Origin of the sequence: Lactobacillus kimbladii (assembly GCF_014323605.1) — a bacterium.
Lineage (GTDB): Bacteria > Bacillota > Bacilli > Lactobacillales > Lactobacillaceae > Lactobacillus > Lactobacillus kimbladii_B.
In genome coordinates this window covers 115343-173013 of sequence record NZ_SCMB01000003.1, presented here as the reverse complement: position 1 = coordinate 173013, position 57671 = coordinate 115343, and the positions used below count along the sequence as shown (strand labels likewise).

Here is a 57671-nt window from a genome sequence, read left to right as displayed (position 1 = left end):
TTCTAACTTCTTGATTGTTTTTTACTTCAATATAGCGGGTATTGTTGCTTAAACCATATGCCTCAAGCAGTTGGTTCGCTTCACGAGACTGAACATTTGACAACATACTGCCTATACCTAAAAAAGATAAAAATATAATAATAATTAAAATGATTTTTTTAAATTTCATGTGCTATCTCAAAAATATGTTCATTAATAAAATCAAAACTAGGAAAAGTTTGATTAATTTGTTTTAATTCTTTTGAATTATGTACTAATCCTTTTTGCCAAAAAGCCTCAGAATTGGTCGCTCCGTTTTTTTCGCCTATAAAGAGCAGATGGCTTGTTGTATTCAGCTTTTGCCAGGTTGAAACAACTTTTGTATCGCTACTGCCAAAATTGGGAGCCCAAGAGCATATTATTAGATCAACATTGTAAAATATCTCAACGGCCTGAGCAGCATCAAAATTTGCGACTGGCATAAATGACTTGGAACCAGTGTTTGAAGTTTTTGACCAATCTAAGTTATCTGTGACTATCATTTTTACGCCTACATCAGATAAAGCCTTGCTCCAATAAGCATTACCTGCCATAATTTCCAGTCCGGATTTAATGTTTAAACAGTCTTTAATTGCTCTAGCTGTCTGTAAATTAGGTAGCGACCAAACGCCAAAATTTATAGCCAGAAATTGTCTCAAATTGTCGATTAACTGGTTAATAGTTCTAAAGTGTTTAATATCAGTTTGCGAAAGACCAGCACATATTTCTTCAGATTTATCTGGCAAAAAGCCCAGTTTCTCTGGAGCTTTCCTTAAAATTTGCTTTTGGCTCACAACAGAAACAATATCGTTAATTTCCTTTACTTGATGATGTATGGGGTCAATATTAAGCTCTTGATCTAACTGGTTAATTTTACTTAAAAAATTTGTCATTATCAAATACCTATAATGATTTTAACATTCAAACTGAAGGATTTCAGTTATAATAAAAGGTAACTTAATAAAGGAGAAAAATTTTATGGCGAAAAAAGTAACAAAAAAGCAAGACGAAGAGGAAGAAAGCTTAGGTAAATTTATTCTTGATGTTGTCATAATGATGGCAGTTATTTTAGGTGTGTTCTATGTTTTATTCCATTTTGTACTTTCTAATGATAGAGTTTCTGGACCGTCTATGCAACCGACTTTTGAAGATAATGATCGTTTGATTGCTGTGCGTAATTTTACTCCTAAACGTAATGATGTTGTTGTTTTGCTGGCTCCTAAGGCAGCAAATGATGTCCCAGGAGCATACTACATCAAGCGAATAATTGGTCTTCCTGGTGACAAGCTTGTTTCAAAAAATGATAAAATGTATGTTAACGGGAAGCTTTTACCTGAGCCATATCTTGAAAATCATTTCAAAAAGGATAATAATGCTCAAGGGCAGACGTATACAACAAATTTCACATATAAGGTTCCAAAAGGCTATTATTGGGTAATGGGCGATCACCGTGATATTTCTAAGGATTCACATATTTTTGGTCCTGTAAAACGACAAAATTTAATTGGTAAAGTCAAATTCAGATATTGGCCATTTAATAAAATTCAGGGTTTTTAATTTCCTTTGAATTTTAATATTTTTCCGCTAAAATAAATTGTAAAGGAGAATTTATTATGAATCAGCAGTTAGAAGAATTATCCGATGCAATTATCGATTTTCAAGTAAAACATCATGTTACTGATACTGATTTGGCCTTTGCAAGTCACTTATCAGTTGAAAAAATTCACTCAATGAAAACTGGCGATGGTGAATTCACTCCTGAAGAAATTAATCAGTTGTACGATTACCTTGCTGCAAATCATTAAAATATTAGCTAAATATCAAAACCCGCAAGAGATTATTTTTGTGGGCTTTTATTTTCAGTGATTTTAGAAAATGTTAGTTTAGGAATAATTATAGGAATTATCTTGCCTTCGATCAGTTTAATAGCTCTTATCATTTCCAAAAAAAGCAAAAATCTTAAAGCTGAGAAAATTGATTTTTTGACTTTCATTGCCTTTTGTCTTTTATTTGCGTTGGCATTTTTGCTGTTTGTATCATGAGTCTTTTAATATGTATATTTTAATTTATTTTCCTTCTCTTGCTTCAAAAAATTTACTGAAAAGAATTGTATCCAAAAACCAAAAAAGTAAATTGATTACAAGCATTAAAATTAGAGCTAAAGCCAAATCATCATTTGTTCCTGTGGTTTTTCCCATCATAAATCTAAATGGAAATGAAATTATTTGTAAGCCAATGTTACTGGCTTTGATTGCAAGCCAAGCAACTAAAACAATCACAAAAACTGCAATTATCCGAAAATAAGTTTTGCTGAGAGTTTGAGGAAGGAAATCCAAAAGAGCACGGCTGGAATAATTTAAAAAGCTAATAATGAAGTAACCAAAAAATGCGCTAAGAATAGTCATCATAATTGCACCAAAGAAGTTAAACATAATTTCCAGGTCAACTTGTTGCAAATGCCTTCCAATATCAGTAAACATTTCGATTATGACAGTATGAAAATGAATATCAAAAGTAAAAGTAACAACGCCTAAAATTAATGTGCAAATTACTTCGAGTATCACAAAGAAAAGCAATGCACCAAACGAACTTAAAATATTATCGAAATACAGCTTTTTATCGTCAATTGGTACTAAGCGCCAAGTTTGATTGCCACTGACATGTTCATTTTGAAAACAGGTGGTTAAATAAAATATGCCAGTAAAAAGCCATGCTGATACCACAAAAATTGTCAGCCATAAGGTAAAGAAATTAGAAAAAATAGTTCTATTAATGTCTACATGACCGTTACTAAAATTAAAAAATGCCATCGCAAAAGAGGCAACTGTTTGAATAATTAACAATAGTGAGATCCATTTGGTTTTCAATCTGAAAAGCACCGTAAAATAGCGATTAAAAATTGCCATTATTCATCCTCTTCTCTTTGATAAAAACTCTCATAAAATTCCTCCACACTTTGATTATCAGCCCTAATTGCTTCAGTCGACTTTTGCATACAAACAGTCTTATTTTTAATAATAATAACTTCATCCAAAACCGCAGCGATTTCATTTACGAAATGATCTGAAACCAAAATAGTGGATTTTTCTTGCTTCCATAAAATTATCGATTTAATGATTTTTTTACGTGCCATAGCATCAATGCCGGAAAAGGGTTCATCTAAAAGATATAAATCTGTTTTTCTGGAAAAAGTTAAAGCAATAACTAACTTCTCCTTCATACCTTTTGACATCTCTGACAAACGAAGATTAGAACTTAACTTCATAAATTCTCTTAATTCCTCAAATTGCTTCAGATTAAAATCATGGTATAAGATCTGATAAAACTTAACAATATCACTAATTCTTGTTGAATTAGCAAAGCCAGTTAAACTATCTGTAAAAGATAGATGTTCTTTTCTTTCAGCTTCTTTAGTAAAGCCGGAAACTTTTACTATTCCACGATAGTTTTTAGCTACGCCACTAATTATTCGCATTAAAGTAGTTTTGCCCGCACCATTTTCGCCAAGAAGAGCAACGATTTTCCCTGGTTTGAGCGTTAAGTTTAAATTGTTAATAATTCGTTTTTGATTTTTTTTATAAACCAAATCAGTTATTTCTAAGGGATTGCCCATTATTTACGCTCCTCTTTAAGATATTCAGTTAAAGATTTGAGAATTTGTTCATCAGAAACCCCTAAAGAGTTCATGCTCTGAACAAATTTGTCTAGTTCAGCGTCAATTAATTCCCTTTTCGTTTTTTCAAGTAAAGTAGTATCTTCAGTGACAAAATTCCCTTCTCCCCTCTTGGTATACAAAATTCCTTCAAAGTTCATTTGTTGTAAGGCACGTTGTACCGTATTGACGTTTACAGTGAGTTGCACTGCTAGTTCACGTACAGAAGGGATTTTTTTACCTGGCTTCAATTTGCCGGTAATTATTTGTCGATATAGGTATTGCTTAATTTGTAAGTAAATGGGAATGTTATCTTTAAATTCCACAAGTCCACCATCCTTTGGCCGTAATACACCTATAATACACTATCATAAACCAGATTTATTTTTTCCGCAAACCTTTTATTTGTTGTAATAACTTGCTTTTTTGTGAGAAATTATAAAATTGTAAAAGTAATTTTTTCTTATTTGCCTACCTATTTACGTTCACTGGCTTCATAAAAATGATTAAATAAGAAAACGTTGCTGACCAACAAAATAAGATCGCAAATTGTGGTTGACAAAATTGCAAAAGGTAAATCACTAGAAAAAGCAAGTCCGTAATTAGCTGGGTTAAATACTGATAAAAGAATTTTGTAGACAAATATATGTTGAATTTTAAAAAAGAACCAGATTAGTACAAAAATTATGAATAAATGGAGTATCTTTACAAGTGCTCCATTAACGTTCGCGGGTACAAAATCTATTATGGACTGGCTAGCAAAGTTAAAGAAACTGATAACAAAATATAAAAAGAAACAACTTAAAATGGCTAAGACAATCGTACCAATTACAGTCCAGAAAACATTGTAATCAAAATTAGGATGCAGATCCATTAGGAAATCATGAAGTCCTCGTTGAAATTCTTTATCAACCAAAAAAGATAAGAAACCTAGCATAACTGTAGCAACTACTTCAAGCGCAAGCATGTAAATAAAAGATACAAATGTACTTAAAACATTATCAAGATAAAACTGGCTGTCACTTATTCCAGCTAACCGCCAGGTTTGACTTCGATTAAATTTTTCACTTTGCAAAGGAGTTAAAATAAATACAAATAATATGACAAAGAAGGCTAAGATGACAAAATATAATGCCCATTCTGGTATCAGACCGACATTATTTTTTAGATTTTTTTGAATATGCCAATTTGTAACTTCATAATAAGTAAAAAAGGCACATGCTAGAGCTGCAATTAGTTGAAAAGACAGTAATATTTTTAATTTTTTGGCTTTAATTTTAAAAAATCTGTTAAATAACCTGCTAAATTCCGCCATTTTGGACTCCTTATTTTTATTTCTAATTGATAACAAATATTGTTTCACTAGTTACTTTTTTTCTTCTGCTTCAAAGAAAAATTTAAACAATAAAATATTAATAATGAACAATATCAAATTATCAACTACAACAACTACATTAACATAAGGTAAAGCGTTGTTATAAGTTGGATTGAAGTTTAAAAAATTCAAAAGACTGCCTAAAAGTTGATTGACAAAAAATTTTTCTGCTTTAGTATAAAGCCAAGCTATTACGATAACAATAAAAATATGTAATAGTTTGACAACTAAGCCGTTTGAAGCTACAGGAAGATAATCCATGATGGCTTTACTGGAAAAATTTAAAAAGCTGATCACTAACGAAATGAAAAAGCAACATAAAAGTAAAAGTAGCATGAAATCAAAAATAAAGCGAATTGTATTCGGTTCAAAATTTGGTCTAAATTGTTTAAACATTCTTTCGCATGAATTACGAAAAGCCTTGTCTGTAAAAAATGAAACAGTTAGCAAGATGCCTGCAACACTAATGTTAAGAAAAATGAAATAGATAAAAGTTATAAACGAACTTAAACTATTAGCAATATAAAATTTTTCGTCAGTAATTGCAGTTAAACGCCAAGTTTGACTTCGATTAATCCGCTCATTTTTGACAGCGATATAAATAAAAAAGAATATGATAAAAAAAACACTTAATAAACAAAAGCCCATTAGCCAATCAGGTAAAAGCTCAGTGTAAAAATTTAAAAATTCACCGAACTTACCTGTACCAATCAGTAGTCCAAAAATAGAGAATGCTAAAGCACCAACTATTTGAATAATTAAAAATGAATAAACTTTCTTGGCTTTTTCTACAAAGAATCTGCCAAACAAACTTTTAAATGAGGTCATACTCTGTCCTCCATACTACGAAAATATTGTAAAAAATATTAGGATTTACTTCTCTACTGCTTCAAAGAAATGATTGATTAAAAAGACGTTTATGCCAAGCATTATTAAATTAGCAACAAACATCATACCTACAACATATTCTAATCCCGCAAGATCAGTAGCTTTTAGTAAAAAAAGATTTACAAAAGAGTTTATCAATACTCTATAGAGCTTAACAAGCAGTCCCATTAATATGATAATGATGAATATACGAATAAAAGAAATTAAAATATGACTTGATGCTTGTGGTAAAAAACTTAAAATTGCCTGACTGGAAAAGTTAAGGAAACTAACCAAAAAATAAATAAAAAGAGCAGTTAGAATTACCAACAGTATAATACAAATAAAAGTAAGAAATGTGTCAGTATCTAAATTGAGTTCAAACCGCAAATTTTTGCCAAATTTGGGATAGGCAAAAATAGATACAAAGAATAATCCAAGCGCAATTATAAAATCTAAAAAGACAAAATAAATTAGAGAAACAAATGAACTTAAGATATTATCAATATAAAACGTGCCATCGCTGATTGGTGCTAGGCGCCATGTCTTACTTCTATTTAAGCGTTCATTCTGAACAACAGTTAAAATATATAAAATAGGTCCAAACAAGAAAGTAAAGGAAGCAAATAAGGCCATCCATCCTGGAAAAAATTTAAGGTTATTGTTCAAATTTAAGTGAAACCTGCCAGAATAAAAACTAAAATAAGTAAAAAACGCTGATGCCAGAGAACTGATAAATTGCAGGACAACTAGCAGATGAACATATTTGGCTTTTTTTTCAAAAAGTTTGCCAAATAAGTGGTTGAAAGTAGCCATTATTCATCCTCCGCCTCGTATAAACTTTCATAGTAGTCTTCAACACTCTTATGGTGTTCGCGTATCTCTTCAGTTGATTTATGAGCATAAATGGTTTGGTCTTTGATTATGACTATTTCGTCTAACATACTGGCAATTTCGTTGACAAAATGATCTGAAACGAGAATTGTTGATTTTTCTGGTTTCCATAAAATGATTGAGTTAATAATTTTTTTACGAGCCATAGCATCAATACCGGAAAAAGGTTCATCCAATAGGTAAAGATCAACTTTACGCGAAAATGCAAGTGCAATAATTAATTTTTCTCGCATCCCTTTTGACATCTCAGATAACCGCATTTCAGAATCTAATTTCATAAACTGACGAAGTTGCTCAAATTGTTTACCATCAAAATCTTGATAAATAATTTCATAAAATTTAACAATATCTTTGATTTTAGTTGAGTTGTTAAAACCCGTTAGACTATCAGTGAATGATAGTCGGGCTTTTCGTTGAGCCTCTTTACTTTCACCAGAAATTTTTACGGTTCCACGATAGTTTTTAGCCATACCACTAATTACTCGCATAAGGGTAGTTTTACCTGCACCGTTTTCACCTAAAAGGGCTACTATTTTACCCAGTTGCAAAGTTAAATTTATATTATCTAAAATTGTCTTTAAGTTTTTCTTGTAAGTTAAATCTCTAATTTCTAAAAGATTTTCCATATTAATACTCCTACTTCAAATGATTAGCAACAATTAAATTGATTTGTCCAGATGAAATTCCTAAGCTTTTCATGTTCTGAACAAACTTACGTTGTTCAGCAACGATGATGTCTTTTTTTATTTTCTCTAATAATTTTTTATCGTTGGTGACATAATTACCCTCTCCCCTTTTAGTAACCAGAAGACCGGAATTAATCATTTGTCTTAGCGCTTTTTGAATAGTATTAACATTCACTGTTAACTGTGCTGCTAAATTACGTACAGAAGGTATCCTCTGATTCGGCTCAAGTTTGCCATTAATGATTTGTCGACATAAGTATTCTTTTATTTGTATGTATATCGGCAGATTGTCTTTAAAATTCATAATTCTTTTCCAACTGTATTACATTTATAATACACTATAATATTACAATAAACTTAAAAGTTATGCAATTAATTACTTAAAATCTTTTTCTCCGAAAGATTAAATAGCCGGCAACCACGAAAATAAGAATATAGATTAGACTACCAATTAAAAGCTCTTGATTGTTCAGGTGGGTAGTTAAAACATACATGCCATAATTACCAAACTGCCTAGTCAAGTCCACCATATTAAAAGGGTTCCATTTCATAATGTTCACCAGTTTGCCTCCGTTCATTAGGTCTGAAGAAATGCTTTGACCCATGAATGTAATTAGAAGGCTTGCTGTAATTACAATTGCACTACTATTAATTAGACACGAGAGTAAAAAAAATAGCAATAATTAACATTGTAGTTACTAAATCTATTAGAGAAGCAGTTACCATGTTTAGCCATACCGGCTGATGATATAGATATGACGCTGACCAGTTAACTTGATAATTAAATATGGTATATTGCAAACAAATCGTATAAAAAAGAGCTAGCAGATGCAGAAAAACATTGTATAAGAATAAAACAATATATTTTGATAAGTAAACATATATTTTATTAGAAGACTTATATAAAAGTGTCAAAATCGTATTGTTTTGAAATTCCATTGAAGAATACGTGGCACCTACTATCACTAGGATAAACATTATAAAATCAGAAGAATCAAAAGTTAATGTTAAAATTAGCTTTTTACTTTCATCTGCCAAAGCGAAACCGGTAATAAGCATTAGAAAAAATAATATGATAGCTGCGATCCAAGTAATTTTGCGGTGCACTAATTTATATAATTCCTGCTTAATACTATAAATCATTTTAGTGATCTCCTCTCTTTATACTCGTCGATGTTTGAATAGATAATATCCTAGAACCATAAAAACTATGCCGTAAACGATATTGGCTATAATTAGTTCAAGACTTGATAAATTCGATTTTAAGCTAAGGCTTGAATTTGATAATTGCTGGGAAATAAAAATCATATTTAAAAAGTTCCATTTAATAGTACTTATAAAATGGGGAAAGGTTTGCATTAATCCTTTGGAAAAGAATGTGGAAAGGTTTGCATTAATCCTTTGGAAAAGCTGGCACCAAAAAATGCTAGTACAATTCCAAAACAAACTACTACAGCATTATTTTTAACCAGCATAATGAGCATAAAAGATAAGCCAATGCTAAAAAAAGAATAAATCAATGCTCCTGCCAGGTTAGTTAACAAACCATTTAAAAGAGTATGCCCATTATGAACGGCTAACCAATCATATCTGCCAGTATTAAAGATCACGCTTAAAATCAAGGTAAATAGAAATGCAATCACTGTTAGGAGAAAACTATAGACTAAGACAACCAAAAACTTGGAAAAGTAAATTTGAAACTTGCTTGAAGTCTTATACTCCAGCATGATAATCGTGTTATTCTTGTATTCCATTGAAAAAATTGCAGATGCTACGGTAATAACTATTAAAGTAATCAACTCATTTGCACCAAATCCGTAGCCAAGGGATTGGCGCGTAATAGGATTAGTAAAAAAGTTGTAAGTCATTGTTACCATGAGAATAATCAGACCATACAGAGCAATGTTTTCATGCCTGAATTTATAGATTTCCTGTTTAAAGCTTATAAGCATTTTGTCTAGCCCCTTTTCTTTTCCAAGACATCAACTACAATTCGTTCAAGGTTGGCTTCAAGCGGCAAAATTTCTTTTAAGTGAACACCTTCGTTAAATAGCAGATCTTCTATTTTGTATATGTCGTTTTGACTTACTATCAAATAATTTTCATTTTCTGTAAATGTGATCTGGTAAGCAGCAAAAATCTTTTTTGCAAGTTTATTATTTTCAGTAGTCAAATGGTATTTTTGGTGACTAATTTTTTCAAATTCTTTGACCTCTTTATTAAATATAATTTGTCCTCCAGAGATTAAGACAACTCTCGTCATTACTTTTTGTAATTCACTTAAAATATGACTTGAAATTAAAAAAGCTGTTCCTTGATCAGAATATCTTTTGATTAATTTTCTTACTCGAATCGTTGATTCAATGTCAAGTCCGTTCATTGGTTCATCAAGAATTACAACTTGGGGCTGATTTAATAAGGCGATTGCTATGCCTAATTTTTGCTTCATCCCTAGTGAATATCCTTTAGCCTTATTATTAATATATGAATCCATTTGTAATTCAGAAATCAAATTTGCCATATCTTTTTGATCATGAGCATAAAGGGTCAAATTTTGCATACCAGTAAGAAATGGGTAAATTGCTGGATGTTCAATTAATGCTCCAACCCTTGTTAAAGCATGATGGTCATTTTCGGACACATTTTTGCCATTGACCTCTATTTTTCCTTTAAATTTCATTAACCCTAAAATGGTTTTCATAATAGTTGTTTTTCCAGCTCCATTTGGGCCTTTAGACCTATTATTTCACCAGCTTTAACATCAAAAGTAGCATTATTAACTAGCACTGTCTTGCCCACATAAGTGCAAACATCATCAACTTGTAGTGCAATAGAACTTCGCATGATCACTAATCCTTTCTCTTATATTATAATAGTGAACTATTTGTCTAATACTCTAGTATAATAAAATAAATAATCAACTTTTGCAAGGAGTCTTTTGCCTTTTGTCTTAGAAAAATTTAAGTGTTCCACAAATTATCAATATAAAATTTTAAAAAGAAAAAAGGCACATAAAACCATTTTTGATAATGATCCTATGTACCTAAATTTAAATTTCTATTAATTGTGCATAATTTTCCTAACTTTTTAGAAGTTAAATTTTCTCCATCAGAACAAGATTTAAGCTTTTAATTATTTTAATAAGAAATAATAAAAACAGTCGTTTTTGTTTCACTATTTATTGCTATTTGCATTCAACTCTATCATTTTAATCATGACGTCTACTGCTTTTGCCATGGACTCCAGAACAGTATATTCAAACCTGCCGTGCATGTTTTCTTGACCAGAAAAAAGATCCGGGCAAGGTAAACCTCTATAAGTTAAAAGTGACCCATCTGTCCCTCCCCTTACGGGGTCTTCATTGATGGTTAAACCTTCAGCTTTATAAGCTTTTCTCGCCAAATTAACAATTTCCATGTGGTCTTTAAGAATATCAGCCATATTGTAATATTGATCTCTCATGTTAAGCTTAATTCTCTCAGTACCAAAGTCCTTGTTCATTTGATTAACAATAGCCTTAACTTTATTTTTACGATCTTCCAGACCATCTCTTTCAAAGTCGCGCACAATGTATTCCATTTGTGCGTTATCAACTGTACCAGTAAAATTGGTCAGATGATAAAATCCTTCTCGTCCAGCTGTTTTTTCAGGAACTTCGTTTTGCGGAAGTTGATTTTGGAAGTTAATACCAACCTGGATGGCATTTATCATCTGATCTTTAGCCACCGAAGGATGCACATTTACTCCTTGAATATCAAGCGTGAAAGTAGCAGCAGAAAAAGTACCCCAATCTAACTTACCTGGAGCTCCGCCATCAACCGTGAAAGCAAAATCTGCCCCAAATTCATCAATATCAAAATGCTGGGCCCCCATACCGATTTCTTCGTCAGGAGTAAAACCAAGGCGAATCTTACCATGTTTTATTTCAGGGTGATTTAACAGATATTCTGCTACAGTAACTAATTCTGCTACCCCACATTTATCATCTCCGCCAAGCAGTGTGTCCCCAGAAGCTGTAATGATAGTCTGTCCCGCATATTTCTTTAAGTTTGGAAATTCGGCAGGATCTAAATAGAATTCAGAATCTCCAAGGCGAATTTTTGATTTCCCATCATAATTCTCGTGAACCTGTGGTCTCACATTTTCCGCATTAAAGTCTGCGGTATCACAGTGTGCTAGAAGTCCCATTACAGGTACATCATAATCTACATTTGCCGGTATTTCGGCAATGACACAGCCTGATTTCTGATTATAATGCACATCTTTCAAGCCGAGCTCTTCGAGATCAGGTAAAATAATCTGTTTTTGAAAATCTTCCTGACGTTTTGTCGAAGGAAACCTGTCTGAATGCTCATCAGAGCGTGAATTAACTTTTACATATTTTAAAAATCTTGGTAATAAATTTGGATATTTCATTGTCTCTCCTTAATTAAAATAAATCTTGAAATGGATTAGTAGAAACTTGTGATTCTGCGACTTCAACATCCCAAGAATGTTCTTTATTCCATTCAAGCAATTCCTGATAAATTTTTTCTTTAAAAATCTTTTCAGTGTAGTGACCTGGATCTACTACCGTCAGACCGGCAGAAATCATATCGTGGCCTGTATGGTAATAAACGTCACCAGTAATAAAAGCATCAATATTCTCTTCTACTGCTTGATGCCAATATTTGCCACCATCACCGCAGATAAAACAAACTGAAGATATAGTCTGCTGATTATCAGCAGTAATTAATCTTACCATTTTTACTTGCATCTTGTCTTTGACATAATAAGCAAAGTCTTGAGCTGATAATGGCTGCGTCAGCCTCCCCTTACGTCCTATAGCAATGCCATCATCATCTGGACAAAAAGGCTCAACGTCTTTCAAACCCAACTCTTCAGCTTGCCAGTCACTTGAGCCATCATCTGCTTTATCTGAGTTAGTGTGGATAGAATAGACTGTTATTCCATGAGCAATAATTTTGCCATACATGGCATATTGGGGATTGGCAAAATCCAAGTTTGGAGCAGGGCGAAACATCAAGGGGTGATGACTGATAATCAGGTCAACTCCATTTTGTACTGCCTCGTCCACCACTTGTGGTCTGACATCTAAGGTGGTCATTATTTTAGTGACATTCTGCTGCATCGAGCCTATTTGGATGCCAACTGGATCGCCTTTACTTGCTATTTCTTCTGGAAAATGATGCTGTAAAACGGCAACTACATCTTCTACTTTAGTCATTTATTTCTTCCTCAATCATTTTTATTTCTGACTCAATTTGGTGAATATGGTTAAAATCTTTTTCTTTAGCCTTATTTAAATTAAGCAGTAATTTCTTGTGATATGCAAGCTGATTACGCCATTTTTGATAAAAAAACTGATTTTTTTCTTTTAAAATTTCTGGGCCAAAAAATATTTGCCGGTCAGTTAACCTGACAGTACTTTCCACCTTTTGTGCCTTGATCAGCTCATATATATGCCCGGCTTCAGCGATAATTTTTTCATCAATAATTTGATACTTATGTGTTGAAAGCCATTCACGCACACCAGGTTCGCCTACATTAGGTTCCAAAATTAAAGTCGCAAAATGAAAATTTTCTGACCAAGCTTCATCTAAAATATTGGTCATTAATTTACCACCCATACCAGCAATTACCACTGTATCAATTCTATCTTTGGCGCTAACTGTTTCAAGACCAGATCCCAGACGGGTTTCAATTTTGTCTTTTAAGCCGGCCGCAGCGATATCTTTTTCCGCATTTTGTAAGGGACCAGCTGCTACATCACTGGCAATAGCATAATCAACTTTACCCTCTTTTACTAATTGGATTGGTAAATAAGCGTGATCTGTTCCGATGTCAGCAATTCGGGCTCCTTGATCAACCATTTGTGCTAAAGTACTCAATCGTAAATTCATCTTTATCCTACTTTCTTTATAATAGAATTTTAGCATAATGGCTTTAAATTAGAATTAGTCAACTCTATATTTTTTAAAAAGACATTGCCAATATAGTTTTTCTCTTAATTACATATTTAATTCTTGCTTTTAGTTTTAAATTTTCTTTTTCTTTCTAAATTCCTATTTTATAATTGAACATATGAATTAAATGAAAGTGAATTGTTTTAATGGATAGAACTGAACCTGTTACTTTGACAAATATGTGTATGATAAAAAAAGAAGACAATATCTTAGTCTTGAATCGTAATGACCCATACTGGCCCGGATTGACGTTTCCAGGTGGCCATGTTGAAGATCATGAATCTTTTTATGATTCAGTGGTGCGGGAAGTTAAAGAAGAAACAAATTTAGATATCAAAAACCCTCGCCTATGTGGCATTAAGCAATTTTATGATGAAAATGATCACCGCTATCTTGTTCTTTTTTATATAGCGACTGAATTCACTGGCACAGTCAAAGCCTCAAGAGAAGGCAAATTGACGTGGATGACTAAAGAAGAACTTTTCCAACATAAATTAGCATATAATTTTGACCGCGACTTGCTGGTATACTTTAACGAAGATATTGATGAGCATATCTTGGATGGTGAACGAGATGAATTATTCTGAGGAGTATACAAATGCTGTCGGAAAAAGGAATTAAGCGTTGGCACCTTGGACAAATAATTGTTCAAGAAATTTTGCTTATTGTGGCACTTGTGCTATTTTTCAAAATCAACCCCCTAACCAAGAGTAGACTTGGAGCAGTAGTAGTTCTGCCGGTTTTATTCATACTGGTTCTATTGCAACTAACCCTTTTATGCGAAAAACATCCTGAAAGAAAGTTAGTTCAATTTAATCATTATTTTCAGTCCGTCAATATATTATTGTACTTTTTTGCACTACTCAGTTTGGAAGCAGCATTCATCAAAATTTTGAATAATAAGAATGCGATCTTTTTATTAATTCTCCTTACCCTGTATGAACTCATTATGCTAGTTCCTATGGCAGAACTGGCATGGGGCAAAGTAAAGAATCCGATTGGCCAGATCATAACTTTATTGTTGTTTGCAAGTTTAATTGTTTCGCTACCTGAAATTTTAACTATGGATAGCCATTCTTGGCTTCAAGTTCTCAACACCACAGGAATCACAGGTAGCATTTGTTTTGTGATTTCATCAATTGTTGTAATGAAAAGCTGGCATTATCAAAATCCGAGTTTGAGAATAAGTCCAAGAGCTAAGTATTCAGTTCTTGCAGTTATATTTATTTTTATTATTGCTGACTGCCTAATTAATGCTTTTAATGATGCAGATAATTTAGGACAATTGCTAACACGCTGGGATTTTCATATAACAACAAAACACGTAACTCAGTATATTTGTCAGGGCATAGAAGCTGGTGTAGCTGAAGAATGGTTAATGCGTTTTTGTGTTTTAAGTATATTACTCAAAATATTTAAAAATTCTAAAAATCAAGTTTTATTGGCAGTATTACTGGATGGTTTGCTTTTCGGTTCAATTCATCTTACTAACACACTAATGCAACCACTCTCTGCCACGATTTTACAAATGATTAATGCGTTTGCCGCAGGTATTGTTTTTGCTGCAGTTTATTTATATACAGGTTCTTTTTTGGTTAATTTGGGCTATCATGCAGTTTATGATATACTAGCCTTCCTAGCTACTGGCTCAACAGTTATGAGAGTACCCCATATCTTTGACTGGGAATATCTCTTTATTACCACTTTGATCTATTTGGCTTTTGCTTTCTTCTTATTATCAGGTAAGCGAAAAAGTGTTATTGAATATAATTTGCAGCAATGGGGACTAGAAAATAATCATGCTGCTAGCGAATTAACTTTTAGATAATAAAAAGACAAGATTTTTTTAAATCTTGTCTTTTGTTTGGCTAATTAATCTAGGAAATCACGTAATTGATTTGACCTACTTGGATGTCTTAATTTCCGTAAAGCTTTAGCTTCAATTTGACGAATGCGCTCACGGGTAACTCCAAACACTTTGCCAACTTCCTCAAGTGTTCTAGTTCGACCATCATCAAGTCCAAAACGTAAGCGAAGAACATTTTCTTCTCTGTCTGTTAAGGTATCAAGCACTTCTTCTAATTGCTCTTTCAGCATTTCATAAGAAGCATGTTGTTCAGGACTAGTTGCATCTTTATCCTTAATGAAATCTCCAAGATGAGAATCGTCCTCTTCCCCAATTGGAGTTTCTAAGGATACCGGCTCTTGAGCTATCTTTAAAATGTCACGAACTTTAGAAGTAGGCATGTCCATTTCTGCCCCGATTTCTTCTGGAGTCGGTTCACGACCTAAGTCTTGCAGTAATTGCCTTTGGATTCTGATTAGCTTATTAATAGTTTCGACCATGTGAACTGGAATTCTGATAGTTCTAGCTTGGTCGGCGATCGCACGAGTTATTGCCTGCCTGATCCACCAAGTTGCATAAGTTGAGAACTTGAAACCTAGGCTGTAATCAAATTTATCCACGGCCTTCATCAGACCCATATTTCCTTCTTGAATCAGATCAAGAAATGACATACCACGGCCTACATAACGTTTAGCAATCGAAACAACTAAACGCAAGTTGGCTTCTGCCAGCTCCTGCTTAGCTTCTTCATCACCTTTTTCAATCCTTTTTGCTAAAGAAATTTCCTGATCTGCATTCAGTAGGGGTACCCGACCGATTTCTTTCAGATACATTCTGACCGGATCATTCATCCTAACGCTTGAAGGTGCTGACATATCTTTTAATTCAGCTTTTTCAACATCTTTTTGCTTTTTCAAGGCTAATCTCGATGGATTACCCTTTTCATCAACTATACTGATGCCGTTATCTTCAAATTCCTGAACTAATTGATCGACTGCTTTTCCCTGTAGTTTATAGGGCTTAACCAGTTGAGCAACAAATTCCTTTTCAGTAATAGATTTATCTTTTTTAACATCTTTGACAACCTTTTTAACCATCTTGTCTAAAGATAATTTTTCGTTGTTAGCTGCTTTTTCCTTATCTGCCACAATAAGCCCCCCTTTAACCCTGAATTCTTTTTAACTGTAAAATTTTACGAGTAATATCTAATATTTCCTCTGTGTCAGTTTTTCGTTTTGCATCTTGTAAATCATTCATTAAATGTTGCAGTTCAATATTAATTTTGCGCATATTTAATGCGTTTATTTGCTCATCAATTTCGCGGTCTGAAAAATCCTGGGGCATGTTTGTCATTTCAGCATTAACTATTATACCTTGAAGTTCCCTCGGAATAAAATCTAAGAAACTATTAACTGTTGGATTTTCTTCATTTTCACTAAAATTTAACCATAATTCCGCTAATTTTTGAAATTCTGAGTCTGGGAACAGGAATTGATGGGATAATAGATATTCACGAGCATGTTTTGAATGAATAAATAAATATAATAAGCGAGTTTGAATAGGATCGCTAGCTTCCTGCTTTTGAACGTTATCAACTAGTGGATTTGAATAATTATAGGATTCACTTTGTTCTGGAGCAGGATAACCTTGATGCCTTTTTGCTTTATTTTGTTGCCTGCGGTATTTTGTCAAATTCACTTTAAGTGAATCTTGTGCCACTCCTTGTTCCTTGGCAATTTTGTTCAAATATAAATCTTGTTCAACTGGATTAGACAACTGAGCTATTTCTTTCATGGCCTCATCTAAGTATGCCAATTTTTCCCTATCATTTGCGAGATTATATTTCTGTCCTAACCTTTTCAAGAAAAAATCTGTTGGCGTCAAAGCGCCTTTGACTTCGTCTTGGTATTTTTCAATACCATATTTTTTAACAAATTCATCAGGGTCAAGTTTTTCAGGCAAAACAACAATTCCTAAGTTAAAGCCTCCAATTTGGTTGAACATTCTTGCTGCTCGTTCTTCGGCATGTATTCCAGGGTCATCCCCATCATAATTGATAATGATATTTTTAGTAATCCTGCGTAACATATATACTTGCTGATCTGTCAAACTGGTACCCATCGATGCGAGACCAGATTTTATTCCAGCTTTATATGCTGCAATTACATCCATATATCCTTCATACAAAATTAAATGTTTTTCACTTCGAGCAGCTTTTTTTGCTTCTGCAAAATGGAATAGAGTTTTTGATTTGGTAAATATTTCGGTTTCTGGACTATTAATATATTTAGCTTCAGTTTTATCATTAGAAAGTCTTCTTCCAGAAAAGCCAACGACATAGTCTCCTTCGTTGCTAAGCGGAAACATTAACCTCTCCCTAAAACGATCGAATAAGTCCCCATTTTGTGATTGAACAAACAAACCACTTTTTACCAGGTCCTCATCTTTAAAATTTTGTTCCCTGAGGTAAGTTAAAAGCAAATTATTTTGTTTGGGAGCATAACCAATTCGAAAGTGACTGATAATGTCATGGTCAAGACCACGCTTTTTTGCATAGTTATACCCGGGCTTTCCCGCATTAGTAGAAACTAATACTCGATGATAAAAGTCAGCTGCTTCTTCATTTATTTTGATGAGTATATTAGAAAATTTTGGTTTTTGACTGGAATATTCACCAATATCAATATGAGCAAAATCAGCTACTTTTTGAACACTTTCCGGAAAAGTTAAATTTTCCTTGTACATTAGAAATGAAAAAACGTTGCCACCTTTACCGCAACCAAAACACTTAAAAAATTGTTTTCCCTCGCTAACAGTAAATGAAGGCGTTTTTTCTTCATGAAAAGGACAGAGACCGACAAAATCCTTGCCCTTCTTTTCAAGTGAAACATACTGACTTATGACATTGACAATATTGACATTATTACGAACTTTAGCAATTGTTTCTTCAGGTATAAGACCAGCCATCTTTTCACCTACTTTTGTTTAATAACTAATTTGCTTAGATCACCGAGCCGCTTTGCAAGTTGTGCTATCCCATTAAGCTGTGCTAAACGGTTATTTTTAATAGCTTCATTCTTATCCATAATCATATTTGTCTCAAAGTAAAGATCAATGACAGGCTGTAGTTTTACAAAGCCATCATAAAGTTTTGAGAGATCATTAACCTTGCTTAAGCTGCTAACTCCATCAGCAAGTTCAGTTTCAGTATTATTTTCAAACATTTCTCGTTTTACAACATTTTGCCCCTTGTACTTAGCTTTTTGCAAAATATTGTTTATTCTGATTAAACTTTCAACAACTGGCTTGAATTTATCATCATCATGATGTAATTGCAAAACTTTTGCTGCAGCCAAAATTTGAATCGGATCCTGTTGACTTGAAGCCAAAACTGCATCTATTATGTCATATTTATAGTTGTTTTTCTGTAAGTACTGCTTAATGCGATCACGAATAAAGGATGAAATTTCCTCCTCCTGCTCAGCTTTTTTAGGTAGTTTAGCAGGAGTCTTATTTTCAAGAGCTGAAACAATTTCCGGTAAAAATTCGTTAAATGGTAATGACCATTTTTGATTTAATAAAATTCGGACAATGCCGTAGGCATAGCGACGAAGTGCGTATGGATCATTTGAAGAACTAGGGATCATACCAGCGGCGAAGAAAGTAATAATAGTATCTAATTTATCAGCTACAGATAATAATGAACCAACCGTTGTTTTAGGTAATTCTCCTTCAGAGGTAGTTGGCATGTAATGCTCTTCAATGGCATCAGCTACATCATCGTTTTCTCCAGCTAATTTGGCATAATGCCTTCCCATTACTCCTTGAAGTTCAGCGAATTCACCTACCATCTGGGTAACTAAATCAAATTTGTAAAGCTGACTGGCCCGATCAAAATCTTTGACCACTTGATCATTTAGTTGCCATTTGTTAGCCAAGAAGTCACCTATGATCCGAACGCGCTTCATCTTTTCGGACATTGATCCAATTTTATCGTGAAATGAAACATTATCAAGTTTTTGTACAAAATGACTGAGAGGGTATTTACGGTCTTCATCATAAAAGAATTGCGCGTCATCAAGCCGTGCTACTAGCACTTTTTCATTACCTAAAACAACATTTTCTAAGTAATCTTTATTACCGTTACGTACAGCTATGAAATGATTGATTAATTTATCATTTTGATCATAAACTTCAAAGTAACGTTGATTATCCTTCATGGAAGTTATTAAAACTTCCTTAGGCATTTCCAAATACTTTTTGTCAAAAGAGCCGGTGAAAACTGTAGGAAATTCAACCAAATTTGTAACTTCTTCAAGTAAACTTTTATCTGGCTTAATTTGCCAATTATTCTTTTTAACCAATTTGTTCATTTGATCAACTATCATTGTGCGACGTTTTGTTGAGTCAACAATTACAAACTGATCTTTTAAAGCATCTTCATAGTCACTACTGTTAGCTAGTACAACACTGTCGCCTAAAAAGCGATGACCTTCAGTTTTTCGGCCAGCTGTGATGTCTAAAATTTTGACTGGTATTACTTCATTACCATAAAGTGAGACCAGCCAATGAATAGGGCGAACAAATTCAAAATCATGAGAATCCCACCGCATCTTGGTTGGAAAAGTCATAGCTTTGACAATGTCGCTCATACCTAAAAGGATATCAGTGGTTTTTTTACCTTCTTTTTGAACATGAACATAAGCATATTCGGTACCTTTTAATTCCTCAAAATAAATATCATCAGTAGTCATTCCTTGACCACGAGCAAATCCTTGAGCAGCTCTAGTCCAATTTTTATCTTGATCCAGTGCAATTTTTTTGGCAGGACCCTTTTTTATTTCGTCAATATCGGCCTGTTTTTCAGAAAGCTGCTCTACTAAAATAGTCAACCTTCGGGGTGTGGAAAATGTTTTAATGCTTTTAAATTTAAGCCCGTTCTCTCTAAGAAACTTGCTGGTCTTTTCAGCTAACTGCTTAACACTCCTTTCAACGACATGGGCTGGCATTTCTTCAGTACCAATTTCAAATAAATAATCTTTAGCCATTTTCTAGTCCTGCCTTCTTATCTTCTGCATTTTTTAACAAAGGAAAACCTCTTTTTTCACGTTCTCTTACAAAACATACAGCTACTTCATGTGCCATGTTTCTAATTCTGGCCAAATATCCTGCTCTTTCAGTAACCGATACGGCTCCACGAGCATCGAGCAAATTGAAAGTATGTGAGCATTTCAAAATATAGTCATAAGCAGGCTGAACTAAATTAAGTCCAATTAATTCCTGGGCCGTTCTTTCATAAACATCAAAAAACTTTAATAGATCTTCCTGGTTTGATTCTTCAAAAGCATATTTAGAATTCTCATACTCAGCTTCTTTAAATATGTCGCGATAAAGAACCCCATCTCCCCATTCGAGGTCAAAAACGGAATTAACATCTTGTATATAAGAAGCCAGTCGTTCAACACCATAAGTTATTTCACTCATTGTTGGCTTAACATCAAGTTCGCCGACGGTTTGAAAGTATGTGAATTGACTTACTTCCATGCCGTCAAGCCAAACTTCCCAACCAACACCAGCGCAGCCCATTGAAGGATTTTCCCAGTTGTCTTCGACAAAGCGAATATCATGTTCCAAAGGATTAATACCAAGTTCCTTCAAACTATCGAGATAATATTGCTGAATATTTTCTGGTGCCGGCTTAATTACTACTTGAAATTGATGATGTTGAAACAAACGATTAGGATTTTCACCATATCTCCCGTCAGCTGGACGTCTTGAGGGCTCAACATAACAAGCCGCCCAGGGCTCCGGACCAACAGCTCGCAAAAAAGTATAAGGACTCATAGTTCCTGCGCCCTTTTCAACATCATAAGAAGGCATTACCATGCATCCCTTTGAGGACCAAAACTTTTCTAATTTAAAAATCATATCTTGAATAGTTAATTTTTTCTTTGCCATTTATATTTCCTTCCTGCATAAGACCATAAAAAAAGCCTATGCAAAACATGCATAGGGACGAGATTTAGTCGCGGTTCCACCCTAATTCAGGAAATAGTTCCTGCTCTTAATTAATTTAGCTAGAGGTGCCTTTTCCCAGGTGCTCTTTCACCCTCAACACTCGCTTAACTGGTACTTTTTTATCCTCATTATAGCCAATACATATTATTATTTTATCATAAAAAGTATTCAATCAGAAGTGCTAGTCAGTTAATTTCAATTCATCCAAAAACTTTTTAGTTTTGAGATTGAGATCAATGGTTTCCTGATAAATACGATCAATAGCTCTGCGTGTCGCTTTTTTGGTAGCAGAATTAATTTTAATATCACCTAATCTGTTAAAAGGAAGTAAAAAGATAGTTCTCAAAACAGCTGTTTCCTTTGGTTTTAAATTCAAACGAGATGGATCAGCATAAAAATGCTTACTACACAAAATACCACCTTTTTTGATTGAATAGTCAAACTCTCCCTGCTTTTCTCCACAGATCACACAGCTTCTCAGCTCTGGCTCTACTCCGTAAGCTGCTAGCAATTGCATTTGTACTATCTGAGTTATCATTTCAGGATCAGTACCTGAATTAATCTTTTGTAAAGCAAAATTAGCCAAATTGTAATACTTACCAAGGTTTTGGTATTCAATAAATGCATGATCTATCAAATCAAGAACAAAAGAAGCGTAAGCGTTTTTAATCAAATCGTCATATATTCCATCAAATTGCTTTACATTTTTGAATGTCCTCAAAGTACTCAAACCATGTCCAGAAGAATAAATGACATAAGTTCCATAAGAAAAATTAAGCAATGATGCACCTAATTTAGACTTTGCTTTTAGTGCACCACGAGCAAGCAATGTGATTATGCCATTTTTTTCTGTCATTATTTTGGCCAGTAAATCAGCCTCATGATACTTTTGCCTTTTAAAAACTATGCCATTAACTTCCTCGAGCTCACGAACCATTTAGGCCAGATCCTTCGGATTATAACCTATTTTTCTTAAAAATTGCGGGTCAGAACGCCAATTGTGCTGGACTTTTACCCAAAGATGCAAATTAACTTTTTCGCCTAACAAATCTTCAATTTGGCGTCTGGAATTGATCCCAATTTGCTTGAGCATCTTACCGCCTTTGCCAATAATAATGCCTTTTTGCCCATTTTTTTCAACATAAATTGTAGCTTCAATCTGCAACTTATTGTTTTCATGCTTATTCATTTGTTCCACCCAAACAGCGGCAGCATGTGGCACTTCTTCAGAGGTAAACTTTAAAATCTGTTCACGAATTAATTCTGCAACCATAAAATATTCTGGTCGATCAGTAATTTGATCTGTGCCATAATACTTAGGCCCTTTAGGCAAATACTGATGTAAAACCTGAATTAAATCACTAATTCCAACTCCCTGAGTTGCAGATACAGGCAAAAACTCCTTAAAAATATTTAGCTTACGATATTGATCAATTATTGGTAAAAGTTCATTTGGATTAACTTGATCTACTTTATTAATAAGGAGCACAATGGGAACTGTTGACTTTTGCAATAGTTCCGCAATATAAGCATCACCTTTGCCCATTTTTTCTGGTTCTACCATAAACAAAATGAGGTCAACATCGTTCAAGCTAGACAAGCTGGCTTTATCCATGTAATCATCTAAATCTAGGTGTGGCTTAAATATGCCGGGAGTATCAATAAAAATCGCCTGCATATCATCAGTTGTTAAAATTCCAGAGATTTTATTACGGGTAGTTTGCGGTTTGCTAGAAGTAATAGCTACCTTTTGACCCACTAAAAAATTCATAAGGGTCGACTTACCAACATTTGGTCTTCCTAGTAAAGCAACAAAGCCAGACTTATTTTTCTTCTCTTCTACCATTATTTACCTCTGCCTTCATCTAACTGATCGGGATACAATGGCAAGCCATATTCTTCCAATATCTTTCCTTGTATTTTAAACATGGTTTTTGCTTCGCTTGGTTCAATATGATCATATCCGCTAAGATGCAAAAAGCCATGGACTAGAGTATAGCCAAATTCGCGGTCCCAACCGGTACTATATTCCTTACTGTGTCGCATAATAACGCTGGGACACATAAATAAGTCACCAATATCTTCAATGAATTCAGGATCATCAAATGTGCTAAAATCAATTTGATCATCTCCATCTTCAATAGCAAAAGAGATTACATCAGTTGGTCTATCTTTACCGCGATATTTTTTATTAATTTCGTTACTGCGTTTTTCATTAATAAGGTTAATACTCATTTCCAAGTTGTTTGTTTTATTTATCTCATTTTTAGCAAGCAAGAGAAGTTGCAGAATCCATTTTTGCCAATCACGTCTTTTATCGTCCAGAAAACCAACTTCATCATTAAAAGTAATATCTATTGAATCCATTAAAACTTTTTTTCTTCCTTTTCATAGGCGTTAATAATTTTAGCAACTACAGGATGACGGACAACATCGTTAGCTGAAAACCAAATAAATTTTATTTGCTCAATTTTTTTCAAAAAACGTTCAGCATCTATCAGCCCACTCCGTTGCTTACCAGGAAGATCAACTTGTGTCATGTCACCATTGACGATCATTTTCGAATTAAAGCCTAGCCTGGTTAAAAACATTTTCATCTGAGCGTCAGTAGTATTTTGTGCTTCATCAAGGATAACAAACGCATCATCCAGTGTACGTCCACGCATGTATGCTAATGGAGCAACCTCAATAACTCCACGTTCCATTAAATGATCGGTAGTATTGGTGCCTAAAATTGCATAAAGCGAATCATAAATGGGCCTTAAGTAAGGATCAACTTTTTCTTTTAGATCACCAGGTAAAAATCCTAGCGACTCCCCCGCTTCAACTGCAGGCCTAGTCAAAATAATCCTTGAAACTTCGCCCTTTTTAAAAGCAGCAACAGCACAAACAACTGCAATAAATGTCTTACCGGTACCGGCAGGACCGATCCCAAATACAACATCATTTTTTTCAATGGCTTCGACATATTTTTTCTGTCCCATGTTTTTGACCCTAATCGGCTTGCCTTTAGCATCCCGAATTAAAATCTTTTTATATAGATCAGGAAAATATTCTGTTGTTCCTTTATCTGCCATTTTCATCGCACTGACAACGTCAGCTGGACCAATATTAATATTGGCATTAATAACGTTGTCTAAAGCTTTCAGGACAGCTGCAACTTTTTTAATGTCATTGTCATTACCTTGAATAGCTATACTATTGCCAGTATCAACTACACTAGCATTATACCCGGTAGATAAAAGGCTTAAATTGTTATCATTAATACCAACTAATTTTTGTATATTCTCAGGATTTTTAGGAATAAAATTGGTTTGGGCCAAATAACTCTGCTCCTTTTCTTGTGCTTATTTCAGCTGTTTACGCACCACATCAGAAGCTGCTTTACCATCAGCTTTACCTTTGATTTTAGGCATTAAAACTTTCATTACTTTACCAAAATCTGATTTACCTTGAGCATTAACTTCTGCAATTGCCGATGAAACTGCTTGGTTTAGTTCCTCTTGCGTCATTTGCTTAGGCAGATAACTTTCAACAATAGCTAATTCCTGCTTGGTTTCATCTGCCAAGTCTTTACGATTAGCTTTGGTAAATTCCTCAATTGATTCTTCACGCTGCTTTTTTTCTCGGCTAAGGACCGTCAGTTCTTCTTCAGCGGTTAAATCGTGACCAGCTTTAATTTTTTCATTCATCAGTGCGGATTTAATCATGCGCACGGTGTTCAGTCTAACTTTGTCACGCGCTTTCATCGATTCTTTCATATCTGACATTATTTGCTCAGATAAACTCAAATGAATTCCCTCTTTCTTCACAAAATCTAGCTAAATTATAACAAATTTACATCCTAGTTTAAATTAAATAAAACATTAAACTTTAATTATTGTTAATAAAAAACGACTTCTATCTGCTTGATAAAAGTCGTTTTTTAGATTAATAATGTCTGCGTTTCCGAGCAGCTTCGGATTTCAATTTCCTACGAACGCTAGGTTTTTCATAAAACTCGCGCTTGCGGTATTCCTGTAAAGTACCACTTCTAGAAACGGAACGTTTAAAACGACGAAGAGCATCATCAATAGACTCGTTTTCGTGAACGACTGTCTTGGCCATATGTGATCCCTCCTTCCATTTCTTGACGTTACCGTCATACATTTAACTAAATTATATCAAACATCACCGGCGGGTCAATACAAACGAACAATATTTTTCAAATTTTTCACAGGAAAAACTTAATCTGTTAATGATTTTGGTTAAATTGTATAATTAGAGAAAAAAAGGAGTAAATAATGGCTGAAGAAACACCCAAAAAAGAAGTTAACATGATAATAATTTCAGATTCTGCTGGTGATACTGCTTTTAACAATGCTGTTGCCGCAGCCGCCCAGTTTCCTGATGCACAGATTAATTACAGGAGATATCCATTCATAATTAATAAGGAGAAATTAGAAGATACTTTTGAAGAAATAGTTCAATATCCAAATTTACTGCTTATTTATAGCTTGGTAAAAGATGAAATGCAGATTCCAGTTATTCGTTTTGTTAGGGAGCATCAAATACAAAGCGTTGATATTTTATCACCAGCAATCGAATCAATTCAAAAATTAACTGGTCTTAAGCCACAACAAAGAATTGGTGCCCAGCATAAAATGAATCAAAAATATTTCGACCGCATTTCCGCAATGGAGTTTGCGGTTATGTATGATGATGGCAAAGACCCTAAGGGGTTTTTAGAAGCTGATGTTGTACTTTTGGGAGTCTCAAGAACTTCCAAAACCCCCTTGTCGCTTTTTTTAGCAAACAAAAATTTAAAAGTGGCTAATTTACCTCTGGTACCCGATACCCATATTCCTAAAGAAATATATCAAATTGATCCTAAAAAAATCATTGGCCTGACAAATGACATCTCGGTCTTAAATGAAATCAGACGTGAAAGAATGATTTCTTATGGTCTAAATCCCGATACATCCTATTCCAATGTTGATGCGATTAAAAAAGAATTGGATTCTGCCCAAAAACTTTATGATCAGCTTGGCTGTTTTGTCATAAATGTTGCTCACCGCTCGATTGAGGAAACAGCAGCAATTATCATGAACCACTTAGGAGTTCAAAACTAATTTTTTCTTTGTTTGCATTGTTTTCATTATTTAACTTCCATATAATTAATTTAATGTTAAAAAATTAAACTATTGAAGCCAACTGAGGCCAAATAATGACAAACAAACAGGAAATTCAACAAGAAAATAAATCAATCAAAAAAATGGTTGCGTTCAGGCTGATCTTAATCGCTATTTTTGGCGGAATTACAGCATTAGATGGCATCATTAGCCCAATTCTAATTGGTAAATTGATGGATAATATCAGTAAAAAAGAATTTTCTACTTCGTTCATCCTCTTAGTAGTATTTTTACTGTGTTTTGTTTTAGTTAACGCTTCCTTTTGGATTTGGCGCTTATTAAGCCTGAATATCAGGAAAATTATTAACAAATGGCTGAGAAGTCAGGCAGTCGCAAACTACAATGATCATCCCCAACTACAGTCAAATAAAATTTTTAAATTTTATCAATGTCACGATCAAACAATTTGAGAACCAGATTATTGATTCGGTAATAATGTTGATCTACTGCATCGAGCAAGCAGTAATCACTTTATTCTTTGTAATTAAGATTAATCCTATATTAGGTTTGACCTATTTAATATTGTGATTTATACCAGCAGTAGTTCCCTTTGTTTTAAAAAAATGGCTAAGTAAATCAACTGACCGGTGGAACAAGTCATACCAGCGCTACTCACTGCACACCACTGAATACTTTAACGGTTTCTATACCATCAAAAGATTTGAAAGCTTGTTAATCTTTAAAGATAAGCTGAACAATTTCTTAAATGACTCGGAAAATAAATATTATCAAATGGATGCGGACAAGGAGCATTCACGGTTTGTTTCTAACTTGCTCTATTCATTATCTACCATTCTTTCTTTGGGTTTGGGCGTTTACTTTGTCAGCATTGGTCAATTAACTGCTGGTGCGTTAATGTCCTTATATTTAGCAGCAGACAGGGTTACAAGTCCCATAATTAGTTCTATTCAATTCACTAACCAGTTACTTTCAAGTCGCCCATTAATTGATTCATGCCAAAAAATTATTTCTACCAAAGAAAAACCAATTAACAATATCGAGCCCCAAAAATTTACAGATAAGACGGTACTTAAAATTGATGATGGCTCATTTGGTTATGATAAAGCTATTATCCATAATCTTTCTTTTAGTGCCAGTAGTGGTGAAAAAATTTTAATTTCTGGCAGATCCGGCATCGGTAAAACAACGATAGTAAAAACAATGTTGAACGAGCTCAAATTATTGGGTGGAACAATTAAATACAGCAATGAGCTATATGCTAAACCAATTTATCAGAATATCGGTGTCTTAGCCCAAGAGACCACCATTTTTACCGGTACCCTGCTTTTTAACTTGTGTCTTGGTCAAAATTATCCGACTGCTTCAATTTTACAAGTTTTAAATGAAGTCGGATTAACCAAATTTGCTAGTGAGAATGCACTGAATATGAGGCTTGGTGAAGGTGCCAATGCCTTATCTGGAGGAGAAAAAAGAAAGTTAGAATTGGCCAGATTGCTACTGCGCAATAAAAAGTTATTACTGGTTGATGAAGCATTATCGGGTTTAGATAAAGAAAGCTACGGTCAAGTCTTTGACTTGATTCTCAATTTCCCGGGCACAGTAATTGATATTGAACACAATGTTCAACCTGCATTTGCTAAAAAATATGATAAAGTAATAGAACTTGATCAGTATGCTTTATGATAAAGAAACAGATTTAAGTTAATTATTTACTAAGTTTTATAATTTTAAGCTCATCAATTGCAGTAAACTACTAGGCAAAATAAAATGGAGAAGAACAGTAATCTGATCTAGCAGTAGAAAGCGTGTAGAGTTTATGTATGAAAATAAAGAAAAATTAGATACAGCAATATTTGCTGGGGGTTGTTTCTGGTGTATGGTAAGCCCCTTTGATTCTTTGCCTGGAATTAAAAAAGTAATTTCGGGTTATACCGGTGGACATGTGCCGAACCCAACCTATGAACAAGTATGCACGGGAATGACGGGTCATACTGAGGCAGTAGAAATCACTTATGATCCTGCTGTTATGCCTTATGAAAAGTTGCTTGACTATTATTGGCAAGTAACTGATCCGACTGACGCATCTGGGCAATTTCAAGATCGTGGTGATAATTATCGTCCTGTAATTTTTTATAATTCAGATGCGCAAAAAGAAGCAGCAGAAAAGTCCAGAGCAGATTTGCAAAATAGTGGCAGATTTGATGACCCAATAGTAACAAAAATTGAACCAGCTAAGCCATTTTATCCTGCTGAAGATTATCATCAGGATTTTTACAAAAAAAATCCACTACGTTATAGTCTTGAAGAATCTGGTGGCAGAGAAGAATTCATCAAAAAACATTGGCAAAAGTAATCAAAAATAGATTAAAAACTCTTTAAATTTCACGAAAATGTGTTAGTATACTTAAGAAAAATACTAGTTTTTATTTTTATATAGAAACTAGTATTTATTATTTTAATTAGCATTTTTCACAAAGGAATAATTGAACAATGGACCAGCTTGACGCATTCAACCGACGGTATAATCTACTCTCTAAAATCTCTGCCTCATTTTTCTATTCGCTAGCCGTAGCTGTGGCTCTAAATTTCTTTTGGACTCCAGGACACATGTATTCCTCAGGAATAACTGGTTTTGCCCAATTAATTAATACCATGAGTGAGCGGTTTTTACCCGTTACCTTATCAACTTCTGCTCTGTATTTTGTATTGAACTTGCCTCTGCTTTTACTTGCCTGGATAAAGATCGGACATAAATTTACTTTTTTTACAATCATCACTGTTATACTTGGATCAATTATGATGCGGCTAGTTCAACCCCTAAACATGCATATTGATCCACTTGTCTGTGCGATTTTTGGTGGCATGATTAATGGCCTTGGTACAGGTTTTGCGCTTAAAAACGGTATATCTACAGGTGGACTTGATATTATAGGTATTGTCATTCAAAGAAAAACCGGGACGAGCTACGGTAAAATCAGTATTTTAATAAATTTAATAATTATAGCTGCTGCTGGATTTGCTTTCGGTTGGACGCGAGCTTTGTATTCAGCTTTAACCATCTTTATTAACGGCCGCGTAATCGATGCCGTTTATACTCAGCACCAGAAACTGCAGGTAACCATTGTGACAGAGCAGCCTCACGCTATTATTGATGGCATTCAGGAAAAAATGCATCGTGGCATTACGATTTTCCATGATGTAGAAGGAGCATACAGTCATAACGAGAAAAAAGTATTGATTACTGTGATTGACCGCTATGATATGTATGACATATTACATATTGTCAAAAAAAGCGACCCCTACGCTTTTATGAGTGTAACAGAAGTAGAACGGGTTTACGGCAGTTTTAAGGAACAAGAAATAGTTTAATAGACATTAAAAAAGGACATGACTAAGTTTGCCATGTTCTTTTTTACATAATTTAGATTATTTAAAAAGCTTTTTATATTTTCCGTAACCTTTTTGTTCTAATTGCTCATAAGGGATGAAAGCTAAAGCTGAAGAATTGATACAATATCTCAAGCCACCTTTATCAGACGGCCCATCGTCAAATACATGTCCTAAATGCGAATCTGCGTCTGGACTCTTAACTTCTGTTCTTTCCATATTATGAGACTGATCACGGTGGTAGACTAATTTTTTAATTGGTCGGGTAAAACTAGGCCAGCCACAACCCGCATCATATTTGTCTTCACTCGAAAATAGTGGTTCACCTGATACAATATCAACATAAATTCCTTTTTGATAAAAATCATCGTATTTGCCTTTGAATGGGTAATCAGTTGCAGCTTGCTGAGTCACTTGGTACTGATCGGGAGTTAACTGCTTCAATCTCTTATTTTTCTCATTTTGATCCATAAATCACACACTCCTTACGTGTATACACCCAATATAACAAAAATAACTAGCATACACTAACTATAAACTCACTAAAATAATACTTTTTCTTAATTTTATTTAAGTTCATGCTGGGTTATAATATGGTTTCAAGAAAAATAGGAAGGATCTTATTGTGTTATGCCACATTTAGCAAAAAACTTATCTGCAAAAATAAATTCTAGAATTAGAAACTTACCTAATTCTGAAATCAGATCTTTTAGTCAAAAAATTTCTAAAATTCCTGGGATAATAAAATTAACCATTGGTGAGCCTGATTTAAATACTCCTGAACATATAAAACGAGCGGCCATTAATGATATTAATAGCAATGACTCCCATTATGCGCCAGAAGCTGGTAAAGAAAAATACTTAAATTCCGTCAGCAAATATTTAAAAAAGAGTTTGGGTGTAAGCTATGATCCTAAAAGTGAAATTTGCGCTATTGTAGGTGTCTCAGAAGGACTGAACATTGCTGCCATGGCTTTGCTAAATCCGGGAGAGAAAATCATTGTTCCTACTCCTGTTTGGGAAGTTTATTTTGGTATTATAAAAATGGCGGGTGGTATACCTGTACAAGTTGATACTTCTGCTGATAATTTTCTTTTAACAGCCAAAAAGCTGACTGAAACGCTTGAAAATGAAGGCAAAGGTGCAAAAGCCGTTATTATTACTGACCCGTCTAACCCAACAGGTCGAGTATACTCAGAGCAAAACTTGCAAGAGTTAGCAGACGTTATCACTAAATACGATATATTTGCTGTCAGTGATGAAATTTATGCAGAATTAATTTACGGTGATAGGAAACATTATTCTCTGACACAGATTATTCCGGAAAGAACTGTTTTGTTATCGGGGCTGTCGAAAAGCGTCGCAATGACTGGTTGGAGAATTGGTTATATCGCGGGACCTGCCGAGCTAATGAAATCAATGATCAAAATACATTCATTTTTAATTTCTTCTGTAACTGATAATGTCCAGATTGCGGCGTCAGAGGCATTAGACCATGGCGATCAAGACTACATCGATGCTAGAGAAAAATACCAAAGTCGTTTACATCTTCTTGAAGATGGTCTAAAAAAGAACGGTTATACCATGGCTACACCAGAAGGAGCTTTTTATATTTTTGCTAAAATACCAACTAAATTTGGCTGTGACGATGTCGCCTTTGCCAAAGATTTAGCTGAAAAAGCCAAAGTTGGGGTAACTCCTGGCAGCTTTTTTGGTGCAGGTGGTCATGGGTATGTTCGCTTTTCATATGCATCTTCTGAAGAGAAGCTCAAAGAGGCTATTCAGCGCATAACTGATTACACTAATAATAACTAAAAAGCTAATTTCTTGGGGTTTTCAACTTTAGTAGTTTAAAATTTAAAGTGTAGTCGTTTATATTTATAACAAGAGAAAGGGTTAAGATTATGCAAGTAACAATGAAAAATGAACCACTGTCAACCAATGGTGAACCACCAAAAGTGGGCGAACAATTACCAGACTTTAAAGTAAAACAGGCAGACGGTTCTGTTGTTTCAGTAACAGAATTAGTTGACAAGCCAACTTTAATCAGTGTGGTACCTAATATTAATACCAGCGTCTGCAGTATTTCTACTAAAAAGTTTAACGGTGAAGTTGATAAGTTTGACGGTATCAATTTCTATACTATTTCTACCAATACTCCAGAAGAGCAGAAAAACTGGTGTGCAGCTGAAGGTGTTTCAAAGATGAAACTCTTGTCTGATGATTCTTTTGATTTTGGTAAAAACATGGGCTTATTTATTGAAGCTAATAACTTAGATTCCAGAAGCGTTTGGATCGTTGATGCAGATAAAAAAGTTTTGTACCAAGAACTTATTCAGGAATTAACTAACGAGCCCGATTACGATAAGGCTTTAGATTTTTTACAAAGTTTAAAATAATCTAGTTAAAAGAGTCTGGGAAAAAACTCTAACCTAACTAAAAAGGCTGACAAATCACGTCAATAAAGCGTTGATTTGTCGGTCTTTTTAAATTGTAAATTTTTTAATTTAACTTCAAAGAGCATTTTTTTCCCAGACACTTTTTTTACTTTAAAAAACAGGTTTATCAAGTACAGTCCACTTATTAAAAGTTTGATCTGCTAAATCAAATTTGTCTGGGTTTAATAAAAATTCCTTGGCTTTAACTACTAAAGGCGAAGAGTTTGCAATACTTATTTTTGCTAATGGTATCGTGACTGCTCCTAATGAGTCTTGACCAGTAAATTGTTTAACTTCTCCTTGAACTTTACCAATAGTTTTCTTTATTTCATAAAAAACACAAATATGTTGATTCAAATGCCATTGTTTGTAATCCCAAGGGTATTTAAATGAAGTAACACCAATTTGCCTTTAATCTTGAACTACTAGACCTGTTTCTTCATTCACTTCACGCATAACTGTATGGTTTAATGATTCCCCGTCTTCTAAACTACCTCCTGGTAAGTCGAAGCGATTAATATAGGGACCACCATGCTTTTTAATTACTACTAACGTTTTTTGATCACCAATAATACCATAACAGCCAAAGGCTCGGTGAAACTTATCAGTCATATGATTTTCTCCTAACTCAGGTTAATTTCTTAACAATAAGAGAACAAAATAGCATGAAGAGCATAATTCTTCATGCTATTTTGATATTTATCTTCTTTTTAATCCCAACTAGTATTATGTGCAGCATCTTTTTCCGCTTGTGCTTTCAATTTTGCCTCAATTTTAGCTACATCCTCTTGATACTTATCCTCGATTTCAATACCCAAATCAGTCAATTGCGGTTCAGATACAGGGGCAGGCGCGTGCATCATTGGTTCTGAAGCATTGGCATTTTTCGGGAATGCCAATACATCACGGATATTATCTTTTTCAGCAAGCAGCATTGCAAAACGGTCAAGCCCGATGGCAAGTCCAGCATGTGGTGGAAAGCCCATATCCAAAGCTTCAAGAAGGTAGCCAAATTGTTCATAGGCACGTTTTTTTGTAAAGCCAAGTGCCTTAAACATTTTTTCCTGAATTGAACGCTTGTGAATACGGATTGATCCACCACCTAGTTCATCACCGTTCATAACTATATCATAGCTGCGAGCGTGAGCTTTATGCGGTTCAGTATCCAATAATTTAATACCTTCATCATCAGGCATAGTGAATGGATGGTGAGCAGCAATCCACCTGCCAAAACCTTCATCATATTCAAATAAGGGCCAATCAACCACCCAGACAAAGTCAAAGACATGTTTCGGAATAATATTTGTTTCTTTAGCAAATTCACGACGTAAATGGTCAAGTGAATCGCAGCAGACTTTCCATTTATCAGCAATAAATACGACTAGTTCCCCGCCTTGCAAGTTAAATTCACTGATTAGAGCAGCTTTATTTTCATCAGTTAAAAAGCGGGAAATAGGACCGGAGAATTCGCCATCTTCAAATTTGACCCAAGCCAAACCTTTTGCGTGATAGCGCTTAATATAGTCCTGCTTTTTCTCAATTTGTTTGCGAGAGTATTTTTGAGCACCATCTTTAACTGCAATCCCTTTAACAAAGCCACCATTGGCAATAGCACCAGAGAAAACCTTAAAGGCACTATCCTTAAAGATTGGACTTAAGTCGTGAATCAACATGCCAAAACGGATGTCTGGTTTATCTGTGCCGTAATTATTCATTGAGTCTGTCCAGGAAATGCGATCAATTGGAGTTTTCAGATCAATTCCCATTACGTCTTTCATGATTTTCTTGAGCAAACCTTCTGTATAGTCCTGGACTTGCTGCTCATCAGTAAAAGAGGTTTCCATATCAATTTGCGTAAATTCAGGTTGTCTATCCCCTCGCAAGTCTTCATCCCTAAAGCATCTAGCTAACTGGTAATATTTATCAAAGCCGGCCCCCATTAATAATTGCTTGAATAATTGGGGAGATTGCGGCAAAGCATAAAAACTGCCCGGATAGATTCTGGACGGTACCAAATAGTCACGTGCACCCTCAGGTGAAGATTTTCCTAAAATTGGTGTTTCAATGTCAATGAAACCATTTTGATCAAAAAATTCGTGTGTTGCTCGTAAAATTTTTGACCGTAAAATGATAGCATTTTGCAAGTTTGGTCTACGCAAATCCAAATAGCGATACTTTAGCCGAGTCTGTTCGGCAACTTCAACATTATCTTTAACTTCAAATGGCGGATTCTTGGCTTTGTTCAACACATTGATTTCTTTAGCCTCAACTTCAACCTCTCCCGTTTTCATGTCAGGATTAATACTTGAACGTTTGACCACTTTTCCTTTAACTTGAATTACATATTCATTTCCCAATGAATCAGCAATAGCCATTAATTCTTTACCTGAATCATGATTAACTACTACTTGGACTAGTCCCTCACGATCGCGTAAATCTATAAATATCAAATTACCCAGATTGCGCACACGTTGCACCCAGCCATATAAATTTACATTCTTATCAAGGTAGTTTTGAGTGATATTGCCACAATAGTCAGTTCTTTTTTCCATTTTTTTCATTTTTATTCCTTTAATTGTTTCATTACCGCATTTATATTTTCTAGATCATTAAAAGCAAACTTAAATGTTTTAGCATCAGAAAGTCTCTTAACATTTAAAACTTTGGCAGTCAATTCTTTATCGCCAAGAGTAATAACATATTTTGCTTTAGCTCTATCTGCTTTTTTGAATTGAGCTTTTAACTTCTTTTGCTCGACATCATATTGAACTTTCAGCCCTTGTTTACGTAATAAACGAGCAATTTCAACTGTTTTTACTTCTGTTTCTTGACCGATATTGGCAATAAAGAAATCAATACCCTGATCTGCAAAAAGTTTTGGATTTTGTTTTTGCAATACCAGCATCAAACGTTCTTCGCCAATGCCAAAACCGACTGCTGGAGTACTTGGTCCGTCAAATTCCTTTACTAAGTTATCATAACGGCCACCGCCAAGAATTGTTGAAGCAGATTCCCAAATGCTTTTATCTTCGACCATGAATTCAAAAATTACACCAGTGTAGTAGTCCAGTCCCCGAACTAAATCATTATCAATCACATAATTAATTTTTAATTGATCCAGCATCTTTAAAATTTGGTCAAAGTTTTCCTTTGATTCTTGATCCAAATAATCAACTATTTTAGGTGCATCTGGTAAAAATTTCTTATCCTGTTCATCTTTGGAATCTAAAATGCGCAAAGGGTTTTTTTCTAACCGTCTTTTTGAATCATCAGAAAGCTGGTCTCTGACTGGTTTAAAATAATTAACCAACGCATCATGATAACCTTGCCGTACTTGTGAATTTCCTAGTGTATTGATATGCAATTCATAATTCTTCACACCAAGCTTGGCCAACAAATCATGAGCTAGAACAATTGTTTCTACGTCAGCCAAAGGATTTGCGGAACCAAAACTCTCAATGCCAATTTGGTGAAATTCACGTTGACGACCTGCTTGAGGTCTTTCATAGCGAAATGTCGATTCAATATAATAAACATTTAAGGGCTTGGCAATTTCTGGTGCATAAAGTTTATCCTCAACATAAGCTCGCACTACTCCAGCTGTTCCTTCAGGCCTTAAGGCAATGTGTCTGCCACCTTTATCATTAAAATCGTACATTTCTTTTTCAACAACATCAGAAGTTTCACCACTCGAACGTGAAAAAACATTGTAGTTTTCAAAACTAGGTGTCCGAATCTCGCGGTAATTTGCTTGTTTAAAAAAGTCACGTAATATTTGTTCGACTTTTTCCCATGATCCAGATTCATCTGGCAAAATATCAACTGTTCCTTTAGGTCTTTGAACTCTCATTTAATCATCCTTTTAATAAAAAAACGTCCTTGAATAAATCAAGGGCGCTCTGATTTAGCACGGTACCACCTTTTACCTGCTGCGAATAACGCTCGCGATGCGCTCATTATCTGGTAAAGGGGTCACAGTTAGTTTTTTCTCACCTTTTCACCAAAAACAGGCGGTCTCTGAATAAAAATACTAAACTTCAGTCTTTGTCATTGATAATTCTTTTTTAGAATATAGTTTTCACAGTTAAAAGTCAACCTGTAGTACTATTCATGCACGATATTTACAGATCCAACACGATTGTGAAAGGTCCATCATTTTCTAAATCAACCTGCATGTTTGCACCAAATTCACCTCTTGCTACAATTAATCCTAAATCTTCCAAATCTTTATTAAACTGTTCCCATAACTCTTTTGATTTTGGTGGTCTCATAGCTTTGATAAAACTTGGTCGATTACCCTTTTTGGTATCTGCTAGTAAAGTAAACTGACTAACACTTAATATTTGTCCGCCAACATCTTTAATTGCTAAATTGGTTTTACCATTTTCATCTTCAAAGATACGCATTTTAACAATTTTAGCAGCGGCCTTTTTAACAATATCGGCTTCATCGCCTTCTTTTAACCCGACCAGCAATAATAAACCCTTAGAGATCTGTCCTACTGTATTTCCCGCAATTTTAACACTAGCTCGGTTTACTCTTTGGATCACAATCCGCATTAATTATCAGCCCTCCTCGTCTGGTATACATCTGGTATATCTCTTAACTTAGTCAAAATGTCTTCTAGTTGTGCTGAATTGTTCACCGCCACTGTAGCATATATATGAGCAATATTATCTTCATTAACTTTGCCTGAGATATTATTAATGTTTGGGGTTAGTGTATTCAACTTTGTAATGACATCAGTAAGTAATTTACCACGATTGTAGCCGAAGACTTCAATATTAGCATTAAATGATTGAGCACTGTTTTCTGCAACATTCTCCCATTGAACTTCAATCAGTCTGCCCTTACTTTCGTCATTATTTACTATATTGCGACAGTCTGTTCGATGAATTGTCACGCCCCGACCTTTAGTAACATAGCCGACAATGTCGTCTCCTGGAACTGGGTTGCAACACTTGGCCAAATGAAGCATCAAGTCACTTATGCCTTGAATCATAACACCATTTTTGTGCTTGATCTTCATTGCCTTAGAATCTTTTTTACTTGGTGGATTTTCCGTAACTGCTTTTTGTCCTGAATTCAGAATTTCTTCTTCAAGCTGCTTTTGTTTCTTCTTTTCATTTTCGCGGCGTATATCCGCAGTTAATCTGTTAACCACACCAATTGCGGAAAGATCACCAAAACCGATTGAAGCATACATTTCATCAGCAGTATGGTAATTTATTTGTTCTAATAGTGGTTCAATATGTTCTTTAGACATAAATACTTTAGGTGAAAGTCCTTGCTCACGCAACTTGTCCGCCACCATTTGCTCGCCCTGCTCAATACTACGGTCACGATCAAGATTTCTAAAGTACCGGCGAATTTTATTGCGTGCACGTGAGGTCTTAACCAAATCTACCCAATCTCTTGATGGGGTAGCATTAGATTGAGTCATGATTTCAATGACATCACCATTTTTTAACTTATAATCTAACGGTACTAGTTTGCCATTGACTTTAGCTCCGACTGCATGACTACCCACTTGAGTATGAATCTCATAAGCAAAATCTAAGGTAACTGACCCTTTTGGCAGTTCATAAACTTCACCTTTAGGAGTGAAAACATAAACGCGATCAGAGAAGATTTCGCTTTTAACGCTTTTCATGAATTCATCAGCATCTGAAGTTTCATCTTTTAATTCTAAAATTTCACGGACCATATCCAACTTTTCATTTGAACTGGTTTGTTCTACACCTTTAAAGTTCCCCCTCTTATATGCCCAGTGAGCAGCCACACCGTATTCAGCAACTTCATGCATTTGTTCGGTTCTGATTTGTATCTCAAGAGGTCTGCCACCAGGGCCAATAATCGTAGTATGAAGTGATTGATAACCGTTAACTTTAGGCACAGCAATATAATCTTTAAAGCGACCTGGCATTGGTTTCCATTTGGTATGAACAGCACCCAAAACCGCATAACAGTCTTTAACTGTTTTAACAATCACACGTACTGCTAACAAGTCATAAATTTCATTAAAATCTTTATGCTTGTTGACCATTTTCTTATAAATAGAATAGATGTGCTTTGGACGACCATATATTTCATACTTGATTCCCAGACTATCCAAGCTTTCTTTAAGTGTCTTGATCGCATCTTGAATATATTTTTCTCTTTGACTACGTTTAAGACTCATTAAATTAACAATGCGGTAATATGCTTTTGGATTTAAATAATGAAAACTCATATCTTCGAGTTCCCATTTAACTGTTCCAATACCCAAACGATCGGCTAAAGGCGCATATATATCCATTGTCTCCGATGCAATTCTACGTTGCTTATCAGGGCGTAAATGCTCTAATGTATGCATATTATGCAGTCTGTCTGCCAGCTTGACCATAATCACACGAATATCTTTTGCCATTGCAATCAACATTTTTCTGTGATTTTCAGCTAAAAATTCTTGGTGTGATTTGTATTGGTATTTATTTAACTTAGTGACGCCATCTACTATAAAAGCTACATCTTTGCCGAAGTTTTCTTTAATATCATCATTGGTCACTGGGGTATCTTCTACAGTATCATGTAAGAATCCTGCAGCTACTGTATCAGGGTCAAGACTTAATTGAGCAAGAGTGCCAGCAACTTGGGTAGGATGAACGATGTATGGTTGTCCAGAAGCTCTTTTTTGATCTTTATGAGCATTTTCAGCAAATTTATATGCTTTTTCAACAAATGCAATTTGATCATCATTCATATATTTTTTACAGGTATCTATCACCTGCTCATGTGTCATTTCAATGTACTTTGACATAGAATATCGCCCCTTCTAGCACTAACCATAGATTTGATTATCCATTAAACCAAATATTTCCAAAATCAGGTAAATTAACCCAAATAAAAAATTGTAATTGGCATATTTCAATAAAACAATTAAGCAAAAACAGCCCGGCATAAACAACAGCCAATAGTGCCTTAAATTAAGTGCTTTAATCAATTTGCCAATGTGATAGCTGATTATGCTGTTGAGTACTATAAATAAGAGACCCACACGATAAATAGTGCCTATTGAAAACAGGCTAAATAAGAGTGGCAAAATCATGACTAATATACTCCAGCAAATTACTGGTGTTATCTTATAGCTATTTAACTTTTTAAAAAAAGGAATATTTTTTAGTTTATCAATCAACTTGTCAGTTCCTTACTAATTTAATTATCTATTATAACTCTTTTTAGTTATCTTTTCTTTCAATAATTAGCCCAATCCAACGTCCCTGCTGCATTGACAATATAATATGGAACCCATTTACAGTCAAAGCCTTTTTGATTTTTTCAATCTGGTCACAATCTATCCCAGAAAAAATCACTTTTCCATTTAAATTTAAATGTTCATTCAATTCTGGAATTAAATCAAGTAAAATTTCAGCTAAAATATTTGCTACAATAATATCATATATACCCTTAACTTTATTTAATAAATTCGTCTTCTGCACTTTTATATTAGTTAAATTATTTAAAGATATATTCTCATTAGCAGCAGTTATTGCCTCGTCAGATATATCCGTTGCTAAAACTGATCTTGCTCCTAAAACAGATGAAGCAATAGCTAAAATTCCAGAACCAGTGCCAACATCACAAACAGTCTCTGGCTTGATTAAAGTTTGTTCCAGTCCTAACAATGCTAGTTGAGTGGTCTTGTGTGAACCTGTTCCAAATGCTAGGCCTGGATCAAGCTTAACTACTTTCTGGTCTTTAAATGCAGGCTCATATTCTTCCCATTCAGGTACTATTGCAAGGTGTCTAGAAAACGAAATTGGATGATAAAATTTTTGCCATACTGTATTCCAGTCTTCATCTTTAATATAAGAAGCACTCACTTTAGCCTGACCTATTTTCAAACCATAGCTTTTTAATTCAGACAACTTTTTTTGGTACTTTTTAACTAAATCAGCCTTATCTTGTTCTGTGTCAAAATACGCTAAGAATTGCATATCCTCAGGTAAATCTTTTATTTCGTCTAATTTAACAATAGTTGAATCAGACTCCCAACCTGCTTGTTCAAAGTCCGAACGCCTTCGTGTTTCAGTGCCCAAACAGTGCAGTACATCATGACTATATATATTTAGTGCATCTTCAACTTCATGACTAGTTTCTATTTTAATAATTAATAATTTCATTATTTTTTTAACTCCCTTTTTATTTTCCCTATTAACAATGCTATCATTAAAAAGGTGATCATTATGTCAAAAAAGAAAAATAAGATTGAAAAAACACTTGTTGAAAAAATATTGGATAGAAATAAAATCTCTTATCGCCAAGCAGAATTTGCTACACATGAAGACTCAGGTGGTGTGGCAAAAATGGATACATCTATTTTAAACGAGAAAGAACACTTGGTCTATAAAACTCTCGTGTGTTTTGGAAATAAGACACCTGCTTTAGTAGCAGTGATTCCAGTAACTGAACATTTAAGTATGAAAAAACTAGCGAAAAATTCAGGTAATAAAAAATGTGAAATGTTGCCTCTGAAAGATTTAGAAAAGACTACCGGTTATGTACATGGTGCCAATACTCCTATTGGGATTTATTTTAAACATCACTTTCCCATTTTTCTTGACAATAGTATGGTTAGTGAAGAAAATGTTGCTGTTTCAAGTGGCAAAATAGGACGTAGTGTATTTCTAAAACCTCAAGATTTGCAAAAAATTACTCATGCAAAGTTTTGTGATTTACTTGAATAAAAAAGTCAAATTTAAATTTCGTCTCATTTACTAAAAATTTTTCTCCTTAAAAGTTACTTAAGTTATAGTATTAAAGCTTTTTTTCTAATATAATTAAAACAAATGTAAAGTATAAAGAATAGGAATAAGCAAATGACATTGTTAACAGATGAACAACTTGCGAATATCGCACATGACTATTTTTTGAGCAAGCTGAACATTGCAGAAATCTCGAAAAAGTATAATCTCTCTCGTTATCTTATAGCTAAGGCAATAGAAGAAGCCGAAGATAAGGGAATTGTAAAAATTAGTATTTATCAAAGTCCCAAACGGGCACAGAAACTTGAGCGTGAATTCCAAAGACTCTTTGATTTAAAAGAAGTTTATATCTTAGAAGATAAAGAAACCAAAAACCAAGATAATGAAATGATTGTTAACTATGCAGCTAAACAAATACAGAATTATATTAATTCAGCTCATGTTGTCGGCTTAACTTGGGGAACTCTCATAAGAGATATTATTGATGATTTTTCAGCAGAAACACGTGATGATTTGACTTTTATACAATTGTTAGGCCAAGTGGTAAACGCAAGTAAACGTAAACAACCTCTAATTCAACATGCAGCTAATAAGTTCAGCGCAAAATGTCTCACTTTTCCTGCTCCTCTTTATGCGATTGATCCCACTTTAGTAAAAAAAGTTCATCAAGAACCATATTATGAATACATAGAAAAATATTTTTCACAGCTGGATCTGGTATTTGCAAGTATCGGAACAGTGCAATCATTAGAATCTGGCCAGTTCTTTATGGATTATTATGCAGATAAACTATTTACTGGTCTTGAGAAAAACCAGTTAGCAGGAATTATTTTTGGTAGGCCTTATGATATTAAGGGACGCTTTTATAGTCCCATTGAGCCCCATATTTCTGGAATCAGTCTTTCCAATATTTTTGCAATTCCTAATCGCTTTGTAATTGTTAGGAACCGCTTTAAAGAAGACGCTCTTTTAGGAGCCTTAAGAACAGGAGTAATTACTCACTTGATCACTACTAGTGGAATAGCAGAAAGAGTTTTACATAAGAATGACACTCTTTAGTTTTAATCAGAGGATATCTCCTGCCTATACAAATTAGTGATATAATCTTGTAAATCTGTAACCGAATGTCTTCTTGAACGAGCACATTCTTTGGCAGGTCTTGAACATAAAAAACATCTGCGAACAGGCAAACCCAATTCTTTGCGGGATATAGCCTGTTTTTGTTTATCAATTAAAACATCAGCATCAAAAAGCCGATTTAATTTTTGATGCTCCTCAAATTCAACTGCTTTTTCCTTAACAACTCTGTAGTTACAATTGACAAGGTAAAAATTTTCGGGACCCGTTACCTTTTCCCAATGTTCATAAAGAATAAAAGGCAAGTTACTGTTTTGAAAAACTGTCTCTAAGTCAAAAATACCTGCGGCGAATATTTTCTCTAAATAATGATTGTTTTTAATAGGGCCTGGAATGTTCAATTTAACATCTAATAATGTAGTTTCTGGAAACTTTTGCAAGATTTCTTGTTGAAGTTTGACGCGTTCATCTTTATTTTGCAGTACCTCAGTTATACTCTGAGGCTGGCCTTCATTAAAAATTGATTTTATCATTCTGGTATTCACCTCTTTTATATTATAACTAAAAAATGTGAGAACAAGTTCCAGCTCATTCTCACACTTTTTTTAAAAATAATTAATTAGTCTTTTACCTGCTTAATAGTATCAATAATTGTGCCATCTCGATACTGAATTAAAGCGACAGTGCGATCAGTATATGCCAGTGGTTTTGGTATTCCAACTTGCTTTTGAGCCATTTCTTGAAGTTCCTTAATATCAACCACATTGAGTTCAGGAACTTTGGCAAAAGCATCTATGAGATCTTTACGGCGTGGATTAACTGCAATTCCTCTTTCAGTTACCAAAACATCTATTGAATCGCCTGGAGTTACAACAGTTTCAACTGCCGGAACAACAGTAGCATTTCTTCCGCGTACTAATGGAGCAGTAATAATAGTCATTTTGGCTGCAGCCGCATCTTGATGACCACCAATAGCGCCACGGATAACACCATCAGAACCAGTCATTACATTAACATTAAAGTCTGTGTCAATTTGTAAAGCCGAAAGAATAGCAACATCTAAATTATTAACTACTGCACCTTTATTGTGAGGATCGGCATACCATGAAGCATCAATCTCTTGTTGATTTTTATTCTTAGCCATTGATGCAGCAGCACCTTTATCAAAATCCTGCACATCCATAATTTTTTTGACCAGACCCTCCTCAAGTAGGTCGGTTGTGGGCTTGGTAATGCCACCTAGAGCAAACGATGCTGTGATGCCATCTTTTAACATTGATTCTCTTAAATATCTAGTCACAGCAAGAGCAGCTCCACCAGATCCTGTCTGAAAAGAAAATCCTTGCTTATAATAAGGTGAATTAGTAATTACCTGATTAACGGTTTGCGCAATCTTCAGCTCTTTTGGATCTTTAGTAAAACGAGTCGCTCCTGAACCAATTTTATCCGCGTCACCTATTTGATCAACCTTAACAACGTAATCGACCTGAGTTTGTTTAATAGAAGCAGGAGTATTTGGATAATCAACAATGTTGTCTGTCAGTAAAACTACTTTATCCGCATATTGAGAGTCAATCAATGCGTATCCTAAAGAACCGAATACGGCATCTCCTTCTTGCCCATTAGCATTTCCTGCGGGATCAGAGTTAGGGACACCTAAAAAGGCAACATCAATTTTGATTTCTCCTTCTTCAATTGAACGAGCCCGATTGCCGTGAGAACGGAAAATTACTGGATTCTTCAGTCCACCATGGGAAACGAAATCGCCTAAGCTGCCTCTCATTCCAGATGAAGTAATATTGGTAATGACACCTTTTTTAATTGCTTCAATTACTGTGTCATTCATAACACCAGTCAAAGATGAAGGAGCTAAAGTCAGGTTTTGGTAACCCATTTTAATAATTAAATCCATTACTTTGTTAAAAGCAAAATCGCCATTTCTAAAATGATGGTGAAATGAAATAGTCATACCGTCTTTTAGTGTCTTTTTGATAACTTCCTCTAAAGAATCGACCACTTTTGATTCACCGGTGGTAACTTGCACCTTGGGTGCAACTCTCTTTACTTCAGGATTACCAACTACAACTGACTTAAATGGTTTTAGATTCATTTTAGTCATCAAATCATCCGGCAAATTGCGCTTTACTTTATTCTCCAATGTAATTACCCTCCTCATCAATTAAATTAGAAGCTTTTGCTGTTTCAATAACGCGATCAGCTTTTTCAACTACAGGCTTGTCAACCATCTTGCCGTTCATCGAAATTACTCCAGACCCCTTTGCCTTTGCTTCTTGAATTGCATTTTGCACAGCAAGTGCATTTTCAATTTCGTCTTTAGTAGGGTTGAATACTTTATTAACCATTGGAATTTGCCGTGGATTGACCAAAGACTTGCCATCATATCCCAGTTCATAAATATATTTTGTTTCGCGGTAAAACCCTTCGGTGTCGTTCATATTAGAAAAAACAGTATCAAAGGCATAAACGTCTGCAGCTCTAGCAGCTTGTAAAACCATGTTGCGAGCAAATTCAAGTTCACGTCCATCTGGGTAACGATGGGTGTGCATATCAGCAGTATAATCTTCACCTGAAACTGCCAAGCCCATCATCAAAGGCGTTGCAGTAGCAATTTCCGGTGCATTAAGAACGCCTTTAGCACTTTCAATCGCAGCCATTACGCCAATAGAGCCTTTTTCAACGCCATATTCTTCTTCTGCCTTTTCCATATCTGCTACTAATTTTTTAATCATTGCAGCTGATTCAGTTTTAGGCAGGCGAATAACATCCACTCCAGCGCGCACCATTGCCTTTACGTCTTCGTCATAAAAAGGCGTATCTTGACCATTAATTCTGACAACTACTTCTGCACCACCGAAATCAACTGTTTTAATAGCATTAAATACTAACATTCTTGCTGCATCTTTTTCAGTTAGAGATACTGCATCTTCCAAATCCAACATAATAGAGTCGGCACCATAGATACCGGCATCCTTAACCATAGCTGGATTATTTCCCGGCACAAACATCATAGTTCGACGCAAACGATTTTTTACGTAAGTCATTTATTGTAGTACCTCCAATCTTGGTTTATCTGTGGTTTTGGTTGCTCTTTGAGCTGCAGCCAATGTACGTGAAGCAATCACACAGTCAAGGGCCCCTTTATCAGTAGCCTTAACTTTCGCATTTTCAATTCCGAATTTTTTAAGAGTATCAGTTATTACTTTTTTGATCTGATCTCCGTAAGATTTGGCTACTTCGGATTCCAAGTCAATTTCAACGCCATTTTGACCAGCCGATACCATTATTTGAATATCTGAAGATTCTAAAGTTCCTGCCACTCCAACAGTCTTAATTTCCATTGATGTTCATTCCTTTCTTTATTCTTTCTTGTAAAATTTGATAGTTTTTATTAATAAAATCAAATGTAGTTGGCGGGACTAAATTTGAAATGTCCTTTAATTCATCACTTTTGATCAATTGACGGACACGTGTAGCTGTAATTATTTGATTGTTATTGCAAAAGCGTTTGACAATTTCAACGTCAATTTTGGGACTAAGTGTGTTTTTTAAGCTTTGATTATAAAAATTAGTTGTTCTTGAAAATGGTTCAGTACCCAAATAACGTTTTTTTATTGCCAGTTTCGGTGCAATAGTATTTTTAAAAATTAACGCATCAATCTCCGTTTGCGTGGCGATCAGTTCATCAGGTGATTTTAAAAAATATGCCGGAAAAGTTGATTGAGAAACTAGATAGTCCCCACCGCTAATTACTAACACGTTTGGGTATTCAGAAGTTCCTTTTTTTACCAGTTCCATTCTTTCACTCGTTTTAAATAATGAAGCATCCGTAGCAGCAACAAACACATATACCAGATCATTCTCGCTACTAGCAAGTTTTACCAAGGCCTGATGACCTAAAGTAAACGGATTAGCATTCATGACAATTGCAGCAACTTTTTTATGATTTTGGTCTTCTATTCTGGGAATTTTGGCTAAAAAGTCTTGAATATTTGGTGTACCACTCTCTAAAAAAGCAGCCTCATCAGTATGAGCCAGTTCCTTAAAATTTAAATGAGAAAAACTGGCAGAATATTTTGCTTTAGTAAATACAAATGAATGATAAATTTTTTGACTAAAAAGGTATTCTTCTAGAGCTGAAACTATCTGATTAAATCTTGCTCCCTGAACAGATGCATCATTTGAAACCGCAATATATTTGAGAACATTTCCAGCAATGCTACCTGTGCTAACTAATTGACCATCTTCATCAATTAGACCCACAGTATGATCAATCACAGCAACTTCACGAGAGCTAAAATTGTTAATTCCTTGGCTGATTAGAAATTTTTGCCACCTTTTTTTGGTTTCCGGCAATGTTAAAAAAAGTTCTACGGTTTTATCCATTTATCCGATTCTCACCTTTTGTTAAATCCTTTTTAAAAAGTTCATAACTTCTTTATACATGCTTAAAGTCTGCTCAGCCTGAATTAAGTGTCCACAATTTTTAATAATTTTTGCGCTAATCATTTGATTCAACTTTTCCATGGCAAAGGCAAAATGATAATCAAAAAAAGGAGAATTCTGTCCTGCTAAAACCAGCATTGGAATTTTTAAATCAATTAAAACATCTCGCCAATCTTGCATTGCGTGTTCAATGCGACAAAGAAAATTTTCTTCAGCAAAATAGCGAAATTTGCCGGAATCTGCTTTTGCCTTTTTAAACATTTCATCATTAATATGAGTAAAGTTGCCATTGCCAAAATTTATTTTTAAATAATCCGGGTAATTCTGCCAAGTTAAATCTTTAAAACCATACTCCCAAGAGCTATCTCGAATCATCTTGGGAGGCTGATCCAAATCGATAATTGCCTGTAGTCTGTTATAGCCAAACAATGAAACATAAGCCCAAATATTTGCAGCACCCATTGAATTTCCAATAGCAATAATATTTTTCAAGTTTAACTTGGTAATCAGTTCCTCTAAATCAGCCGCATGACGACTGATACGCTGTCCTTTAAATGTTCTCTGTGAGCGACCCTGATTACGCGGATCTATTACAATAAAACGATAATCAGATGCAAAAAGTTTGGCAACTTCTTCCCATAATATTGCGGTGCTTCCTATACCGGGAACTGCCAATATAGGTTGTTTGCTTTCTTCAGTATCATAATATGCTATTCGTATCCCATCATTAGTGATTAAATTTTTCTCTTCAAGCATTTACCAGATTCCAATAATTTTCATCCAGAAAGTTCCAATTACACCAAAAATCAGTAAATAGATAATTCCTAAGATAAAGTTGTATTTCCACCATTCACCTTGTTTAATGTAACCTGTCGTAGCTAAAATTGAAGCTGGTCCATTGGCATAGTGAGTGGTTGAAGCATTGAAAGCTCCTGTAAATGCAAGCAGCATTGCTGAAAGTCCCAAAGGAGCACCGGTAGCTACTGCCACTGACAAGAATGGCAAATATAAGGCAGTCATGTGAGCGGTTCCACTAGCAAAGAAGTAGTGAGTATAAAACATTAATATTACCAAAACCACTAATACTATTTGCCAGCTGATACCGTGAAGACTTGTTTGAATGGTCTTTGAGAACCAGTCAATAAAGCCAAATGAAATAAGTTTACTTGCCATAAAAATTAAAATCGACAGCCAAATCAAAATATTCCAGGCACCAGTTTGGTTTAAGGCATCTTTCATAGTTAAAACACCTGTTAACAGCAACAAGCCAACTGCTAGAAAGGCAACAAAAGTTGAATCTAATTGAGGAATCTCAAAAACGCCAGATAAAACCCATAAAATTATCGCTAGCAAAAATACCATTGACATAATTTTTTCAGGTTTTGTAACTGGTCCCATCTCCTTTAAATGATCAGTGGCCCATTTTTCAGCATTAGGTGTTTCTTTTATCTCTGGTGGAAAAATTTTATAAATTACAAGAGGAATTACAATAGTTGCAACAAGAACAGGAACGACTGCGGCTGAAAACCAACTAATCCAGGTCATGTTATAATTCTTCTGTGCTGCCATTTGTGAAGCAACCATGTTAGGTGCTGCGCCAGTAATAAAGAGGGCAGTTGAAAGAATATTGGCATGAAAAGCCATAAAGCTGAGATAGGCACCAATTTTCTTGCGGGAAGGGTCATTAGGGTATGAATCATAATCTTTAGATATTGATTCGGTTACGGGCCAAACGACTCCTCCAGTTCTAGCACTGTTTGAAGGAATTAGAGATCCTAGAACTAATTCCAATCCAGTAATGGCATAACCAATACCAATGGATTTCTTGCCGAAACGTTTAATCATCCAATAAGCTATACGATTGCCCAGTCCCGTTTTACTAATACCATAGGCCATGATGAAAGCCATAGCAATCAGCCAAGAAGCTGAATTGCTAAAGGCACTAAGAATTCCAGTTGTTACTTTCCCTGTTTTAGGATCAACAATGTCCTTGATTGGGGCTAAGCCAACTAAAACCGTTACTATTAGTCCGATTAAAGTGGTGCCACCTATTAGCAAAGGTTTCGTGATACATCCAACAATAGTTGCTACAAAAATAGCAAACATTTCCCAAGCTGGAGCAGATAAGCCTGCAGGACGCAAAGGCGTGATGCACCAAAGTATAACACCAACAGCCAGAGGCAAAATAAATCCCTTGTAATTAACTTTCTCTAGTGTTTTCATTTTAATTACCTGTAATTTTCCGGGCGATAAATATCGTCGATAATTTCATAATTTTTATTCTTTAGTTCTTCATCAAGCCAATTTATATTTCCTGTGCCATCATGAAAACTGGCCGCTTTTGCATCATCTTTTTTATGAAAATCCTGAACAACTGGAAGCAATTCACTTGCTTCTTCTAAAGCAATCTTAATAACACCATCGGCATCACCTAAAATTACGTCACCAGGATTAACACTTACATTCCCACAAGAAATTGGGACATTTATTTCTCCCGGACCCTCTTTATATGGTCCATCAGGTGTTGTACTAACTGCGTATATGGGCAAGTCCCAATTACGCAAACTATCAATGTCACGTATTGGTCCGTCAACTACGACTCCAGCAACATGTCTTTGGTCGCGCAGCCAGGTCATCATCACTTCGCCAATAACAGCCCTGGTATTATCATTTTCATTATCAATGACAACGATATCGCCTTCATGACAATATTTTAACGCTGCATAAATAGTCAAATTATCACCTGGACGGTTATGAACTGTAAAAGCTGGTCCACACATTTCCTTCTGAGGCTTGGACATAAGCTTAATTCTTGGTGCCATTGCACCTGTTCTATTCATACAATCAGCCACGTTTGATGAGGGCAACTTTCTGTACGCAGCAATTACTTCTTTTTGCGGAAGGTTTCTTTTTAAAAAAATCCTTTTTCCAACCTGCATTCGTCATGCCTTCTTTTTGGTTAATCTAAAGCAATATTATCTAGTACTTCCTGCATTTTGGAAGCTGAGTTTAGCATCTTAGCTTTTTCAGTTTCAGAAAGCTCAGTTTCAAGCACCTGACTAATTCCTGCACCATTTACGACAGCTGGAGTTCCTAGATAAAGCTCATTTTTAATTCCATATTCACCCTTAATTGGTGCTGATAAAGGCAAGGCGATTGATCGATTAGTTAATATTGCAGTAACAATTTGAGTTAACATCATCGCAATGCCATAAAATGTAGCACCTTTATTTTCAATTATTTTTCCTCCTTTTTTACGAACACCTGATTCTAATTGATCCAGCACAGAGTTGTCAATACCAGCAAAATCTTTAAGCGGCTTGCCACTAACTGTTGACTCATCAAAGTTTTCGAAAGAAGTATCACCATGCTCTCCTAAAACCATGGAATTAACTTCAGCAACAGGAACATGTAATCTTCTTGCCAAATCAACTTTCAAGCGAGCTGAATCAAGAGAAGTTCCCGTTCCGATAACCTTATTTTTAGGGAAACCAGATAGTTTCTGGGTCAGCGTTGTTAAAATATCAACGGGATTAGCAGAAACGAGAAAAATACCGTTAAAGCCTGATTCAACTACAGGTTGAATTATGCTTTTTAAGATATTTACGTTTTTATTAACCAGATCCAAACGGCTTTCTCCCGGCTTACGCGGAACACCAGCGGTGATCACAACAACGTCAGCATCTTTTGCATCAGAGTATTCTCCAGAATGAATATTACATTCTCCTGTAAATGGCAGTATGTCTTCTAAATCCATTGAATCACCCAGTGGGCGCTTTTTTACCACATCGCAAATAACCAGTTCGTCAACTCTGGTATGTTGTAATAAATCATTGGCAAAAGTTGAACCTACTGCTCCATCACCAACTAGTAAAACCTTTTTATTCATAACGTCATTTCCTTTCAAATTTTTAAAAAATGTAATCCTTTACATAAATAATTATAAAATTTATCCTATCATTTTTCAATATTTAAAATAAATAATTTAAATTTTAATTTTTTAAAAATATAAAATGATTTTCATCTTTTAAATAATACAAAAAATGCTTAGAATTTCTAAGCATTTTAAATAATTATTTAAATTGTCTTGTGTATTCTGTCATCTGTATACCGGCCTGCCTGCCAAACACCACTGTTTCAGCAATCGAGTTTCCACCAATTCTATTATTACCATGTAATCCTCCTGAAACTTCGCCAGCAGCATAGAGACCTGGAATAACGTTTCCGTCTGAATCCAAAACTTCAGTTTTTGGAGTTATATGAATTCCACCCATAGTATAATGAATTGCCGGATTAATATGAATAGCAAAGAAAGGACCTTGCTTGATAGTGCGATCCATTCCAGTAGTCCGCTGAAATTCACTATCATTTTTGTTTTTTACAGCTTCATTCCATTTTGCAATTGTTTTCTTTAGATTATCACTGTTAACGCCAATATTTGCTGCTAATTCATCAATGGAAGAGCCTTGACTGACTAATCCTACATGATCATAAAATTCGACAGCAGTGAAATTATTACGGATCGTTTGATCAAACAGAAGGTAAGCACCATCCTCATTTAATTTAGTGATGGCATCGGAAACGATTTTTCGAGTATCAAGCTCGTTAACAAATCTTTGTCCAGATTTATTAACTAAAATTGCTCCTTCGCCACGTAAACCTTCACCTATTAAATAAACGTGATCAGTGTCTGTCTGTGCTGTGGGGTGAACCTGAATAAATTCCATTTGCTCTAATTGAGCATCTATTTCAGCAGCTAACATTAAACCATCACCTGTAGCTCCGGGTTGATTAGTTGTTTTGTAATTCGCCAGATCTGGACGGTATTTTTGTATTAAATCTTTTGAAGAACCAAAGCCACCTGAGGCTAGTAAAGTAGCCGTCGCTTGAACCTTTTTAGTTCCTGAATCAGTTTCAACTTCAATTCCTACAACCCTTTTATCGTTATCTTGTAATAATTTAATTACACGAGAATTATTAAAAACAGGAATATTTTTTTCCTGAATTTGCTTTAAAGCTCCTGTTACTAAATAACTGCCAACCGGTGCCATTGAGGCGGGACGGTGAGCCCTTTTCTTACTCATACCACCAGTTATTGTCAAATTTGTTAACTCGATGCCATGATTCATTAACCAGTCAATCGCCACTGCTGAGTGGTCAACAAAATATCTCAAAAGGTCGCGGTCATTTAGTCTGCCTCCACCCTTTAAAGTTTCCTGGTAAAAATCTTCCTTGTTATCTATAATCCCTTCATTAAGCTGTACCAAGCTTTCAGAAGCATTCATCCCAGATGAGGCTCTGTTAGTATTTCCACCAAGATCAGCATTTTTTTCAAAAACGGCAACATTCAAGCCTAGTTCTTTTGCTTGAATTGCGGCCGTTAAACCGGCTCCACCGGCTCCAACGATTACTGCATCATAATGGTCTTTAATTTCTGCACTGCCGTTAGGACTAAAAACAAATTTACCCATTTTTTTCTCCTCTAAATTTTAAAAAATTATTTTTCAGGATTAGTTTGAGATACATTGGTCATCGCCATATAATCCATCCACTTATCATATTCCTCTTTTGTTAATTTACCACTTTTAAGCGCTGCTTCCTTAAGAGTGGTTCCTTCGTTATCTGCAGTTTGGGCAATTTTCGCAGCTGCATGATAACCAATATGAGGCGATAATGCCGTAACTGTCATTAATGAGCTCTCAAGCAGATCATCCATCTTTTCTGCATTAACAGTTAAACCAGCAATCATTTTATCAGCAAACCCTGTAATAGTACCAGTTAAAATATCACAAGAATCTAGAAAAGCTGTAATCATGACAGTTTTATAGACATTCATTTCAAAATTTCCTTGTGAACACGCAAAAGTAATAGTTGTGTCATTGCCAAAAACTTTTGCGGCTGCCATGGTTACTGCTTCAGCTTGCGTGGGGTTAACTTTACCAGGCATAATTGACGACCCGGGTTCATTAGCTGGTATATTAAGCTCGTGATAGCCCGCTCTCGGTCCAGAAGCCAAAAACCTGATGTCTTGAGCAATTTTAAACATATCAGCAGCTAAGGTTTTTAAAGCACCATGAACAACATCTAAACCGGAATGATGAGCCAGACCCCAGAACTTATTGGTATTAACTTTAAATTCGTGTCCATATACTTGAGACAATTTACCGGCAATTTTCGCAGTCATTCCAGGTGCGGCGTTAAGTCCGGTGCCAACAGCTGTCCCACCTATTGCTAATTCATACAATGTTGGTTTAAGTTCTTGAATATAATTCAAGTCATGTTTTAGTGCAGAAATATAACCTGAAACTTCTTGGCCAAAAGTAATTGGTGTAGCATCTTGCAAATGAGTACGACCTACCTTAACGGTTTTCCAATATTTATTTTGCTTTAGTATAAGCTCATCAATTAGGTGTTGCACAGCTGGTTCAAGTTTATCCAGTGCCTCAACAGCCACAATATTCATTGCTGTAGGATAAGTATCATTTGAAGACTGTCCCCGATTAACATCATCATTTGGTAAAACGTTTAAACCTGGATGAAGTTTATTAGCTAAATTAGCAACGACTTCATTGACGTTCATATTACTTTGGGTTCCTGATCCTGTTTGCAAGACATGAAGCGGAAAATCTTTACGAAGCTCGCTATCATTTAATTTCAACAACTGGTCAATAGCTTCTTCAATTGCTGCACCTTTATCAGCTGTTTCATCCCCCACTTCGACATTTGACTCAGCAGCAGCTTTCTTCAAATGCAAAAATGCCCGGATAATTGCAAGAGGCATTAATTCACCGCTGGGGAAGTTATTGCGACTGCGTTCAGTTTGCGGTCCCCATAAAGCTTCTTTTGGTATTTTGACAGGACCAATAGTATCGCTCTCAACACGATATTCTTTTTCGCTCATGTTCAGTCTCCTTATTTAATGCTGACATTTTACTAATAATAAATTTTATATTACTCTTTCACTCATAATACAGGTTTTTTATGCTTTTTTCAATATTTTTAAATAAAAGGGCTATCAATTTAAAAATTTAAAATTTGTTTAAAAATACAAAAAGCACTCCTAATGAGTGCTTAGTCCAGACTGTTATATTTTTAAGGTTTCTGCATTAATTGCCACTATTACTGTTGATAAGGACATCAAAATTGCTCCAACGGCTGGGGATAACAAAATTCCCCAAGGAGCTAATACTCCAGCTGCTAACGGCAATGCAACTATATTGTATCCGGCTCCCCACCATAAATTTTGAACGATTTTTCTTTGAGTATGCTGGGCCAATTTTAAAAAACTAATGATATCTAAAGGTTCACTATTTACCAAAATAACATCAGCAGAATCTACGGCAACATCTGTTCCGGCTCCAATAGCAACTCCAATGTCGGCCTTGGCTAAACTAGGTGCATCGTTAATGCCATCGCCGACCATCATCACCTTATTACCTTGATTTTGCAAAGTAGCTACGATTTTTTGCTTATCGGCCGGCATTAGACCAGAATGCACTTCTGTAATACCTAACTTCTGCGCAATGTTTTGCGCTACCTTTTCATTATCACCAGTCAACATTACCGGAGTAATGTTGAGAGCCTTAATCTGCTTAATTAACGATGCCGCATTCTTTTTGATTTCATCACCAACGGCAACATAGCCCAAAAGTTCATGACCTTTAATCAAGTAACTCGAAGTATAATTCAGGGATTCTACCTGAGGAAAGTTTTTAACTATTTCTCTTGCAGTTTTTTCGTTTACTAATTGATATTCTTCTCCGTTTATTATTCCTGAAACGCCCTTTCCGGCCAAAGTATTACTGTCAGATAAAGCATATAAATCAATCTTCTTTTCCTTAGTAAATTGTAAAATGCTTTGTGCAATCGGATGATTGGAATCCTGTTCTAAAGAAGCAATTAGTTTAATAACTTCATCTGCATTGTAGGATTTACTTAAAGTATTATACTTGCGCACCTGAAACTTCCCTTGCGTCAAAGTTCCAGTCTTATCTAAAAGCAAATAATTGATTTTGGAACTAATGCTAATAACATTACGATTTCTAATTAGTAAGCCATTTTTGGCACCGATTGATGTGCTCTTAGCGTTCACTAAAGGAATAGCTAAACCCAGAGCATGAGGGCAAGCTATTACTAACACAGTTACCATTCGTTCGAGACCACCTGCTATACCACGTAAACTTGTCCAAACCAGAAAAGCAATAATACCAAAAATTAGCGCGGCATAAAACAACCAACTGGAAACCCGATCTGCCAAATTTTTTAGTTTGGACTTATTCATCTGAGATGACTGAACTAGTTTATTGACACTGGCTAAAAAGCCTGAATTAGCTGAATTAGTAACCTTAACTGTTAGTGTTCCAGAGCCGTTAATTGAACCCCCTATAACCTTATCGTTTTTTTGCCGCGTTACTTCGCGCGATTCACCAGTAACCAAAGATTCATTCACCTGACTGGAACCATTTATAATGACCCCATCAAGAGGAATACTTTCTCCTGCTTTGACTAAAATTACTGCATCTTTTTGGACATCGTTTATTGCCATGTCCATAGTTTGACCATTATGTTGTACGTGGACCTTATCGGGTAAAAGTTTAGCCAAGTCATGCACTGAACTATTGGCATTCATTACTGAGTTCATCTCAATCAGATGACCTAATAACATAATTAAAATTAAAGTAGCTAATTCCCAAAAGAAATCCATGACATGAACTTTGCTGTTTAATAAATCATTTTTAATAAAAGCATATAAACTATAAATATATGCTGTAGTAATGCCTAAAGAAATTAGTGTCATCATTTCAGGTTTTTTAGCCTTAATTTCATAATAAGCACCAGACAAAAATGGTTGGCCACCGTAAAAATAGAGAATTGTAGCAAAAAGTGCAACTACCCATTCTGAACCGGAAAAAGAAAATTGAAATGGTAAATGTACACCCATTGCTGGTGATAAAAATATGATTGGCAAGGATAAGACAACTGATACCCAAAACTTTTTCTTCAGGTTGCCCATATGCATCATGTGACCGCCATGCATCATCATATCCTGACCACCCATATTCATTGAGTGATTCATATTTCCACTATGATTCATGTTCATATTATCCAAATTACTCAGTCCCATCTATTTATAATACTCACGATTAATCTTTTCTTTAATCTACTTTTATAAATAGAGGTTGTCAAAAAATTTAACTGAAACAGCTAGAATATAGTGATATTAGTTTCTGATCTTTTCTTTTTTCATAAAATGAAGGATTAAACCGATAAGTAAGCCGATAATCGCGGGAATGACCCAATCCATGCCGATATCTGCAAACGGCAAAAATTTTAGTTGGAATGCTTTCAACTGTATAGCCCAAGATTGCTGACTAACTATTGGTGGAAAAGAAGCGATCATATCAAGGATTGCCGGTATAATGGTAAAAAGTATGCCACAAAAGTAAATGATTGAGTCCCGGTCGAATAAAGAACCAGAAATTGACAAAATAATCAAAACCATGGCAATAGGATATAAAAACATGAGCATTGGAGTTGACCAGGAAATAATTGTATCCAAGCCAAAATTAGCGGTGATAAAGGAAACAATTGTCATGATAGTCAACCAGCCATGATAACTTATTTTGTTAAAACTACGGTGAAAGTCTTGAGCAAAAGCCGCTATTAAACCAACTGCAGTTGTTAAACAAGTAAGAGTAACTAGTGTGGCAAGTAAGGCATGACCAAAATCACCTAAATAATAAGTAACTATTTGGTTGAAAACTGTGCCTCCCTCTTGCGAAATTTTAAAATGATTTAAAGTTGTTGCTCCTAACCATATTAAACCAATGTAAATAATTCCAATTGCACCTGTTGCCAAAACCCCAGCTCTTGCAGTAACCTTTGCATTACTTTTTGCTGAAGTTTTTCCCAATTGCCTGACAGCTGAAACAATAGTATATCCAAACGCCAATCCAGCCAGAGCATCCATTGTGTTATAGCCCTCTAAAAAACCATTAAAAAAGGAAGCACTTTGGTAAGCTGTAGTGACACTTTGATCTTTAGCAGCACCCATCGGTGAGATAGCAGCTAATAAAAACACAGAAAACAATAATAATAAAAATAAAGGATTCAAAATCCGTCCAATACTATCCAAAATTGTCGACTGTTCGTAAGAAATAATAAAAGCTAAAATGAAAAATATTGCTGAAAAAATCAGTAATGCAGGCTTAGCGGCAGCTTTAGGCAGCACTGGCTGCAAACCAACTGAAAAGGAAATGCTTGCTGTTCTTGGTGTCGCAAACAAAGGCCCTAAGGTTAAGTGAATTAGCACCATAAAGACAAGCGCAAATTTATTTCCTAGTGGAGTGCCGATATCATAAACGCCTTTGGCATGGCTGGCACTTATTGCTAAAACAGCAAGCAAGGGTAAGAGAACAGCAGTTACTAAAAAGCCGAATGTAGCCATTCCCCAGTTTGCCCCAGATAATTGGCCCAAATGAATTGGAAAAATTAAGTTACCAGCACCAAAAAACAATCCAAATAACAGTGATGCAACTATCAAATACTGTTTCCATGATAATGGTTTAGTATTAAGATCTTGTTCAATTTCTTTCATTCTAGTTCCTCCTAAATGAAATAAAGCATAAATTAAATTGATAAAAAACTCTGGTCATTATTAAGGGAATAAAAAAGCACCCTTGAAATAAATCAAGGGTGCTTTGGCACGGTACCACCTAAATTACTGCTTTGGTTACTTAAAATCACTGCAGTCGCTTCACGTACGGCAAATGTGCGATACGCTAACACGATAATGGGTGTCACCAATTATAGCTACTTCATTCACTACATAGCTCAAAGTTACTTTCAACTTGCCATCACGGTCCATTCGCAGCTACAGGACTCTCTTTGACGCTACCTGCAAGTTTACTTATCTTTTCATCGCTTTATCAATATTAATAACATTTTAATCAATGTCTTATTTCATGTCAACAAAAATTTGAAAAGTTTTGTGTAAGCCAATTGGCAAAACGTTTAGCACTTATTGGTTCACCATAATTTAGCATGGCAATACCATAATTTGGCTTAATAGCATATTTTAAAGGAACACTAACAATTGTTTCATCAT

59 protein-coding genes and 2 pseudogenes (2 of these 61 running past the window's edge) are annotated in these 57671 nt (G+C 34.9%); 13 read left to right on the top strand and 48 right to left on the bottom strand.

The window, feature by feature from the left end:
• Window positions 1-169: the 5' portion of a hypothetical protein gene (locus ERK18_RS06010; RefSeq protein ID WP_045928096.1), read on the bottom strand. Its footprint begins 806 nt before the window's first position; the window shows 169 of its 975 coding nt (coding positions 1-169); it begins with the start codon at window positions 167-169; the stop codon falls past the left edge of the window.
• Complete coding sequence (locus ERK18_RS06005; RefSeq protein WP_187154700.1) at window positions 159-911, bottom strand: SAM-dependent methyltransferase; 753 nt, start codon at window positions 909-911, stop codon at window positions 159-161. The genes ERK18_RS06010 and ERK18_RS06005 overlap by 11 nt, the downstream gene beginning before the upstream one ends.
• An 85-nt stretch (window positions 912-996) precedes the next feature.
• On the opposite strand from ERK18_RS06005, the gene lepB reads away from it, so the two are divergent.
• Window positions 997-1575 (top strand): signal peptidase I, encoded by a 579-nt coding sequence (lepB, locus tag ERK18_RS06000; RefSeq protein ID WP_034979074.1) that lies wholly within the window; start codon window positions 997-999, stop codon window positions 1573-1575.
• 56 nt (window positions 1576-1631) lie between these two features.
• A complete protein-coding gene (locus ERK18_RS05995) occupies window positions 1632-1823 on the top strand; it encodes an LBP_cg2779 family protein (protein WP_034979071.1) in 192 nt (63 codons plus the stop codon).
• Between the two features lie 261 nt (window positions 1824-2084).
• Here the strand turns inward: ERK18_RS05995 and ERK18_RS05990 are convergent, their stop codons facing one another.
• From ERK18_RS05990 to ERK18_RS05925, 15 genes and pseudogenes are all read right to left on the bottom strand, one after another.
• Window positions 2085-2924 (bottom strand): hypothetical protein, encoded by an 840-nt coding sequence (locus tag ERK18_RS05990; RefSeq protein ID WP_187154699.1) that lies wholly within the window; start codon window positions 2922-2924, stop codon window positions 2085-2087.
• Window positions 2924-3631, bottom strand: a complete 708-nt coding sequence (locus ERK18_RS05985; protein WP_187154698.1) for an ABC transporter ATP-binding protein — start codon at window positions 3629-3631, stop codon at window positions 2924-2926. The genes ERK18_RS05990 and ERK18_RS05985 overlap by 1 nt, the downstream gene beginning before the upstream one ends.
• Entirely contained in the window at window positions 3631-3996 is a 366-nt protein-coding gene (locus ERK18_RS05980; RefSeq protein WP_046332134.1) for a GntR family transcriptional regulator, read from the bottom strand. Before ERK18_RS05980 ends, ERK18_RS05985 begins: the two co-directional genes overlap by 1 nt.
• A 149-nt stretch (window positions 3997-4145) precedes the next feature.
• Entirely contained in the window at window positions 4146-4985 is an 840-nt protein-coding gene (locus ERK18_RS05975) for a hypothetical protein (protein WP_187154697.1), read from the bottom strand.
• A gap of 51 nt (window positions 4986-5036) precedes the next feature.
• Complete coding sequence (locus tag ERK18_RS05970) at window positions 5037-5873, bottom strand: hypothetical protein (protein ID WP_187154696.1); 837 nt, start codon at window positions 5871-5873, stop codon at window positions 5037-5039.
• Between the two features lie 45 nt (window positions 5874-5918).
• A complete protein-coding gene (locus tag ERK18_RS05965) occupies window positions 5919-6728 on the bottom strand; it encodes a hypothetical protein (protein WP_187154695.1) in 810 nt (269 codons plus the stop codon).
• Window positions 6728-7432, bottom strand: coding sequence for an ABC transporter ATP-binding protein (locus tag ERK18_RS05960; RefSeq protein ID WP_187154694.1), 705 nt, complete (start codon window positions 7430-7432; stop codon window positions 6728-6730). The genes ERK18_RS05965 and ERK18_RS05960 overlap by 1 nt, the downstream gene beginning before the upstream one ends.
• Before the next feature lie 10 nt (window positions 7433-7442).
• Window positions 7443-7796: a GntR family transcriptional regulator gene (locus ERK18_RS05955; protein ID WP_187154693.1), complete on the bottom strand. Its 354-nt coding sequence runs from the start codon at window positions 7794-7796 to the stop codon at window positions 7443-7445.
• A gap of 76 nt (window positions 7797-7872) precedes the next feature.
• Window positions 7873-8052: a hypothetical protein gene (locus ERK18_RS09530; RefSeq protein ID WP_261982443.1), complete on the bottom strand. Its 180-nt coding sequence runs from the start codon at window positions 8050-8052 to the stop codon at window positions 7873-7875.
• Between the two features lie 88 nt (window positions 8053-8140).
• Window positions 8141-8635, bottom strand: coding sequence for an ABC transporter permease (locus tag ERK18_RS09525; protein WP_261982442.1), 495 nt, complete (start codon window positions 8633-8635; stop codon window positions 8141-8143).
• Between the two features lie 215 nt (window positions 8636-8850).
• Entirely contained in the window at window positions 8851-9444 is a 594-nt protein-coding gene (locus tag ERK18_RS05945) for an ABC transporter permease (protein ID WP_187154692.1), read from the bottom strand.
• Window positions 9445-9449: 5 nt separating this feature from the next.
• Window positions 9450-10336: pseudogene (locus tag ERK18_RS05940) on the bottom strand (ABC transporter ATP-binding protein).
• Between the two features lie 330 nt (window positions 10337-10666).
• Window positions 10667-11908 (bottom strand): peptidase T, encoded by a 1242-nt coding sequence (gene pepT, locus ERK18_RS05935; protein ID WP_187154691.1) that lies wholly within the window; start codon window positions 11906-11908, stop codon window positions 10667-10669.
• A gap of 13 nt (window positions 11909-11921) precedes the next feature.
• The gene (locus ERK18_RS05930; RefSeq protein ID WP_187154690.1) at window positions 11922-12719 is read right to left on the bottom strand and encodes a Nif3-like dinuclear metal center hexameric protein; all 798 of its coding nucleotides are present in this window, start codon (window positions 12717-12719) and stop codon (window positions 11922-11924) included.
• A complete protein-coding gene (locus ERK18_RS05925) occupies window positions 12712-13395 on the bottom strand; it encodes a tRNA (adenine(22)-N(1))-methyltransferase (protein ID WP_187154689.1) in 684 nt (227 codons plus the stop codon). The genes ERK18_RS05930 and ERK18_RS05925 overlap by 8 nt, the downstream gene beginning before the upstream one ends.
• A 209-nt stretch (window positions 13396-13604) precedes the next feature.
• Between ERK18_RS05925 and ERK18_RS05920 the strand changes: the two genes are divergently transcribed.
• Together ERK18_RS05920 and ERK18_RS05915 are read left to right on the top strand one after the other, a co-directional pair.
• Entirely contained in the window at window positions 13605-14045 is a 441-nt protein-coding gene (locus ERK18_RS05920) for an 8-oxo-dGTP diphosphatase (protein WP_187154688.1), read from the top strand.
• 11 nt (window positions 14046-14056) lie between these two features.
• Window positions 14057-15286 (top strand): CPBP family intramembrane glutamic endopeptidase, encoded by a 1230-nt coding sequence (locus tag ERK18_RS05915; protein WP_187154687.1) that lies wholly within the window; start codon window positions 14057-14059, stop codon window positions 15284-15286.
• Between the two features lie 44 nt (window positions 15287-15330).
• Here ERK18_RS05915 and rpoD read toward each other — a convergent pair whose 3' ends face one another.
• From rpoD to rpsU, 10 genes are all read right to left on the bottom strand, one after another.
• Complete coding sequence (gene rpoD / locus ERK18_RS05910; protein WP_187154686.1) at window positions 15331-16452, bottom strand: RNA polymerase sigma factor RpoD; 1122 nt, start codon at window positions 16450-16452, stop codon at window positions 15331-15333.
• Between the two features lie 13 nt (window positions 16453-16465).
• Window positions 16466-18271 carry a DNA primase gene (gene dnaG / locus ERK18_RS05905; RefSeq protein WP_187154685.1) on the bottom strand — a complete coding sequence of 602 codons (1806 nt, stop codon included), beginning with the start codon at window positions 18269-18271 and terminating at the stop codon, window positions 16466-16468.
• A gap of 8 nt (window positions 18272-18279) precedes the next feature.
• Window positions 18280-20352 (bottom strand): glycine--tRNA ligase subunit beta, encoded by a 2073-nt coding sequence (gene glyS, locus ERK18_RS05900; RefSeq protein ID WP_187154684.1) that lies wholly within the window; start codon window positions 20350-20352, stop codon window positions 18280-18282.
• The gene (gene glyQ, locus ERK18_RS05895; protein ID WP_046332149.1) at window positions 20345-21262 is read right to left on the bottom strand and encodes a glycine--tRNA ligase subunit alpha; all 918 of its coding nucleotides are present in this window, start codon (window positions 21260-21262) and stop codon (window positions 20345-20347) included. Before glyQ ends, glyS begins: the two co-directional genes overlap by 8 nt.
• A 241-nt stretch (window positions 21263-21503) precedes the next feature.
• Complete coding sequence (gene recO, locus ERK18_RS05890) at window positions 21504-22259, bottom strand: DNA repair protein RecO (RefSeq protein WP_187154683.1); 756 nt, start codon at window positions 22257-22259, stop codon at window positions 21504-21506.
• Window positions 22260-23168: a GTPase Era gene (era, locus tag ERK18_RS05885; RefSeq protein ID WP_187154682.1), complete on the bottom strand. Its 909-nt coding sequence runs from the start codon at window positions 23166-23168 to the stop codon at window positions 22260-22262. It lies immediately after the preceding gene.
• Window positions 23168-23689 (bottom strand): rRNA maturation RNase YbeY, encoded by a 522-nt coding sequence (ybeY, locus tag ERK18_RS05880; protein WP_187154681.1) that lies wholly within the window; start codon window positions 23687-23689, stop codon window positions 23168-23170. The genes era and ybeY overlap by 1 nt, the downstream gene beginning before the upstream one ends.
• Window positions 23689-24645, bottom strand: coding sequence for a PhoH family protein (locus ERK18_RS05875; RefSeq protein WP_187154680.1), 957 nt, complete (start codon window positions 24643-24645; stop codon window positions 23689-23691). Before ERK18_RS05875 ends, ybeY begins: the two co-directional genes overlap by 1 nt.
• Window positions 24646-24669: 24 nt before the next feature.
• Window positions 24670-25113 carry a GatB/YqeY domain-containing protein gene (locus tag ERK18_RS05870; protein WP_187154679.1) on the bottom strand — a complete coding sequence of 148 codons (444 nt, stop codon included), beginning with the start codon at window positions 25111-25113 and terminating at the stop codon, window positions 24670-24672.
• A gap of 139 nt (window positions 25114-25252) precedes the next feature.
• Window positions 25253-25429 carry a 30S ribosomal protein S21 gene (rpsU, locus tag ERK18_RS05865; RefSeq protein ID WP_009560161.1) on the bottom strand — a complete coding sequence of 59 codons (177 nt, stop codon included), beginning with the start codon at window positions 25427-25429 and terminating at the stop codon, window positions 25253-25255.
• Between the two features lie 176 nt (window positions 25430-25605).
• Between rpsU and ERK18_RS05860 the strand changes: the two genes are divergently transcribed.
• The 5 genes from ERK18_RS05860 (at window position 25606) to ERK18_RS05840 (ending at window position 29823) form a co-directional block, all read left to right on the top strand.
• On the top strand, window positions 25606-26433 hold the full coding sequence (locus ERK18_RS05860) for a pyruvate, water dikinase regulatory protein (RefSeq protein WP_187154678.1): 828 nt from the start codon (window positions 25606-25608) through the stop codon (window positions 26431-26433).
• Between the two features lie 95 nt (window positions 26434-26528).
• Window positions 26529-26903, top strand: coding sequence for an ABC transporter ATP-binding protein (locus ERK18_RS05855; RefSeq protein ID WP_187154677.1), 375 nt, complete (start codon window positions 26529-26531; stop codon window positions 26901-26903).
• Window positions 26904-27024: 121 nt separating this feature from the next.
• Window positions 27025-28137 (top strand): ATP-binding cassette domain-containing protein, encoded by a 1113-nt coding sequence (locus tag ERK18_RS05850; protein WP_315984352.1) that lies wholly within the window; start codon window positions 27025-27027, stop codon window positions 28135-28137.
• A 133-nt stretch (window positions 28138-28270) separates the two neighbouring features.
• Entirely contained in the window at window positions 28271-28807 is a 537-nt protein-coding gene (msrA, locus tag ERK18_RS05845) for a peptide-methionine (S)-S-oxide reductase MsrA (protein WP_187154675.1), read from the top strand.
• Between the two features lie 137 nt (window positions 28808-28944).
• Window positions 28945-29823, top strand: coding sequence for a YitT family protein (locus ERK18_RS05840; protein WP_187154674.1), 879 nt, complete (start codon window positions 28945-28947; stop codon window positions 29821-29823).
• 57 nt (window positions 29824-29880) lie between these two features.
• Here the strand turns inward: ERK18_RS05840 and msrB are convergent, their stop codons facing one another.
• A complete protein-coding gene (gene msrB / locus ERK18_RS05835; protein ID WP_187154673.1) occupies window positions 29881-30312 on the bottom strand; it encodes a peptide-methionine (R)-S-oxide reductase MsrB in 432 nt (143 codons plus the stop codon).
• A 159-nt stretch (window positions 30313-30471) separates the two neighbouring features.
• On the opposite strand from msrB, the gene ERK18_RS05830 reads away from it, so the two are divergent.
• On the top strand, window positions 30472-31656 hold the full coding sequence (locus ERK18_RS05830; protein WP_187154672.1) for a pyridoxal phosphate-dependent aminotransferase: 1185 nt from the start codon (window positions 30472-30474) through the stop codon (window positions 31654-31656).
• An 89-nt stretch (window positions 31657-31745) separates the two neighbouring features.
• Entirely contained in the window at window positions 31746-32240 is a 495-nt protein-coding gene (gene tpx / locus ERK18_RS05825) for a thiol peroxidase (RefSeq protein WP_187154671.1), read from the top strand.
• A gap of 150 nt (window positions 32241-32390) precedes the next feature.
• Here tpx and ERK18_RS05820 read toward each other — a convergent pair.
• The 6 genes and pseudogenes from ERK18_RS05820 to prmA form a co-directional block, all read right to left on the bottom strand.
• A pseudogene (locus ERK18_RS05820) lies at window positions 32391-32891 on the bottom strand (NUDIX hydrolase).
• A 98-nt stretch (window positions 32892-32989) separates the two neighbouring features.
• Window positions 32990-34840 (bottom strand): aspartate--tRNA ligase, encoded by a 1851-nt coding sequence (gene aspS, locus ERK18_RS05815; protein WP_187154670.1) that lies wholly within the window; start codon window positions 34838-34840, stop codon window positions 32990-32992.
• A 2-nt stretch (window positions 34841-34842) separates the two neighbouring features.
• On the bottom strand, window positions 34843-36129 hold the full coding sequence (gene hisS / locus ERK18_RS05810) for a histidine--tRNA ligase (RefSeq protein WP_187154669.1): 1287 nt from the start codon (window positions 36127-36129) through the stop codon (window positions 34843-34845).
• A gap of 271 nt (window positions 36130-36400) precedes the next feature.
• Window positions 36401-36838 (bottom strand): D-aminoacyl-tRNA deacylase, encoded by a 438-nt coding sequence (gene dtd, locus ERK18_RS05805; protein WP_187154668.1) that lies wholly within the window; start codon window positions 36836-36838, stop codon window positions 36401-36403.
• The gene (locus ERK18_RS05800; protein ID WP_187154667.1) at window positions 36838-39078 is read right to left on the bottom strand and encodes a RelA/SpoT family protein; all 2241 of its coding nucleotides are present in this window, start codon (window positions 39076-39078) and stop codon (window positions 36838-36840) included. The genes dtd and ERK18_RS05800 overlap by 1 nt, the downstream gene beginning before the upstream one ends.
• 418 nt (window positions 39079-39496) lie before the next feature.
• Complete coding sequence (gene prmA, locus ERK18_RS05795) at window positions 39497-40441, bottom strand: 50S ribosomal protein L11 methyltransferase (RefSeq protein WP_187154666.1); 945 nt, start codon at window positions 40439-40441, stop codon at window positions 39497-39499.
• A gap of 63 nt (window positions 40442-40504) precedes the next feature.
• Between prmA and ybaK the strand changes: the two genes are divergently transcribed.
• Together ybaK and ERK18_RS05785 are read left to right on the top strand one after the other, a co-directional pair.
• A complete protein-coding gene (ybaK, locus tag ERK18_RS05790) occupies window positions 40505-41005 on the top strand; it encodes a Cys-tRNA(Pro) deacylase (protein WP_187154665.1) in 501 nt (166 codons plus the stop codon).
• 132 nt (window positions 41006-41137) lie between these two features.
• Window positions 41138-42082 (top strand): sugar-binding transcriptional regulator, encoded by a 945-nt coding sequence (locus tag ERK18_RS05785; protein WP_187154664.1) that lies wholly within the window; start codon window positions 41138-41140, stop codon window positions 42080-42082.
• Between the two features lie 2 nt (window positions 42083-42084).
• Here the strand turns inward: ERK18_RS05785 and citX are convergent, their stop codons facing one another.
• The 14 genes from citX to ERK18_RS05715 form a co-directional block, all read right to left on the bottom strand.
• Window positions 42085-42633: a citrate lyase holo-[acyl-carrier protein] synthase gene (gene citX, locus ERK18_RS05780; protein ID WP_187154663.1), complete on the bottom strand. Its 549-nt coding sequence runs from the start codon at window positions 42631-42633 to the stop codon at window positions 42085-42087.
• Between the two features lie 86 nt (window positions 42634-42719).
• Window positions 42720-44258, bottom strand: coding sequence for a citrate lyase subunit alpha (gene citF, locus ERK18_RS05775; protein WP_315984350.1), 1539 nt, complete (start codon window positions 44256-44258; stop codon window positions 42720-42722).
• The gene (locus tag ERK18_RS05770; protein WP_109586341.1) at window positions 44248-45162 is read right to left on the bottom strand and encodes an aldolase/citrate lyase family protein; all 915 of its coding nucleotides are present in this window, start codon (window positions 45160-45162) and stop codon (window positions 44248-44250) included. Before ERK18_RS05770 ends, citF begins: the two co-directional genes overlap by 11 nt.
• Window positions 45163-45459, bottom strand: a complete 297-nt coding sequence (gene citD / locus ERK18_RS05765) for a citrate lyase acyl carrier protein (RefSeq protein WP_187154661.1) — start codon at window positions 45457-45459, stop codon at window positions 45163-45165.
• Entirely contained in the window at window positions 45449-46504 is a 1056-nt protein-coding gene (gene citC / locus ERK18_RS05760) for a [citrate (pro-3S)-lyase] ligase (RefSeq protein WP_187154660.1), read from the bottom strand. The genes citD and citC overlap by 11 nt, the downstream gene beginning before the upstream one ends.
• A 21-nt stretch (window positions 46505-46525) precedes the next feature.
• Window positions 46526-47320, bottom strand: coding sequence for an alpha/beta fold hydrolase (locus ERK18_RS05755; protein ID WP_187154659.1), 795 nt, complete (start codon window positions 47318-47320; stop codon window positions 46526-46528).
• Window positions 47321-48787, bottom strand: coding sequence for a DASS family sodium-coupled anion symporter (locus ERK18_RS05750; RefSeq protein WP_187154658.1), 1467 nt, complete (start codon window positions 48785-48787; stop codon window positions 47321-47323).
• A gap of 5 nt (window positions 48788-48792) precedes the next feature.
• Window positions 48793-49503, bottom strand: a complete 711-nt coding sequence (locus tag ERK18_RS05745; protein ID WP_187154657.1) for an RraA family protein — start codon at window positions 49501-49503, stop codon at window positions 48793-48795.
• 20 nt (window positions 49504-49523) lie between these two features.
• The gene (locus ERK18_RS05740; RefSeq protein ID WP_187154656.1) at window positions 49524-50453 is read right to left on the bottom strand and encodes an L-lactate dehydrogenase; all 930 of its coding nucleotides are present in this window, start codon (window positions 50451-50453) and stop codon (window positions 49524-49526) included.
• Window positions 50454-50637: 184 nt separating this feature from the next.
• Window positions 50638-52035 (bottom strand): flavocytochrome c, encoded by a 1398-nt coding sequence (locus tag ERK18_RS05735; protein WP_187154655.1) that lies wholly within the window; start codon window positions 52033-52035, stop codon window positions 50638-50640.
• Window positions 52036-52061: 26 nt separating this feature from the next.
• A complete protein-coding gene (locus ERK18_RS05730) occupies window positions 52062-53465 on the bottom strand; it encodes a class II fumarate hydratase (protein ID WP_187154654.1) in 1404 nt (467 codons plus the stop codon).
• Window positions 53466-53648: 183 nt separating this feature from the next.
• Window positions 53649-55658: a copper-translocating P-type ATPase gene (locus tag ERK18_RS05725; protein ID WP_187154766.1), complete on the bottom strand. Its 2010-nt coding sequence runs from the start codon at window positions 55656-55658 to the stop codon at window positions 53649-53651.
• Window positions 55659-55784: 126 nt separating this feature from the next.
• The gene (gene brnQ / locus ERK18_RS05720; RefSeq protein ID WP_187154653.1) at window positions 55785-57161 is read right to left on the bottom strand and encodes a branched-chain amino acid transport system II carrier protein; all 1377 of its coding nucleotides are present in this window, start codon (window positions 57159-57161) and stop codon (window positions 55785-55787) included.
• A 370-nt stretch (window positions 57162-57531) separates the two neighbouring features.
• On the bottom strand, window positions 57532-57671 hold the final stretch of the coding sequence (locus tag ERK18_RS05715) for a LysR family transcriptional regulator (protein ID WP_187154652.1). Its footprint extends 757 nt past the window's final position; 140 of the gene's 897 nt are visible here — the last part of the coding sequence; its start codon lies off the right edge, out of view; its stop codon occupies window positions 57532-57534.

Excerpts from the sequence above, each read along its gene's own strand:
- ERK18_RS05915 (WP_187154687.1), top strand. The coding sequence starts at position 14,057 with ATGCTGTCGGAAAAAGGAATTAAGCGTTGGCACCTTGGACAAATAATT.
- ERK18_RS05970 (WP_187154696.1), bottom strand. The coding sequence starts at position 5,873 with ATGACCTCATTTAAAAGTTTGTTTGGCAGATTCTTTGTAGAAAAAGCC.
- pepT (WP_187154691.1), bottom strand. The coding sequence starts at position 11,908 with ATGAAATATCCAAATTTATTACCAAGATTTTTAAAATATGTAAAAGTT.
- rpsU (WP_009560161.1), bottom strand. The coding sequence starts at position 25,429 with ATGGCCAAGACAGTCGTTCACGAAAACGAGTCTATTGATGATGCTCTT.
- ERK18_RS05860 (WP_187154678.1), top strand. The coding sequence starts at position 25,606 with ATGGCTGAAGAAACACCCAAAAAAGAAGTTAACATGATAATAATTTCA.
- glyQ (WP_046332149.1), bottom strand. The coding sequence starts at position 21,262 with ATGGCAAAGAAAAAATTAACTATTCAAGATATGATTTTTAAATTAGAA.
- brnQ (WP_187154653.1), bottom strand. The coding sequence starts at position 57,161 with ATGAAAGAAATTGAACAAGATCTTAATACTAAACCATTATCATGGAAA.
- ERK18_RS05735 (WP_187154655.1), bottom strand. The coding sequence starts at position 52,035 with ATGGGTAAATTTGTTTTTAGTCCTAACGGCAGTGCAGAAATTAAAGAC.
- lepB (WP_034979074.1), top strand. The coding sequence starts at position 997 with ATGGCGAAAAAAGTAACAAAAAAGCAAGACGAAGAGGAAGAAAGCTTA.
- msrA (WP_187154675.1), top strand. The coding sequence starts at position 28,271 with ATGTATGAAAATAAAGAAAAATTAGATACAGCAATATTTGCTGGGGGT.
- ERK18_RS05855 (WP_187154677.1), top strand. The coding sequence starts at position 26,529 with ATGACAAACAAACAGGAAATTCAACAAGAAAATAAATCAATCAAAAAA.
- ERK18_RS05960 (WP_187154694.1), bottom strand. The coding sequence starts at position 7,432 with ATGGAAAATCTTTTAGAAATTAGAGATTTAACTTACAAGAAAAACTTA.
- ERK18_RS05730 (WP_187154654.1), bottom strand. The coding sequence starts at position 53,465 with ATGAGCGAAAAAGAATATCGTGTTGAGAGCGATACTATTGGTCCTGTC.
- ERK18_RS05785 (WP_187154664.1), top strand. The coding sequence starts at position 41,138 with ATGACATTGTTAACAGATGAACAACTTGCGAATATCGCACATGACTAT.
- ERK18_RS05925 (WP_187154689.1), bottom strand. The coding sequence starts at position 13,395 with ATGAATTTACGATTGAGTACTTTAGCACAAATGGTTGATCAAGGAGCC.
- ERK18_RS05840 (WP_187154674.1), top strand. The coding sequence starts at position 28,945 with ATGGACCAGCTTGACGCATTCAACCGACGGTATAATCTACTCTCTAAA.
- ERK18_RS05945 (WP_187154692.1), bottom strand. The coding sequence starts at position 9,444 with ATGCTTATAAGCTTTAAACAGGAAATCTATAAATTCAGGCATGAAAAC.
- prmA (WP_187154666.1), bottom strand. The coding sequence starts at position 40,441 with ATGAAATTATTAATTATTAAAATAGAAACTAGTCATGAAGTTGAAGAT.
- aspS (WP_187154670.1), bottom strand. The coding sequence starts at position 34,840 with ATGAAAAAAATGGAAAAAAGAACTGACTATTGTGGCAATATCACTCAA.
- ERK18_RS05750 (WP_187154658.1), bottom strand. The coding sequence starts at position 48,787 with ATGAAAACACTAGAGAAAGTTAATTACAAGGGATTTATTTTGCCTCTG.
- ERK18_RS05755 (WP_187154659.1), bottom strand. The coding sequence starts at position 47,320 with ATGCTTGAAGAGAAAAATTTAATCACTAATGATGGGATACGAATAGCA.
- ERK18_RS05745 (WP_187154657.1), bottom strand. The coding sequence starts at position 49,503 with ATGCAGGTTGGAAAAAGGATTTTTTTAAAAAGAAACCTTCCGCAAAAA.
- recO (WP_187154683.1), bottom strand. The coding sequence starts at position 22,259 with ATGGTTCGTGAGCTCGAGGAAGTTAATGGCATAGTTTTTAAAAGGCAA.
- ERK18_RS05990 (WP_187154699.1), bottom strand. The coding sequence starts at position 2,924 with ATGGCAATTTTTAATCGCTATTTTACGGTGCTTTTCAGATTGAAAACC.
- ERK18_RS05995 (WP_034979071.1), top strand. The coding sequence starts at position 1,632 with ATGAATCAGCAGTTAGAAGAATTATCCGATGCAATTATCGATTTTCAA.
- ERK18_RS05770 (WP_109586341.1), bottom strand. The coding sequence starts at position 45,162 with ATGACTTACGTAAAAAATCGTTTGCGTCGAACTATGATGTTTGTGCCG.
- citC (WP_187154660.1), bottom strand. The coding sequence starts at position 46,504 with ATGGATAAAACCGTAGAACTTTTTTTAACATTGCCGGAAACCAAAAAA.
- tpx (WP_187154671.1), top strand. The coding sequence starts at position 31,746 with ATGCAAGTAACAATGAAAAATGAACCACTGTCAACCAATGGTGAACCA.
- ybaK (WP_187154665.1), top strand. The coding sequence starts at position 40,505 with ATGTCAAAAAAGAAAAATAAGATTGAAAAAACACTTGTTGAAAAAATA.
- ERK18_RS05965 (WP_187154695.1), bottom strand. The coding sequence starts at position 6,728 with ATGGCTACTTTCAACCACTTATTTGGCAAACTTTTTGAAAAAAAAGCC.
- ERK18_RS05800 (WP_187154667.1), bottom strand. The coding sequence starts at position 39,078 with ATGTCAAAGTACATTGAAATGACACATGAGCAGGTGATAGATACCTGT.
- ERK18_RS05985 (WP_187154698.1), bottom strand. The coding sequence starts at position 3,631 with ATGGGCAATCCCTTAGAAATAACTGATTTGGTTTATAAAAAAAATCAA.
- hisS (WP_187154669.1), bottom strand. The coding sequence starts at position 36,129 with ATGAGAGTTCAAAGACCTAAAGGAACAGTTGATATTTTGCCAGATGAA.
- citD (WP_187154661.1), bottom strand. The coding sequence starts at position 45,459 with ATGGAAATTAAGACTGTTGGAGTGGCAGGAACTTTAGAATCTTCAGAT.
- glyS (WP_187154684.1), bottom strand. The coding sequence starts at position 20,352 with ATGGCTAAAGATTATTTATTTGAAATTGGTACTGAAGAAATGCCAGCC.
- msrB (WP_187154673.1), bottom strand. The coding sequence starts at position 30,312 with ATGGATCAAAATGAGAAAAATAAGAGATTGAAGCAGTTAACTCCCGAT.
- ERK18_RS05920 (WP_187154688.1), top strand. The coding sequence starts at position 13,605 with ATGGATAGAACTGAACCTGTTACTTTGACAAATATGTGTATGATAAAA.
- ybeY (WP_187154681.1), bottom strand. The coding sequence starts at position 23,689 with ATGGATTCAATAGATATTACTTTTAATGATGAAGTTGGTTTTCTGGAC.
- ERK18_RS05830 (WP_187154672.1), top strand. The coding sequence starts at position 30,472 with ATGCCACATTTAGCAAAAAACTTATCTGCAAAAATAAATTCTAGAATT.
- ERK18_RS05930 (WP_187154690.1), bottom strand. The coding sequence starts at position 12,719 with ATGACTAAAGTAGAAGATGTAGTTGCCGTTTTACAGCATCATTTTCCA.
- ERK18_RS05975 (WP_187154697.1), bottom strand. The coding sequence starts at position 4,985 with ATGGCGGAATTTAGCAGGTTATTTAACAGATTTTTTAAAATTAAAGCC.
- ERK18_RS05955 (WP_187154693.1), bottom strand. The coding sequence starts at position 7,796 with ATGAATTTTAAAGACAATCTGCCGATATACATACAAATAAAAGAATAC.
- dnaG (WP_187154685.1), bottom strand. The coding sequence starts at position 18,271 with ATGGCTGGTCTTATACCTGAAGAAACAATTGCTAAAGTTCGTAATAAT.
- ERK18_RS06005 (WP_187154700.1), bottom strand. The coding sequence starts at position 911 with ATGACAAATTTTTTAAGTAAAATTAACCAGTTAGATCAAGAGCTTAAT.
- era (WP_187154682.1), bottom strand. The coding sequence starts at position 23,168 with ATGGTAGAAGAGAAGAAAAATAAGTCTGGCTTTGTTGCTTTACTAGGA.
- citX (WP_187154663.1), bottom strand. The coding sequence starts at position 42,633 with ATGATAAAATCAATTTTTAATGAAGGCCAGCCTCAGAGTATAACTGAG.
- ERK18_RS05740 (WP_187154656.1), bottom strand. The coding sequence starts at position 50,453 with ATGAATAAAAAGGTTTTACTAGTTGGTGATGGAGCAGTAGGTTCAACT.
- ERK18_RS05725 (WP_187154766.1), bottom strand. The coding sequence starts at position 55,658 with ATGAATCATAGTGGAAATATGAATCACTCAATGAATATGGGTGGTCAG.
- dtd (WP_187154668.1), bottom strand. The coding sequence starts at position 36,838 with ATGCGGATTGTGATCCAAAGAGTAAACCGAGCTAGTGTTAAAATTGCG.
- ERK18_RS09525 (WP_261982442.1), bottom strand. The coding sequence starts at position 8,635 with ATGATTTATAGTATTAAGCAGGAATTATATAAATTAGTGCACCGCAAA.